This is a genomic window from Corynebacterium marambiense (assembly GCF_016342275.1).
GTDB classification, from domain to species: Bacteria; Actinomycetota; Actinomycetes; order Mycobacteriales; family Mycobacteriaceae; genus Corynebacterium; species Corynebacterium marambiense.
Window position 1 is genome coordinate 576,715 of record NZ_JAEIOT010000007.1, and the last position, 57,671, is coordinate 634,385.

50 protein-coding genes (2 of these 50 only partly in view) are annotated in these 57,671 nt (G+C 65.4%); 10 read left to right on the forward strand and 40 right to left on the reverse strand.

Features of this window, described 5'->3' with window-relative positions; all coding sequences use genetic code 11:
* A protein-coding gene (locus JDV76_RS07650; RefSeq protein WP_198736249.1) for an ABC transporter ATP-binding protein crosses the window boundary here: on the forward strand, window positions 1-714 show its 3' portion. The gene continues 711 nt to the left of window position 1, outside the view; the window shows 714 of its 1,425 coding nt (coding positions 712-1,425); the start codon falls outside the window, past its left edge; it ends in the stop codon at window positions 712-714.
* On the opposite strand, the gene dnaE is transcribed toward JDV76_RS07650, so the two are convergent.
* Window positions 711-4,268 (reverse strand): DNA polymerase III subunit alpha, encoded by a 3,558-nt coding sequence (gene dnaE / locus JDV76_RS07655; RefSeq protein ID WP_198736250.1) that lies wholly within the window; start codon window positions 4,266-4,268, stop codon window positions 711-713. The genes JDV76_RS07650 and dnaE overlap by 4 nt on opposite strands.
* A gap of 140 nt (window positions 4,269-4,408) precedes the next feature.
* Here dnaE and rarD point away from each other — a divergent pair, with 140 nt between their 5' ends.
* Window positions 4,409-5,299, forward strand: coding sequence for an EamA family transporter RarD (rarD, locus tag JDV76_RS07660; RefSeq protein WP_198736251.1), 891 nt, complete (start codon window positions 4,409-4,411; stop codon window positions 5,297-5,299).
* Here the strand turns inward: rarD and JDV76_RS07665 are convergent.
* Genes JDV76_RS07665 through lspA form a run of 3 tightly spaced genes read right to left on the reverse strand, consistent with a single transcriptional unit; the run spans window position 5,286 to window position 7,344 of the window.
* Window positions 5,286-5,858 carry a hypothetical protein gene (locus JDV76_RS07665; protein ID WP_198736252.1) on the reverse strand — a complete coding sequence of 191 codons (573 nt, stop codon included), beginning with the start codon at window positions 5,856-5,858 and terminating at the stop codon, window positions 5,286-5,288. The genes rarD and JDV76_RS07665 overlap by 14 nt on opposite strands.
* Window positions 5,859-5,884: 26 nt before the next feature.
* A complete protein-coding gene (locus tag JDV76_RS07670; protein WP_198736253.1) occupies window positions 5,885-6,814 on the reverse strand; it encodes an RluA family pseudouridine synthase in 930 nt (309 codons plus the stop codon).
* The gene (gene lspA / locus JDV76_RS07675; protein ID WP_198736254.1) at window positions 6,811-7,344 is read right to left on the reverse strand and encodes a signal peptidase II; all 534 of its coding nucleotides are present in this window, start codon (window positions 7,342-7,344) and stop codon (window positions 6,811-6,813) included. The genes JDV76_RS07670 and lspA overlap by 4 nt, the downstream gene beginning before the upstream one ends.
* Before the next feature lie 68 nt (window positions 7,345-7,412).
* On the opposite strand from lspA, the gene JDV76_RS07680 reads away from it, so the two are divergent.
* Window positions 7,413-8,471 carry a hypothetical protein gene (locus JDV76_RS07680; protein ID WP_198736255.1) on the forward strand — a complete coding sequence of 353 codons (1,059 nt, stop codon included), beginning with the start codon at window positions 7,413-7,415 and terminating at the stop codon, window positions 8,469-8,471.
* Between the two features lie 92 nt (window positions 8,472-8,563).
* On the opposite strand, the gene JDV76_RS07685 is transcribed toward JDV76_RS07680, so the two are convergent.
* On the reverse strand, window positions 8,564-9,169 hold the full coding sequence (locus JDV76_RS07685; RefSeq protein ID WP_198736256.1) for a WKL family lipoprotein: 606 nt from the start codon (window positions 9,167-9,169) through the stop codon (window positions 8,564-8,566).
* Between the two features lie 231 nt (window positions 9,170-9,400).
* On the opposite strand from JDV76_RS07685, the gene JDV76_RS07690 reads away from it, so the two are divergent.
* Complete coding sequence (locus tag JDV76_RS07690) at window positions 9,401-10,366, forward strand: asparaginase (RefSeq protein ID WP_198736257.1); 966 nt, start codon at window positions 9,401-9,403, stop codon at window positions 10,364-10,366.
* 44 nt (window positions 10,367-10,410) lie between these two features.
* Here the strand turns inward: JDV76_RS07690 and JDV76_RS07695 are convergent, their stop codons facing one another.
* From JDV76_RS07695 to JDV76_RS07810, 24 genes are all read right to left on the reverse strand, one after another.
* Window positions 10,411-11,112: a TM2 domain-containing protein gene (locus JDV76_RS07695; protein WP_198736258.1), complete on the reverse strand. Its 702-nt coding sequence runs from the start codon at window positions 11,110-11,112 to the stop codon at window positions 10,411-10,413.
* A gap of 269 nt (window positions 11,113-11,381) precedes the next feature.
* On the reverse strand, window positions 11,382-12,779 hold the full coding sequence (locus JDV76_RS07700) for a DNA polymerase IV (protein ID WP_198736259.1): 1,398 nt from the start codon (window positions 12,777-12,779) through the stop codon (window positions 11,382-11,384).
* A gap of 136 nt (window positions 12,780-12,915) precedes the next feature.
* Window positions 12,916-16,098, reverse strand: coding sequence for an isoleucine--tRNA ligase (gene ileS / locus JDV76_RS07705; protein WP_198736260.1), 3,183 nt, complete (start codon window positions 16,096-16,098; stop codon window positions 12,916-12,918).
* Between the two features lie 301 nt (window positions 16,099-16,399).
* Window positions 16,400-16,579, reverse strand: a complete 180-nt coding sequence (locus tag JDV76_RS07710; RefSeq protein ID WP_198736261.1) for a hypothetical protein — start codon at window positions 16,577-16,579, stop codon at window positions 16,400-16,402.
* A 109-nt stretch (window positions 16,580-16,688) separates the two neighbouring features.
* Window positions 16,689-17,693 (reverse strand): DivIVA domain-containing protein, encoded by a 1,005-nt coding sequence (locus JDV76_RS07715; RefSeq protein ID WP_198736262.1) that lies wholly within the window; start codon window positions 17,691-17,693, stop codon window positions 16,689-16,691.
* A gap of 204 nt (window positions 17,694-17,897) precedes the next feature.
* Entirely contained in the window at window positions 17,898-18,185 is a 288-nt protein-coding gene (locus JDV76_RS07720; protein ID WP_198736263.1) for a YggT family protein, read from the reverse strand.
* Between the two features lie 138 nt (window positions 18,186-18,323).
* On the reverse strand, window positions 18,324-18,785 hold the full coding sequence (locus JDV76_RS07725; protein WP_198736264.1) for a cell division protein SepF: 462 nt from the start codon (window positions 18,783-18,785) through the stop codon (window positions 18,324-18,326).
* Window positions 18,786-18,860: 75 nt separating this feature from the next.
* Window positions 18,861-19,559, reverse strand: coding sequence for a YggS family pyridoxal phosphate-dependent enzyme (locus JDV76_RS07730; protein ID WP_198736265.1), 699 nt, complete (start codon window positions 19,557-19,559; stop codon window positions 18,861-18,863).
* Entirely contained in the window at window positions 19,556-20,311 is a 756-nt protein-coding gene (gene pgeF / locus JDV76_RS07735) for a peptidoglycan editing factor PgeF (protein ID WP_198736266.1), read from the reverse strand. The genes JDV76_RS07730 and pgeF overlap by 4 nt, the downstream gene beginning before the upstream one ends.
* A 12-nt stretch (window positions 20,312-20,323) precedes the next feature.
* Complete coding sequence (gene ftsZ / locus JDV76_RS07740; protein WP_198736267.1) at window positions 20,324-21,595, reverse strand: cell division protein FtsZ; 1,272 nt, start codon at window positions 21,593-21,595, stop codon at window positions 20,324-20,326.
* A 200-nt stretch (window positions 21,596-21,795) separates the two neighbouring features.
* Window positions 21,796-22,452, reverse strand: coding sequence for a cell division protein FtsQ/DivIB (locus tag JDV76_RS07745; RefSeq protein WP_198736268.1), 657 nt, complete (start codon window positions 22,450-22,452; stop codon window positions 21,796-21,798).
* Window positions 22,449-23,891, reverse strand: a complete 1,443-nt coding sequence (murC, locus tag JDV76_RS07750; RefSeq protein ID WP_198736269.1) for a UDP-N-acetylmuramate--L-alanine ligase — start codon at window positions 23,889-23,891, stop codon at window positions 22,449-22,451. Before murC ends, JDV76_RS07745 begins: the two co-directional genes overlap by 4 nt.
* A gap of 29 nt (window positions 23,892-23,920) precedes the next feature.
* A complete protein-coding gene (locus tag JDV76_RS07755; RefSeq protein WP_198736270.1) occupies window positions 23,921-25,012 on the reverse strand; it encodes a UDP-N-acetylglucosamine--N-acetylmuramyl-(pentapeptide) pyrophosphoryl-undecaprenol N-acetylglucosamine transferase in 1,092 nt (363 codons plus the stop codon).
* 6 nt (window positions 25,013-25,018) lie between these two features.
* Window positions 25,019-26,524, reverse strand: a complete 1,506-nt coding sequence (locus JDV76_RS07760; RefSeq protein ID WP_198736271.1) for a peptidoglycan glycosyltransferase FtsW — start codon at window positions 26,522-26,524, stop codon at window positions 25,019-25,021.
* Window positions 26,525-26,546: 22 nt separating this feature from the next.
* Window positions 26,547-27,929 (reverse strand): UDP-N-acetylmuramoyl-L-alanine--D-glutamate ligase, encoded by a 1,383-nt coding sequence (gene murD / locus JDV76_RS07765; protein ID WP_198736272.1) that lies wholly within the window; start codon window positions 27,927-27,929, stop codon window positions 26,547-26,549.
* 4 nt (window positions 27,930-27,933) lie between these two features.
* On the reverse strand, window positions 27,934-29,034 hold the full coding sequence (gene mraY / locus JDV76_RS07770) for a phospho-N-acetylmuramoyl-pentapeptide-transferase (RefSeq protein WP_198736273.1): 1,101 nt from the start codon (window positions 29,032-29,034) through the stop codon (window positions 27,934-27,936).
* Entirely contained in the window at window positions 29,031-30,539 is a 1,509-nt protein-coding gene (locus JDV76_RS07775) for a UDP-N-acetylmuramoyl-tripeptide--D-alanyl-D-alanine ligase (RefSeq protein ID WP_198736274.1), read from the reverse strand. Before JDV76_RS07775 ends, mraY begins: the two co-directional genes overlap by 4 nt.
* The gene (locus tag JDV76_RS07780; protein ID WP_198736275.1) at window positions 30,536-32,083 is read right to left on the reverse strand and encodes a UDP-N-acetylmuramoyl-L-alanyl-D-glutamate--2,6-diaminopimelate ligase; all 1,548 of its coding nucleotides are present in this window, start codon (window positions 32,081-32,083) and stop codon (window positions 30,536-30,538) included. Before JDV76_RS07780 ends, JDV76_RS07775 begins: the two co-directional genes overlap by 4 nt.
* A 132-nt stretch (window positions 32,084-32,215) precedes the next feature.
* Window positions 32,216-34,045, reverse strand: a complete 1,830-nt coding sequence (locus JDV76_RS07785) for a peptidoglycan D,D-transpeptidase FtsI family protein (protein ID WP_232959138.1) — start codon at window positions 34,043-34,045, stop codon at window positions 32,216-32,218.
* 158 nt (window positions 34,046-34,203) lie between these two features.
* Window positions 34,204-35,094 (reverse strand): cell division protein FtsL, encoded by an 891-nt coding sequence (gene ftsL / locus JDV76_RS07790; protein WP_198736277.1) that lies wholly within the window; start codon window positions 35,092-35,094, stop codon window positions 34,204-34,206.
* A complete protein-coding gene (rsmH, locus tag JDV76_RS07795) occupies window positions 35,091-36,101 on the reverse strand; it encodes a 16S rRNA (cytosine(1402)-N(4))-methyltransferase RsmH (RefSeq protein WP_198736278.1) in 1,011 nt (336 codons plus the stop codon). Before rsmH ends, ftsL begins: the two co-directional genes overlap by 4 nt.
* Before the next feature lie 191 nt (window positions 36,102-36,292).
* The gene (mraZ, locus tag JDV76_RS07800; protein WP_198736279.1) at window positions 36,293-36,724 is read right to left on the reverse strand and encodes a division/cell wall cluster transcriptional repressor MraZ; all 432 of its coding nucleotides are present in this window, start codon (window positions 36,722-36,724) and stop codon (window positions 36,293-36,295) included.
* Between the two features lie 499 nt (window positions 36,725-37,223).
* On the reverse strand, window positions 37,224-37,631 hold the full coding sequence (locus JDV76_RS07805) for a DUF3040 domain-containing protein (RefSeq protein ID WP_198736280.1): 408 nt from the start codon (window positions 37,629-37,631) through the stop codon (window positions 37,224-37,226).
* A gap of 145 nt (window positions 37,632-37,776) precedes the next feature.
* Window positions 37,777-38,199 carry an SAV_6107 family HEPN domain-containing protein gene (locus JDV76_RS07810; RefSeq protein WP_198736281.1) on the reverse strand — a complete coding sequence of 141 codons (423 nt, stop codon included), beginning with the start codon at window positions 38,197-38,199 and terminating at the stop codon, window positions 37,777-37,779.
* A gap of 270 nt (window positions 38,200-38,469) precedes the next feature.
* Between JDV76_RS07810 and JDV76_RS07815 the strand changes: the two genes are divergently transcribed.
* A complete protein-coding gene (locus JDV76_RS07815) occupies window positions 38,470-39,051 on the forward strand; it encodes a GNAT family N-acetyltransferase (protein ID WP_198736282.1) in 582 nt (193 codons plus the stop codon).
* Here JDV76_RS07815 and JDV76_RS07820 read toward each other — a convergent pair.
* Window positions 39,029-40,012: a methylenetetrahydrofolate reductase gene (locus JDV76_RS07820; RefSeq protein WP_198736283.1), complete on the reverse strand. Its 984-nt coding sequence runs from the start codon at window positions 40,010-40,012 to the stop codon at window positions 39,029-39,031. The genes JDV76_RS07815 and JDV76_RS07820 overlap by 23 nt on opposite strands.
* Before the next feature lie 117 nt (window positions 40,013-40,129).
* On the opposite strand from JDV76_RS07820, the gene JDV76_RS07825 reads away from it, so the two are divergent.
* Together JDV76_RS07825 and JDV76_RS07830 are read left to right on the forward strand one after the other, a co-directional pair.
* Window positions 40,130-41,218, forward strand: a complete 1,089-nt coding sequence (locus JDV76_RS07825) for a polyprenyl synthetase family protein (RefSeq protein ID WP_198736284.1) — start codon at window positions 40,130-40,132, stop codon at window positions 41,216-41,218.
* 28 nt (window positions 41,219-41,246) lie between these two features.
* Entirely contained in the window at window positions 41,247-42,761 is a 1,515-nt protein-coding gene (locus tag JDV76_RS07830) for an alpha-(1->6)-mannopyranosyltransferase A (protein ID WP_232959139.1), read from the forward strand.
* Here JDV76_RS07830 and JDV76_RS07835 read toward each other — a convergent pair.
* On the reverse strand, window positions 42,730-43,095 hold the full coding sequence (locus tag JDV76_RS07835) for an Rv2175c family DNA-binding protein (RefSeq protein WP_248140787.1): 366 nt from the start codon (window positions 43,093-43,095) through the stop codon (window positions 42,730-42,732). The two genes, JDV76_RS07830 and JDV76_RS07835, sit on opposite strands and share 32 nt — an antisense overlap.
* A 146-nt stretch (window positions 43,096-43,241) precedes the next feature.
* On the opposite strand from JDV76_RS07835, the gene JDV76_RS07840 reads away from it, so the two are divergent.
* Window positions 43,242-45,554, forward strand: coding sequence for a PASTA domain-containing protein (locus JDV76_RS07840; protein WP_198736286.1), 2,313 nt, complete (start codon window positions 43,242-43,244; stop codon window positions 45,552-45,554).
* 84 nt (window positions 45,555-45,638) lie between these two features.
* Here the strand turns inward: JDV76_RS07840 and JDV76_RS07845 are convergent, their stop codons facing one another.
* Window positions 45,639-47,030 (reverse strand): class II 3-deoxy-7-phosphoheptulonate synthase, encoded by a 1,392-nt coding sequence (locus JDV76_RS07845; protein WP_198736287.1) that lies wholly within the window; start codon window positions 47,028-47,030, stop codon window positions 45,639-45,641.
* 80 nt (window positions 47,031-47,110) lie between these two features.
* Complete coding sequence (locus JDV76_RS07850; protein ID WP_198736288.1) at window positions 47,111-47,626, reverse strand: polyadenylate-specific 3'-exoribonuclease AS; 516 nt, start codon at window positions 47,624-47,626, stop codon at window positions 47,111-47,113.
* A 131-nt stretch (window positions 47,627-47,757) separates the two neighbouring features.
* On the opposite strand from JDV76_RS07850, the gene JDV76_RS07855 reads away from it, so the two are divergent.
* Window positions 47,758-50,061 (forward strand): glycosyltransferase 87 family protein, encoded by a 2,304-nt coding sequence (locus JDV76_RS07855; RefSeq protein WP_198736289.1) that lies wholly within the window; start codon window positions 47,758-47,760, stop codon window positions 50,059-50,061.
* On the opposite strand, the gene JDV76_RS07860 is transcribed toward JDV76_RS07855, so the two are convergent.
* Together JDV76_RS07860 and metE are read right to left on the reverse strand one after the other, a co-directional pair.
* A complete protein-coding gene (locus JDV76_RS07860; protein WP_198736290.1) occupies window positions 50,048-50,794 on the reverse strand; it encodes a cyclase family protein in 747 nt (248 codons plus the stop codon). The two genes, JDV76_RS07855 and JDV76_RS07860, sit on opposite strands and share 14 nt — an antisense overlap.
* 96 nt (window positions 50,795-50,890) lie before the next feature.
* Window positions 50,891-53,260, reverse strand: coding sequence for a 5-methyltetrahydropteroyltriglutamate--homocysteine S-methyltransferase (gene metE / locus JDV76_RS07865; protein ID WP_198736291.1), 2,370 nt, complete (start codon window positions 53,258-53,260; stop codon window positions 50,891-50,893).
* 404 nt (window positions 53,261-53,664) lie between these two features.
* Here metE and JDV76_RS07870 point away from each other — a divergent pair, with 404 nt between their 5' ends.
* Entirely contained in the window at window positions 53,665-54,648 is a 984-nt protein-coding gene (locus JDV76_RS07870; protein ID WP_198736292.1) for a sortase family protein, read from the forward strand.
* Window positions 54,649-54,722: 74 nt separating this feature from the next.
* On the opposite strand, the gene JDV76_RS07875 is transcribed toward JDV76_RS07870, so the two are convergent.
* The 5 genes from JDV76_RS07875 to JDV76_RS07895 all read right to left on the reverse strand — a co-directional run.
* Entirely contained in the window at window positions 54,723-55,079 is a 357-nt protein-coding gene (locus JDV76_RS07875; protein ID WP_198736293.1) for a zinc ribbon domain-containing protein YjdM, read from the reverse strand.
* A 43-nt stretch (window positions 55,080-55,122) separates the two neighbouring features.
* Window positions 55,123-55,533 carry a hypothetical protein gene (locus JDV76_RS07880; protein WP_198736294.1) on the reverse strand — a complete coding sequence of 137 codons (411 nt, stop codon included), beginning with the start codon at window positions 55,531-55,533 and terminating at the stop codon, window positions 55,123-55,125.
* Between the two features lie 21 nt (window positions 55,534-55,554).
* Window positions 55,555-55,953: an LssY C-terminal domain-containing protein gene (locus tag JDV76_RS07885; RefSeq protein ID WP_198736295.1), complete on the reverse strand. Its 399-nt coding sequence runs from the start codon at window positions 55,951-55,953 to the stop codon at window positions 55,555-55,557.
* Window positions 55,954-56,218: 265 nt separating this feature from the next.
* A complete protein-coding gene (locus JDV76_RS07890; protein WP_198736296.1) occupies window positions 56,219-56,968 on the reverse strand; it encodes a lysophospholipid acyltransferase family protein in 750 nt (249 codons plus the stop codon).
* 98 nt (window positions 56,969-57,066) lie between these two features.
* Window positions 57,067-57,671, reverse strand: the 3' portion of a protein-coding gene (locus tag JDV76_RS07895) for an ROK family protein (RefSeq protein ID WP_198736297.1). It continues 358 nt past the right edge of the window; only the last 605 of its 963 coding nucleotides appear in the window; its start codon lies beyond the right edge, outside the window; it ends in the stop codon at window positions 57,067-57,069.

Here is a 57,671-nt window from a genome sequence, read left to right on the forward strand (position 1 = left end):
AGAGACCTGACGCATCTGATGGATCAGACAACCACGGTCACTGATTCCCCGGCGCCCACCCACGGTGGTCTCCGAGCCACCGGTCTCTCCGTCGGATGGGCCGGAGGGCCAGTGACCGTCCCCGTCGATTTCACCGCACCGCACGGATGTCTCACCGTCATCTCCGGACCCTCAGGATCAGGGAAATCGACGCTATTGCGCACGCTGCTCGGTCTGCTCCCTCCCCGGACCGGATCCGTGGACCTCGACGGCACACCGCTCGCCCCCGTGTCGAGGCGACGACCACGATCGGTTCGGAGGTGTTTCGCCTGGATACCGCAGGAGTCGGAACTCGCGCTGAATCCCTCTGCGCCGGTCGCCCGGGCACTTCGTGTCACCGGGGCACCACGCGCAGAGATCGACGCTGTCCTCGCCATGCTCGATCTCGGAGACGTCGATGTCGCACGGGTGAAACCCGGTGACCTGTCGGGAGGCATGAGACAGCGGGTCTGCGTGGCGGCGGCGCTGCTCGCCCAGCCGGACGTCCTCGTGGCCGACGAGCCGACGTCAGCTCTCGACGGTGCGAGCGCCGAGCTGGTTCTTACCGCGCTGCGCCACTGCAGTGAGCGGGGAGCCTGCGTGGTCGCGGCCAGCCACGATCCAAAGCTGCTGGAACTCGCCGATCGGGTGGTGCGTGTCTCCGACGACCGTGTCCCACCGACTATCGCCAGCTAACCCAGGATCCCCGGCCCCATCGTGGCCTTCAGGTCACCCATGAGGTTGCCGTCACGGTTGACCCGCAGATGCTCCCCGAGGATCATCACCGTTGATTCATCGCCGTCAACCAGGTTCAGGTACACGTCCGAGTCGCCCTTGTTCGCCATGAGCACCTGCTTGAGCTTCGCGATGGTGGGCATGGTGCACTGGTCGGTGCGCAACGTCAGCCGCAGGGGAAGCCCGGCGCCGTTTCCCGGCCCGAGATCCGGGGTCTTCAGGTCGTCGCAGAACAGGCTAGTGCGGTCGTCCCGAATCGAGATGTGGGCCTTGGCGAGAATGATGTTGTCCTCCACGATCTGGGGCGCGACCAGTGCGTAGACCTTGTTGAACACGAGCAGCTCCACGGAGGCCCCGTTGTGGTCCTCCACGGTGACGATCGCCCACGGGGAACCGTCCTTCTTGGAGAAGCGCCGGTCGACGGCGGAGATGATCCCGCCGATCTTGACCTCGGCCTTGTTCTTCAGTTCCCCAGCGAGGATCGTCGTGAGCGGGGTGTCGGTCTGCGCGGCCAGTGCCTGCTCGAACCCGTCGAGCGGGTGCCCGGAGACGTAGAGGCCAAGCATCTCGCGTTCGAGGGCGAGCTCGTGCTTGCGTTCCCACTTCTCGTCCGGAACCTGCACCGCGAAAGCGTTGGCGAAGGTCTCGTCCTCTCCCCCGAGACCGGCGAAGAGATCGAACTGACCCTTGTCCGCCGCTTTCTTCGTGGTGATGACGGAGTCCACGGCCTCTTCGTGAATCAGCATCAGCCCCTTACGAGGATGCCCGAGGGAATCGAAGGCGCCGGCCTTGATGAGGGACTCGGTGACCCGCTTGGAGCAGGGGCCTGTTTCGATCTTGTCCAGGTAGTCGGAAAAGTTCGCGAACGTGCCCTTCTCCTTGCGGGTCTTCACGATGGATTCGACGACGTCGGCACCGACATTGCGGACCGCCCCGAGACCGAAGCGGATGTCCTCGCCAACGGACTGGAACGTGAGCTGAGACTCGTTGACGTCCGGGGAGAGCACGCGGATACCGAGGTGACGACAGTCGGAGAGATAGATCGCCGATTTGTCCTTGTTGTCTGCGACGGAGGTCAGCAGAGCGGCCATGTATTCGGCGGTGTAGTTGGCCTTGAGATACCCGGTCCAGAAACTGACCAGACCGTAACCGGCGGCGTGTGACTTGTTGAACGCGTACGCCGCGAACGGCTCGATGGTGTCCCAGAGCTTCTTGATCGCCTCATCCGAGTAGCCGTTGGAACGCATGCCCGCCTGGAAGTTCACGAACTCCTTGGCCAGCACCTCGGGCTTCTTCTTACCCATGGCCTTACGGAATCCGTCGGCCTGGCCGGCGGTGTAGTTCGCCAGTTTCTGGGAGATACGCATGATCTGCTCCTGGTACACGATCAGACCGTAGGTGTCCTCCAGGATCTCCTTGAGCGGTTCCTCCAGCTCGGGGTGAATCGGGGTGATTGGCTGGCGCCCGTTCTTGCGGTCCGCGTAGTCCCAGTGCGCGTTCATTCCCATCGGGCCGGGGCGGTAGAGCGCGAGAGCGGCGACAATGTCGTCGAAGCCGGTGGGCTCCATCCGCTTCAGCAGTTCGCGCATGCCGCCGGAGTCGAGCTGGAACACGCCGAGGGTGTCGCCGCGGGCGAGCAGCTTGTAGGTCTCCTCATCATCGGTGGTGAGTGCCTCGAGGTCGATGTCGATACCCCGGTTGGCCTTGATGTTCTCGATGCAGTCACCGATGACGGTGAGGTTGCGCAGCCCCAGGAAGTCCATCTTCAGCAAGCCGATGGCCTCGCAGGAGGGATAGGGCCAGCCGGTGATGATCGCGCCGTCCTGGGCACGTTTCCACATCGGGATGCAGTCGAGCAGCGGGACACTCGCCATGATCACGGCGCAGGCGTGAACGCCGGCCTGGCGGATGACGCCCTCGAAACCACGTGCGGTGTCGTAGATGGCGCGCACGTCGGGGTCGTTCTCGATGAGGGTGCGCACCTCCTGCGCCTCCCCGTAGCGCTCGTGCGAGGGATCCATGATCCCGGACAACGGGATGTCCTTGGCCTGCTGTGCCGGAGGCAGGGCCTTGGTGATCCGGTCGGCGATCTGGTAACCGGGCTGACCGAACTGCACGCGGGCGGAGTCCTTCAGCGCCTGCTTCGTCTTCACGGTGCCGAAGGTGATCACCTGCGCGACCTTGTCCTCACCCCACTTGTCCGCCGCATATCGGATCATCTCACCCCGGCGACGGTCGTCGAAGTCAATGTCGATGTCGGGCGCGGAAGGACGTTCCGGATTGAGGAACCTCTCGAAGAGCAGATCGTGCTCAATGGGGTCAATGTTGGTGATCGTCAGGGCGTAGGCAACCAACGAACCGGCTGCGGAACCTCGACCTGGCCCGACCCGGATTCCCACCGAGCGGGCGTGCTTGATCAGCTCCGCGACGATGAGGAAGTAGGAGGGATAGCCCTTGCCGTCGATGACATCGATCTCGTAGGTCGCCCGATCCAGGTACTCCTGCGGAACCTGACCACCGTTGAAACGTTCCTTCAGTCCTCCCATCACCTCGTGGGTGAGCCACGAGGTGGGGGTGTACCCGTCCGGAACCGTAGCAATCGGCATGCGGTCGTGAGTGTGCGGCGTCCACAGTTCGCTGTAGTCCTGGACCCGCTCCGCGATGAGCAGGGTGTTGTCGCAGGCCCCTGGGACGGTGTCATCCCACATGGAGCGCATCTCCTCGGCGGATTTGATGTAGTAGCCGTCACCGCCGAACTTGAACCGGTCCTCGTCGTGCAGAGTCTTGCCGGTCTGCACGCAGAGCATCGCCTCGTGGGCTTTGGCCTGGTCCTTGACGACGTAGTGGCAGTCGTTGGTCACCAGCGGCGGTAGGTCGAGGCGTTTACCGATCTCCAGTAGTTCGCGCCGGACCCGGGTCTCGATGTCGATCCCGTGGTCCATCAGCTCGAGGAAATAATTGTCTTTGCCGTAGATGTCCTGCCACATCGCCGCGGCCTCGAGAGCCTGGTCGAACTGCCCCAGGCGCAGACGGGTCTGAACATCGCCGGACGGGCAGCCGGTCGTAGCGATGATGCCGGTGGCGTTCTCCGCGATGAGGTCGGCGTCCATGCGGGGCCACTTGCCGAGCTGCCCCTCGTAGGACGCCATCGAGGACAGGTAGAAGAGGTTGCGCAGCCCGGCGGCGTTCTCCGCGATCATCGTCTGGTGCAGGTACGCGCCGGAGGCCGAGACATCGTCTGATTTCTGGTGGGGTTCTCCCCAGCGGACACGCTGCTTGTTGAACCGGGATTCCGGGGCGAGGTAGGCCTCGATCCCGATGATCGGCTTGATGCCTGCATCGGTCATGGCGTGGTAGAACGCATCCGAGCCGAACATGTTGCCGTGGTCGGTCATGCCGACCGCAGGCATCTTCTGTCGGGTGACCTCCTCGGCGAGCAGGTCCACCTTGGCCATGCCGTCGAGCATGGAGTATTCCGTGTGGTTGTGCAGGTGTACGAAGGAGGAACCGCTCATGGCCGCTTAGTCTATCCGCCGGGAGGGGCCCCGGCGAGGGCCCCAGGTCACGGCCCCACCCCGTGGGTGACAACGGTGTCATTCGCCGATCCACGGGACATCCGTGGGCTACCGGAGCCGACACGGGTAGTGTGTTCCGAATGATATTCGGGGTTCTCGCTTACCTGCTCTGGGGTTCCTTCGCCGCCTACTTCCCGCTGCTGAAACCCGCCTCGCCGCTGGAGATCCTGGCACACCGCATCGTGTGGACCGCGCTCGTGATGTTCCTCGTCCTCGGTGTGACCCGCGGCATCCCGGTTCTGCGTCGGGCGGACCGCAGGACCTGGGGGACCATCGCCGGCGCAGCGGTGCTCATCGCACTGAACTGGCTGGTCTACGTCATCGCGGTCAACACCGGACATGTATCGGAGGCGGCTCTAGGCTACTTCATCAACCCCCTCGTCAGTGTTGCGATGGGCATGATCTTCCTGAAGGAGCGGCTGCGCCCAGCGCAGAAGGTCTCGGTGGCGATCGCGGTCGTCGCGGTGCTCATCCTCACGATCATCGGCGGCGAGCCGCCACTACTCGGTCTGACGCTCGCGGTGACCTTCGGAGCGTACGGGCTGCTGAAGAAGCGGGTTGGTGTCCCGGCGGCGGCCTCACTCGCCGGCGAGACCCTCGTCCTTCTCCCCCTCGCAGCCGGGTACCTGGTGTTCCTCGGCATCCGCGGTGGGGGTACCTTCACCGGCCACGGCACGGGCCACACGTTGATGCTGATGAGCACCGGGATCGTCACCGCCGTGCCGCTGCTGCTGTTCGGGATGGCGGCCAGCCGCATCCCGCTGGCGACGATCGGGATGCTCCAGTACATGACCCCTTCGATCCAGATGCTGTGGGCAGTGCTCATCGTCGACGAAACCCTCTCCCCCGTGCGGTGGGTGGGGTTCTGCATCATCTGGGTCTCGGTGGCGATCTACCTCGGCGACCTCGTGGCGCAGCAGCGGTCCAGACGTCGCGGGGCTGCCGCCGTGGAGGATGTCACTCCGGTCTGACCACCGGCCGCACCCCGATCCGGCCCCACGCCGCGTCCGGGGGCAGCACCTCGACCGCGAGCACCTCAGGTTCCTCCGCGAGGATGCGGAGGACCGTCCCGTCGTCCCAGACGACCACACCACGCAACCGTCGATCGGGCAGAGTACCGCCGTCACCGAGGGAGTGGTCAATGAGGTTCAGGGTGCGGTCGAAGACATCTTCCCGCCCTTCCGCGCCGGTGGGTTCAGGCAGCGCGACGGGGACCGCACCATCCAGGACGAGTGCGTTGACCCGCCCGATGTCGGCTTGCTCGAGGATCCTCGCGGCGTCGGCGGCGGGCTGCAGGTCGTAAAATGTCACGAGAGCGAATCCCTCGTCATCATCCGGGGCCGCCGCGAGACTCTCTGCGGCCCGTTCCCGGTAGTCGTCCAGGGATTCACCGTGATCCCGTCCGAGGACGTCGCCGTTGACGGGCATCGGTTTCGCTACCCGGTCCGAGGTGGACAGCCAGGCGACAGTCCCGAAGAGCGCGGCAATGCTGATCACCGCGACACCGGTCCGGATCCGATCCACGTCCATGCCCACTACCTGCCTCCCGATGTCTTCTATGCCTGGCGCAGGATGTCCAGCGCGTGCTGCAGGTCATTCGGATACGGGGAGACGATCTCCATCGCCCGGCCGTCTGCGGGGTGGATGAACCCGAGAGACACCGCGTGCAACCACTGGCGGTCGAGCCCCAGCCGTTTACTGAGATTCGGGTCCGAGCCGTACATCGGGTCGCCGCAGCAGGGATGGTGCAGCGCGGAGAAGTGAACCCGAATCTGGTGGGTGCGGCCGGTCTCAAGGTGGACGTCGAGGAGCGATGCCTCACGGAACGCCTCGATCGTCGAGTAGTGGGTCACCGAGTGCTTGCCGTCGCTGCGCACGCAGAACCGCCAGCCCGCCGACGGATGCCTGCCGATGGGCGCCTCAATGGTGCCCGTCGACGGATCGGGGTGGCCCTGCACGAGCGCGTGGTAGGTCTTGGTGACGGTGCGGTCCCGGAACGCACGCTTGAGGTGTGTGTAGGCCCGCTCGCTGGCGGCGACGACCATGACCCCGGAGGTACCGACATCAAGACGCTGCACGATGCCCTTGCGTTCCGGTGGTCCCGAGGTGGAGATCCGGAAACCGGCGGCGGCCAGTCCACCCACCACGGTGGGCCCCTCCCAACCGACGGTCGGGTGCGCGGCGACGCCGACGGGCTTGTTCACCGCGATGATGTCGTCGTCGGAGTAGAGGATGTCCATGCCCTCGACGAGTTCCTCCCTGGGCAGCAGGGGGCGCTCGGGCTCGGGCAGCGTGACATCGAGCCAGTCCCCGGCCGTCAGTCGGTCGGATTTCCCGACCGCACGCCCACCGACGAATACGTCACCGGCCGCGGCAAGGTCGGCGACCGTGGTGCGGGACAGTCCGAGGAGCTTCGCCAGTCCAGCGTCGACGCGCATTCCGGCGAGGCCGTCCGGGACGGGGAGTTGGCGGGAGGGGCGGGTCATGCGGCCACCTCCGTGGCCCGCGACTCGGCGCGGGCGTCCAGCAGCGTGGACAGGAGGAACACGACGACCCCGACGGTGATGCAGGAGTCCGCCACGTTGAACACCGCGAAGTCCCCCACCGAGATGAAGTCGACGACATGCCCGACGAAGAATCCGGGGTCCCGGAACAACCGGTCAGTGAGGTTGCCGGCCGCACCGCCGGCAACGAGTGCTAGGCCGAGGGCCGCGAGCCGCCCGTCCACCCGGGGCGAGTGCCAGAGGATCCCCACGACGAAGATCAGCTGGATGGCGGTGAACACCCACGTGAACGAGGTTCCGAAGGAGAACGCCGCCCCCGGGTTGAACACCAGGTGGAACCGGAACCAGTCGCCGATGAGTGGCACGACCTCGCCGGGTTCCATTCCGGCGAGGATCAGGGCCTTGGAAAGTTGGTCCACGGCTGCGGCAACGACGATCACCACGATCGTGAACACCAGACATCCCTTGTTTCGTCTCGCCTTGTCAGTCGCCTTGTCAGTCACGCTGACCATCTTCCCCCAAAACCGCCGCAAAACCCACTCGATCGCCGTCCGGCCCGGGTAGCGGTACCGTTGACGGGGTGAGACTCTCCCCCAGCAAGACGAAACGCCGTATCCGCATGTTCTGCGTCGCCGCCGTGGCGGCGAGCACACTCGCAGCCTGCTCCGGCGGCGACACCGGCCCGGACCCGTCGACGCAGTCGGGCGGCCAAACCAGCGGTGACACCGTACGCATCGACCTCGATCCGCCCCGCGTCACCCTCCTCGATCAGGGATCCGCCGAGCAGGTTCTCTCCTACGCTGTCCCGGATACGGATGCACCGATGCAGGAAGTCCCCGTCGGACTCGGCGGAGGCTTCACCACGCTCATCGACTCCGGTACCGGAACGGAATCCCACCCTCCGGCGGAACCTAACGATCTCCCGGTTCTGGACATCGCCGCGACGGCGACCGTCCGCCCCGTGGATGGCGAGAGCGTCACCGCTGGTGACACCGGCGCGACCCGGGAGGTCACGGTGGTGGCGACGGCGCCCCGATTCACCGGTGGTGAGGCGGCTCTGAAGTCTGGGGACGACCCCGACATCGATTGGGACGCCGAGCTCGCGGGGGCCGACGGGTTCACCGTGAGCTATGCGACGACCCCGTCGGGCAAGCCGGTCACGATGTCGCTGTACGCCCCGGATTCCGCTTCCGACATCGGACGAGCCGGAATGGAAACCAGGTTGGGCAACCTCGTCACCCTCGCGGTGGTGTTCCCCGACAAACCAGTGGGGCCGGGCGCCCGGTGGACCGTCGAGAGCCGGATCACCGGCTCGACCACAATGCTGCAGACCATGACCTACACACTCACCGAGCTCGACGGGAGGACGGTGGGGCTGGACGTCGAGGTGGACCAGCGTCCCAGTATCGGCGCACTATCCCTCGACGCCGTCCTCCCGCCCGCCGACGCGGACGGGTCTGCCGGCGAGCTGCGCGTCGAGAGTGCGGAGACCTCCTCTACTGGGCACCTGGAAATCGATCTCGACGATCCACTGCCACGGTCCGGGAGCATCGTCTTCACCACCCGGATCATCTACGCAGGTGACGACTCGGAGATCCGGGTCGTCCAGGACAGCCACTCAGCGGTCTACTTCGACTGATCCCGGATACACCAGGGCCCGGCCGCATCTTAGTTGAAGGTGCGGCCGGGCCCTGGTGGTGGCACCGTCGACGTTAAGGTGCCACTGATCCGCTACTGGGCCGGAGCTTCCGCAGCCGGTGCCGCCTCCGGATCCTCCGCGGGTGCCGCCGGGTCAAGGGCGGGCGCTGCCCCGGTGCTTTCCTCGAGGCACATCGGCGGGACCTGCTCCGGGGGAACGGTGTTCGTAATGAGGGTGCACGCCCAGCTCTGGGAGAGCTGCCATGTTCCGTCGACGTAAACGAACTCGACGTTCTCGGCGACCTGACTCGGCCGGTCCGGGAGGGTGAAGTTCACGGTGGCGAGGACGGTGCCGTTCTCGTATCCCGGAAGAACCGGGGGAACCACCTGGAAGTCGGCGCCCGATTCCTGCTTGGAACGGGTCATCGTCTCGAAAAGTTCAGGGGCGTTCTCCCCGCCCTGGACGGTGCGGATCTTCTCCTCGACGGACGCGTCGGGGTTGGTCGCCGTGGCGAGGATGGCGTTGAGCTCCTCGGCCGTCGGCTGCTCCTGAGTCGGCGCCGCGACGGAGCTCGGTGCTGTGCTGGAGGACGCCGAAGTGGCTGTGTTGTCCGCTGCCTCGTCATCTCCGGAGCAGGCGACGAGCGACAGGGCTGCGACCACCGCTGCTGCGGGGGCCAGGTGGGTACGAATGTTCACGTTGTCTCCTCATGGGGTAGGACGCCCGGTACCTCGTTCGATGTCCACGGTCGGACGCTTCGGGAGCCGGGTGTCCCAGCGACCCGCGCGGCGCATCCCCGTGGCGGGCGTACGCGGCACTGATCTTAACAGTGTGCCTGATGTAAACAGAAGTTACGCGGGTTGCGTACGGTTCTCCGGAAACAGTCATACTCCACTGGTTTCACTATCCAATATGGCAGTCTTGTTCTCATGAACGAGCAGCACCGACAAGCAGGTTCCCCCGACAACTCCCCGAAGAAGATCGTGGTGATCACCACCGGCGGGACGATCGCGTGCACCACAGACCAGGACGGTGTTCTTCTCCCCACCGTCGCAGGATCCGATCTCCTCGCACCGGTCGCCGCCCGCTTCGATGCCGCGGACGTGACATTCGACGTCCGGGACCTTAACCGCCTGGACTCATCCTCGATGACCTTCACCGATATCGACGAGATCCGACGCGCGGTGGATGAGGCATTGACCGACCCGGATGTCGCCGGGGTGGTGGTCACCCACGGTACGGACTCGATGGAGGAGACCGCTGTCGCCCTCGACACATTCCACGCGGACGACCGGCCGGTGGTGCTCACCGGGGCACAACTCCCCCACGACCATCCCGATGCGGATGGCCCGCTGAATCTGCTGGATGCGGTCAATGTCGTCACCTCCCCGACCGCCCGCGGAATCGGGGTCCTCATCGTGTTCGGTAGGGCCGTTCTGCCCGCCCGTGGCGCGATGAAATGGCACACCACAGATGAGCTCGCGTTCGCGACGAACGCCCCCGAGGAACCCACGCGGGCGGACCCCGTTCCCGCGGTTGATCTCGCGGACGTTGTCGTCCACATCATCCACGCCTACCCCGGGGCGCCACGGGAACTCGTCGACTCGGCTCGCTCCGCGGGCGCGGACGGCCTCGTCATCGAGGCGATGGGGTCGGGGAACATCGGTACCGGGCTCGCCGCAGGGGTGGGCGACGCACTGCGTGAGGGCCTGCCGGTCGTGATCAGCACCCGGGTACCCCGTGGTGAGGTCCGCGGTAGCTACGGTGGCGCCGGCGGCGGTGCAACGTTGAATTCGCTCGGCGCGGTGGGATCAACCTATTTCCGTTCCGCACAGGCACGGGTCCTGCTCGCGATCGCGGTCGCCTCCGGGCGGCATCCGGCAACCTTGTTCTGATCTGGCTCCGGCCAGTCTGGACCGTGACCGTCCGACCCAGCCGGTCACCGCTTCAGCGGAATCCCCTGTGCATCCGTCGAGACAGACCCGGTCAACAGCTTGATCAGGTCGACGAACTTCCAGACGACCGACGGGATCAGGAGAAAGAACCCGAATCCGAAGGTGAGCAGGAAGATCAGGAAGGCGCCCCCGTACAGCGCGAGCTGCACGGTCCCGGTCTGTTTCTGCCCGATGTAGAAGTTGTGGACTCCCAGTTCCCCGAAGAACAGACAGAGAAGAACAGCAGCCAGCCAGGATTTCTGCTCCCCACCGAACTGGTTGTACCCCATGGCCGGAGCCCCGTACCCCGGGTTCGGCGGTTCATACGCGAGCATCTGCCCGCCATAGGCCGGATTCTGCGGTCCGTCGACGTGCGCCTGCGCGTCGTACGGCGGATATCCCCCGTCGTACGACGATGGCATCTTCACGGGATCCGCGCCCGACGGGGCGGATTCGGACGCCGCCGCGTAGTCCCATCCCCCGGACAGCTGGTCGCGCCCCGACGCCTGCGGATCATATCCCGCGGCCCACCAGTCCCCCGACTGCGACGCCTCCCCGGCATCCGGGTGCGAGGTGTGAGAATCAGACAGCGGGGCGTCATCCCATCCCAGCGGAGTGTGTGCATTCGACTCTGCCGCCCTCTCCGCGGAGGATCCTTCGCCGGCGGGCTGCCCGTATTCGGGTCGGGACGGGTCGTTGTCAGTCATCGAGTCTCCTCATGAGCGTGTCGCGTCAGGGTCCACCGGTCGGATCGCGGTCCACCCGGTCGAATATGCGGAAAACTCTACTTCATTTGCACAGCAGGTCAGCCACAGGCTTGCCGAGCACCGGCGTCGCGGCCGACTCACCACCACCCCGGCCTCCCCGCCGGGAGTACGCCGAGACAGCGCTCCCAGGTACCCGATACCCCACATGCCTCCCGGACATTCCCGTGGGTTCTTCCCGCGGCACCGACACCGGTGAGAAGCCGCGACCGTCACCCCCCGACACCGTCGTCGTCGAGGGCGTCGAACCAGTCATCCCAGTCCAGGGAGTCGAGGGGATCAGCCGCGCCGAGAAGCGGATCGTCCTCGGCGAAGTTCCGGGTCCTACCCAGTTCGGTGGTCCTGGTCTCGAAGCGGACCGAGACGATCCCGTGGCCCGCCCCCTGCACCCAGCCGTGCCCGTACTCGGGGTGGTACACGTCCTGGGTCGCCTTCCACCTCGATTCGGGTGCGGGTTCCGTCACGGTCAGCACCGGTGGCTCATTGGCGGAACCGCGCACGCCGACCTCGTAGTCGGCGTCCGGTTCGGGGACCGTGATCCGCTGGTCGAGCTCCGGGAAGAGAACGTTCTGGCGGGCGTGTTCGAGCCCGGAGAAGCTCACCCCGACCAGCCTGATCGGGCCGACCTCGTCCGGGTAGCGGGCCAGGTTGTGGGCCACGGCCACGAGAGTGGCCTTCTCGTCGGTCGTGTACGGCAGGGACTGCGAGCGGGATTCCGTACGGAAGTCGGCCATCTTCAGTTTCACGGTCACCGTCCGGGCACCGCGCCCGTCTGCGAGGAGTCTGCGGTGTGCACCTGCGGCGGCCCGGTCGATGGCGTCGTCCACCTCCGCGACCGTGGTCAGGTCCTTCGGGTAGGTGTGCTCGGAAGAAACCTGTTTCGCGACGGGACGGGGGGCCACCGGACGGTCGTCCTGACCGCGCGCGAGTCGCCACAGGGCGACCCCCACCGTCGATCCGAGGCTTATCCGGACCTCCGCTTCCGTCATCGCGGCGAAATCCGCGATGGTGTCCACACCGAGCTGGTGGAGTTTGGCTTCGGCGACCGGCCCGATCCCCCAGAGCTTCCGGACGGGCAGCGGATCGAGCATCTCGCGCTGTCTCTCGACGGGGATGACGTAGACGCCGTCGGGTTTCGCCTCCCCGGAGCCGATCTTCGCGTATTGCTTCCCGGAACCGGCGCCAATTGAACACGGGAGCCCGGTCTCTGCCTTGACCTCCGCGCGGAGATTCTCCGCCCAGTCCCGGACCTCGTCCGGGGTCGCACCCACCAGGTCCGGGGGCTCCATAAATGCCTCGTCAATGGAAAGCTGCTCGATGATCCCCGCGTGCCGCCGAATCACCTCGAACACCCGTCGTGAGGCGGCCGAATAAACTCTTCCACGCGGTGTGATCACCACAGCCCCGAAGCCGACGAGTTTCTTCGCATGGTGCATGGGCATCGCGGAGTGCGCCCCGAAGGAGCGCGCCTGGTAGGACGCACCGGCCACAACTCCTCGCCCCGAGACACCACCGACCAGCACGGGACGACCCCGGAGAGTGGGACGGGTCAGCTGTTCGACGGAGGCGTAGAACGCATCCATGTCGACGTGCAGCACCCACCGTTGCATGGGGCTCAGCGTATCGCGAAACGAACATGTGGGCGAATGCGCGGCAGGGGCCATCACCCATCCGGTGTCCCGACACGGGCCGGGCGCCCGGGGCAGATGACCCGCGGGCGCCCAACTTTCCGTGATGCCGGATGGATCAGGCCTTCGCCACCACCGCGGTGACCCCGGGGACGATGTCGTGCACGTCGGCGGCGAGATCCCCGGTGTGGACCTCGAAGCCGGTGGCGAGAACCTCTCCGGCGATGAGCTCGCGGTGACGCTCCGCCCACTCCAGCTTGTCCGCGGGAACAGACAGTTCGACGGTGATCCGGTCGGAGACCTCGAACCCGCTGGCCTTGCGGGCGTCCTGCAGGCCACGGACGATGTCCGCCGCCCAGCCCTCGGCCTCGAGCTCCGGGGTGACCGTCAGGTCGAGGACGACCAGGCCCTCGGCTCCGTCGACCTGGGCGGTGGACTCCGGGTCGGCGGCCTTGAGGCGCTCGGTATACTCGTTGGCCTTCAGCTCGACGCCGTCCGCGACGACGATGTCCCCCTCCCGGGTGTAGTTACCGGACTTGACCGCCTTGATCACGCGCTGAACGTCCTTCCCGAGACGCGGCCCGGCCTCGCGGGCGTTGACGACGACCTCGAAGCGGCCGACGGAGTCGACGTCGTCGGTGAGGGCGACCTCCTTGACGTTGACCTCATCCCGCAGGATGGAGGTGAACGGTGCGAGCAGATCGGACTCCGGCATCGCCACCGTGAGCTTCGGCAGCGGCAGCCGGTTGCGCAGCTTGTGGGACTTGCGCACGGAGCTCGCCGCGGAGCACACTCCCCGGATCTGGTCCATGGCGCGGACGAGGTCCTCGTCGACGGGGAAGTCGGCGGGGTCCGGGTAGTCGGTGAGGTGGACGGAGCGGCCTCCGGTGAGACCCCGCCAGATGACCTCGGTGACCATGGGGAGCAGTGGGGCGGCGACGCGGGTCAGTGTCTCGAGCACGGTGTAGAGGGTGTTGAACGCCTCGGGATGCTCGGTGTCACCGGCCCAGAACCGCTCCCTGGAGCGGCGCACGTACCAGTTGGTGAGGGCATCACAGAACCAGCGGACCTCGTCGCAGGCGCGGGCGATATCCGTGCCGTCGAGGGCGTCCCGGACGTTCATGACGAGGTTGTGCAACTTGGCCAGGATATACCGGTCGAGGACGTTGTCGGAGTCGGTGGACCACTCCGCGGGCTTCGAGGAGTACAGCTGCAGGAAGCTGTAGGCGTTCCACATCGGCAGCAGCGCCTGCCGTACACCCTCGCGGATGCCCTGCTCGGTGACGATGAGATTGCCGCCGCGCAGGATCGGCGAGCTCATGAGGAACCAGCGCATCGCGTCGGATCCGTCACGGTCGAAGACCTCGTTGACGTTCGGGTAGTTGCCCTTCGACTTGCTCATCTTCAGTCCGTCGTCGCCGAGCACGATGCCGTGGGCGACGCACTTCCGGAAAGCGGGCTTGTCGAAGAGTGCGGTGGAAAGGACGTGCATGGTGTAGAACCAGCCGCGGGTCTGTCCCGAGTACTCGACGATGAAGTCCGCCGGCCAGTGGGTCTCCACCCAGTCCTTGTTCTCGAAGGGGTAGTGCTTCTGGGCGAAACTCATGGAGCCGGACTCGAACCAGCAGTCCAGCACCTCGGGAACACGGCGCATCGTGGACTTCCCCGTCGGGTCGTCGGGGTTCGGGCGCGTCAGCTCGTCGATGTGCGGTCGGTGCAGGGACTCGGGGCGACGTCCGAAGTCACGCTCAAGTTCGTCGAGTGAGCCGTAGACGTCGACGCGGGGGTACTCCTCGGAGTCGGACACCCAAACCGGGATGGGGGAACCCCAGTACCGGTTGCGGGAGATGTTCCAGTCCCGGGCACCCTCGAGCCACTTGCCGAACTGGCCGTCCCGGATGTGGGACGGCATCCACTCGATCTCCTCACGGTTCAGCTCCACCATCCGGTCACGGAACTTAGTCACGGCGACGAACCAGCTCGGCAGCGCCATGTAGATCAGCGGCTCTCCGGAGCGCCAGGAGTGCGGGTAGGAGTGCTCGATCGTCTGATGCCGCAGCACTCGGCCCCGGGCCTTGAGATCCCGGATGATGTCCTTGTTCGCGTCGAACACGAGCATGCCCTCGTAGTCGGGCACCTGGGCGGTGAACTTCCCGTCCATGTCGACCGGAACAACGACCTCGACGTCATTGGCCTGACAGATCAGCATGTCATCCTCACCGAAGGCGGGGGCCTGGTGAACGATGCCGGTACCGTCCTCGGTGGTGACATACTCGGCCTCGAGGATCTGGAATCCGTTTTCCACGGGGAAGAACGTGAAGATGGGCTCATAGGTGAAGCCCACCAGATCCGAGCCCGCGAAGGTCGCCAGCACCTCGTGATCCTCGCCGAGTTCCTTGGCGTACGCGCCGACGAGTGCCTCAGCGAGGAGGATAGTGCGGCCGGTGAAGTCAGCGTGCCCGGTCTCCCCGATGCGGACCAGGACATAGTCGACCCCCGGGTTGACGGCCAGCGCCGCGTTGGAGGGCAGCGTCCAGGGGGTGGTGGTCCAGGCGATCGCCGCGGCATCGGCGAGTTCGGGATGCTCGGCCAGCGTCTTCTCCGCGGCCGATCCCTCGAGTGCGCCGGTGAGCGGCATCGTGATCGTCAGGGTCGGGTCCTGGCGCATCTTGTAGGAGTCGTCGAGGCGGGTTTCCTGGTTTGACAAGGGGGTGTGCTCAGCCCAGGAGTAGGGAAGGACACGGAATCCCTGGTAGATCAGGCCCTTGTCGTAGAGCTCCTTGAACGCCCACATGACGGACTCCATGAAGTCCGAGTCCATGGTTTTGTAGCCGTTGTCGAAGTCCACCCACCGTGCCTGCCGGGTGACATAGTCCTTCCATTCCTCGGTGTACCGCAGGACGGAGGAGGCGCAGTAGTCGTTGAACTTCTCGAGCCCCATCGACTCGATCTCGCCCTTGTCCTTGATGCCGAGCTGCTTCTCGGCCTCAAGTTCGGCGGGCAGGCCGTGGCAGTCCCAGCCGAAGACCCGCTCGACGCGTTTCCCGCGCATCGTCTGGAAACGCGGCACGATGTCCTTGACGTAACCGGTGAGCAGGTGTCCGTAGTGCGGCAGACCGTTGGCGAAGGGCGGGCCGTCGTAGAACACGTATTCCGGTGCCCCGTCACGTTGATCGATGGACTGACGGAAAGTGCCGTCCGCACGCCAGAAGTCGAGTACGGACTTCTCCATGTCGGGGAAACGGGTGGATCCACCGGTGAGATCCACCTTCGGGTAGACACCGCCAACTGGGTTATTCATGGGCGTTCAACGCTCCTTGCTTCGAGGACAATCAATGAAAGGTGCTCATCGTGTGCGGGGACGCCCCGGATCAACCGGCACGCGGTACCACCCTGCTTGGGCATCCGTGGATGCCCCACTTGATTGTCTTCGAGAAGGTCTGTCACGGTCCCACCCGTCCGGTTCTACTGGGCCCCACGGTGTGCTCACCGTGGGGCTGTTCTTCCGGATGGCTCCCCGGTGATGGCCGGATCGCTGCCTGGCGTGCTCCCGGGTGAGGGAAACACAGCGCGTGGAAAGTATAACGCACGTAGTCCGCCGATCAATCCTCCGACAGGTCACGCCGCCGCCGACGTTTGATCACGATGTCCGCGATGAGGAATCCGAGTCCTACCACGGCAACGACGATGAGCAGCCACGAGTAGACATCCGACCCTGACTGGACGGTCATCACGAGGAGCCCGAAACCGACCAGGGCGGTGATAAGGGCGGCGATCAGCATGGTTTTCCTTCTCGACGGGTTGAGCGGATAAACGAAAGACGACAGCTCTCCCCCGAGCGTTCATCGTCCGGGAGAGACCTGTCGTCTGGGTGAGACGCGTAGTGGGCGGCTAGGCTTGGCCCTCGTTATCTCCACCGTTGGGGGCCGCGAAACCACGGCTCGACAGTTCCTCGAGCTGGCTCTCAAGGAAAGTCTTCATGCGGGTACGGTACTCCCGCTCGAAGGTCCGGAGCTCGGCGATGCGGGCTTCCAAGACGGACTGCTTGTTCTTCACAGTCGCCATGATCTCGGTGTGCTTGCGCTCGGCATCAGCCTGCAGCGCATCGGCCTTGTCCTTCGCCTGCCTGAGCTGCGCCTCAGCCTGTGCGTTGGCATCGGCGACCATCGACTCGGAGGTTTTCTTGGCCTCAGCGACCATGGTGTCGGCCTTTTTCGTCGCCTCGTTCACGAGCGTCTCCGCACGGGAGTTGGCCTGGCCGATCTTCTGCTCGGCCTCGGAGTTAGCCTTCGAGAGCCTGTCAGAGGCCTGCTTCTCAGCATTGGCGACCATAGCCTTCGACTTCTGCGTCGCCTCGGAGAGTTCCTTCTCCGCTGCGGCATGAGCCTCATCGAGCATCGACTTGGACTCGTTTCGGGCGTCGGCCTGGATCCGATCCGCAACCTCCTGTGCGAGCCCGAGCACGCGAGCTGCCTGTATCTGACTGTCGGCGCTGGAGGTAGTGGTGGCTGCTGCAGGAGCCGCGGACGAGGTCTTGGCTGCCTCCGCTTTAGCTTCAGCGGCCGCCTTGCGGGCCTGCTCCGCCTCTCCGCGAGCCTTCTTCGCGGCTTCGTTCGCCTCAGCGAGTTTGCGCTCGTAGTCAGCGCGGATTTCTTTCTCGATCTTCGAACGAAGTGCGCCCTCATCCACGCCGACAGAACCGGAACCGGCCTGCTTCAGTTCGTTGTTCGCTTCCTCGACCTGCTGCTGCAGGTCCTCCTTCTCGTCGATCAGACGACCGAGGGTGTCTTCGACCATGTCAAGGAACTGGTCGACCTCGTCCTCGTTGTAGCCACGCTTTCCGATCGGCGGTTTGCTGAAAGCGACATTGTGCACGTCGGCTGGAGTCAGCGGCATGGACGGTTCCCTTCGCTCGTTGGTGGACCCTGGTGACACTTCGGTGTATCGGGCCCCTGGTGCCCACAGTGGTCATCTGTGGCTCATTGACTGGCCCAATATTACTTCGAATTATGAGGAAAGTATACCTGGGCGTTTCTCCGTGTCGAAATAACTCGGATATCTTCGCATCCTAAAAATTCTGGGGCTGGGAATTCCACGCCGTCAGAGCATCATGCCGAGAACGATCGCCGCAATCCAGAGGATGAGGAAGAGGACGATGATCGACATGTCGAGGGCGACATTCCCCATCCGGAGCGGTGGGATCACCCGGCGCAGTGCCTTGACCGGCGGATCGGTCAGGACGAACAGGGGTTCGGCGAGATATGCGAACCAGCGCGGTGGCCGGAAATTCCGCGAGAACGAATGAATCATCTCGACGATGATCCGCAGGACGAGAATGTAGCTGTAGATCCGGATTAGCAGCAGTAAAAACAGGATGATTGAGTTCACCGGTCCGAGCCTATCGGATCAGGGGCCGGACACGCGACACCCCCGCATCCGGCTGGGTTCAGCGGTACTGCGGGGGTGTCTCGGCCACGGAAGACGCCTAGTTGTGACGGGATACGCCGATCAGGTGGAGGAGCCGGGTTAGCGGAGTCCTGCGGCGTCCTCAAGCTCGGCGATGGAGACCTCGACATCGTCGGGTATCAGCGCGAAGGTCAGCGGGGAGAGCTTGCGCATCTCTCCGCGGAGGGCGAAGACGAGCCCGGCGGCAAAGTCGATGACGCGTCGCGCCTCGTCGCGGTCCATCGCATTCAGGTCGATCACCACGGCGTCTCCAGCACGGAAGGGTTCGCCAACCCGGGTGCACTGCTTGAAGCTGACGAGCCGGACGGGAACGATGGTGGGGGCATACGACTGGGGCTCGTAACTGGGACGGGCCGATCCATATCCGTAGCCACGGCCAGCTGTTCGTGCGGCAGGAGCATAGTCATCTTCGGGGGCGGGGTCTCCGTAGTCGGCGTCATCGCGGTAGTAGGCCGCATCGTGCGGTCCCTCCTCATATGGCGCCAGCCCGAAGAACTCCTTGAACTTCTTGACACTCGACATGTAACTTCCTTTGCTTCTCAAGGGACGTCGGCTAGCGCGTCCTTCGGTCATCTCCCACTGCGGTTTGCCACCACCCTATCCACGGGGTCCGAGAATCGCGGTACCGACACGCACGATTGTCGAACCCGCCGCGACCGCTTCCCTGAGGTCCCGCGACATCCCCGCGGACAGCTCCATCTGCCGCTTCTCCGCGGAGACTAACCGGTCACGGAGATCCGCAGCCGCGGCGAACACCTGGGCCGGTTCGCTTCCTACGGGGGGAACGCACATCACTCCGGAAAGGAGGAGGTTCGAACAGCCCGACACCGTGTCCAGAAGCTCATCAATCCCGGATTCGGGCACTCCCCCACGGTTCGGATCACCGTCAAAGCTGAATTGAATGAGGACGGGCAGTGGTTCATCGGAGCGCTGTCCGCGATCGATAGCGAGGCTAGTCCCCCGGTCGAGTGCCTCGGCCAATCGGCAGCTGTCAAGCGAGTGCACCGCAGCCGCGACCCGGCAGGCGGCGTTCGCCTTATTCGTCTGGATCTGTCCGATGAGGTGGACGGCGACGTCCGGGAACAAGGTGGCCTTCTCCACGGCGTCCTGGACGCGGTTCTCGCCCACCGCATCGATGCCGAGATCCCGCAGGATCCCAATGTCGGACGCGGGGTGGAACTTCGTCACCGGCAGCAGCCGTATCTCCTCCGGATCGCGTCCTGAGTCACGGGCGGCCGAGTGGATCGCCGCGCGGACCGAGGTGAGACGCCGGGCCAGATCTTCACTGCGGGTCACGGACTCTCCCCGGGCATCCAGATCAATCCGGCCTGACGACCGGTCGTTCCCTCCCTGCGGTAGGAAAAGAAGGACCGGTCCGCGACGGTACACCGGAGATCGGCGTCGATGTGTGTGACACCGAGCTCGGCGAGCTGTAGGGAAATGCCGATCCTCAGGTCCGCGCCCCAGGTTCCCGTCGCGGTGCGGGTCCGGACGCCGGGAAGCCTCGATTCAAGGTCCGCGAGAATGGGCTCCGGCAATTCGTAGTTCACGCCACTCGCGGCGGCACCCATCCAGACATGCAGACGCCCGGGCTGTGCACCCAGGTCGGTCATCCGCGCCACGGTACGTGGGATGATCCCGTTTCGTGCGCCGATCCTACCGGCGTGGACCGCTGCGATGACACCCCCATCATGGTCACTGATCAGCAGCGGGACGCAGTCCGCGGTGAGGACCGCGAGGGCGAGCCCCCGGGTCGTGGTCACTAGTGCGTCGGTAGCGGGTACAGGTTCTTTACTCGGACCGTCAACAACGGTGACCGTCGGGGTGTGCAGCTGCTCCATCCAGACGATCCGGTCGATGGCCAGATCGACGGACCGCGCGAAACGCTCCCGGTTTGCGGTCACCGCGGCCGGGTCATCGCCGACATGATCGGCCAGGTTGAAGGATGCGAACGGCCCCCGGGAGACTCCACCGGTGCGGGTCGTGAAGACTTTCCGCACGGGCCGGTCCGCGACCTCCGTTCCGGGATTCCCGGATTCCTGGTCCATGATTTTCACCCGTCAGCGGAGGAAGTCCGGCACGTCCAGGTCATCAGCGTCGTCGTAGTCGTCACGGCGACCGCGCGAGCTGGTGAACATGCCACTTCCGGGCCGTTCCGTCGAGGGCCGGTCGGAGCCGAGGCGGTGACGGGCGGAGTCAGCGCGCTGATCGTAGTTGGAGCTGTCCGCGCGCTCGGCGAGCGAACGATCGGCTGCGGTGTGCTCATCACGGTCTTCTCCCCCGAAGAGCGACTGGCCTCGCGTCGGCTCCGGCGTGGGTGTGGTGGCGGTGGTCTGCGCCGGGGCAGCCTGTGGCGCGACCTGACGGCTCTGGTCCGCCGCATTGGATTCGAAGTCGAATCCGGCGGCGATCACCGTGACCCGGACCTCGTCACCGAGGTTGTCGTCAATGATGGTTCCCCAGATGATGTTCGCGTCCTCGTCGGCCTTCTCCTCGACGAGTGCGGCGGCCTCGTTGACCTCCTGCAGGCCGAGGTCTGAGCCGCCTGCGAAGCTCAGGAGGACACCCTGCGCACCTTCCATGGTGGATTCGAGGAGCGGGGAGTTGATGGCTTGCTCGGTCGCCTCGACGGCGCGGTTGTCGCCGCTGGCGGAGCCGATGCCCATGAGGGCGGAACCGGCGTCAGCCATGACGGAACGCACGTCCGCGAAGTCGACGTTGACCACGCCGGGCGTGGTGATGAGGTTGGTGATGCCCTGGACGCCGTTGTGCAGGACCTCATCGGCGGTGCGGAACGCCTCCATCATGGAGAGGTTCAGGTCGCCGAGCTGGAGCAGGCGGTCGTTCGGGATGACGATGAGGGTGTCACAGACGGCACGCAGTGCCTCGATCCCCTCCATGGCCTGCTTGGTACGGCGCCGTCCCTCGAAACGGAACGGGCGGGTGACCACACCGACGGTCAGCGCTCCCGCTTTCTTGGCGATGTTGGCAACGACAGGGGCGGCACCGGTGCCGGTTCCACCACCCTCACCTGCGGTGACGAAGACCATGTCGGCGCCTTTCAGGCAGTCCTCGATCTCGGACTTGTGGTCCTCGGCGGAGGTGCGTCCGACATCGGGGTTGGCACCCGCTCCGAGACCTCGTGTGGCTTCGCGTCCGATGTCGAGTTTGACGTCCGCCTCGGAGAACATCAGTGCCTGCGAGTCGGTGTTGACGGCGATGAACTCGACGCCCTTGAGCCCCTCCTCGATCATGCGGTTGACGGCGTTGACGCCGCCACCGCCGACACCGACGACTTTGATGACGGCGAGGAAGTTTTTCGGTGAGGTCATGGTCTTAGGCACTCGCCTTTCAGGTTGTTGGATCAGTGGGAGAAGGCCACACAGCTACGGCACCGTGCGTACAGGGGAAGTTGGTGCTTTCCATAATGTGCGAAAGACACCCGGATGTGGCGGACATCCGCGCGGCGTGTCGGTACCCTCAACCTCAACTTTAAAGTTTCTGACGTGGGAAAACGATGGCTTCCCGTCCGCTACTGACGGACGGTGACCTGCACCGGATCGGACACGTTGTAGACCCGGCCCTCGCGGCTCAGTGCGGCGGACGCCGCCCGCGACTTGTCGTGATTGTTCTCAGGGGCACCCCAGTACACTTCCCGACCGTCGAGGAGAATGAGCGCGATCTCGTACGGTCCGGGGGCGCGGACCCGGGTCACCTGTGCCCGCAGCGGCTCATCAAGGCTCTCGACGACAGCGGCGACACCGGCGAAGAGCTCCCGGTCGTCCTCTCGGGTATCGGTGATCTCCACGGCCCCGACCGGTGGAGCCCCGATGATGAACGGAACCCCCGACGCATCAATCAAGTGGTTCCCGTCGGATCGCGCCGCGTACAGCACCGCGGCTCGTTCGGTGACCTCGACGGACACGGTCCCGGGAAGGTGCCGCTCCACGTGGGCCCGCTCGACCCACGGGAGTGCGGCGACATTCCGTGCCGCACGACCGGCGTCGACCCGCACCATGTTTGCCCCCGGAACCACACCTGTCGCAGCAACGACGTCGCCCTCAGCCGTCTGCTGTGCACCGGTCACGGTGATCTCCCCGACCTTCACCACAGGGATGAACCAGGGCAGCAGGCCGAGGCAGACGATGAGTGTCAGGCCACCGGCGATCCAGGAGACCCGGCCCCTCACTGTCCCAGCTCCGTGAGGATCTCCTCGGCGAGCATCGTGACGCTACCGGCCCCCATGGTGAGGATAATGTCACCTGCTCCGGCGAGTTCAGCGACCGCAGCGGGAACGCGGTTGAACTCCGGCACATAGACACACCGCTCTGCCTGGATGCGGTCTGCGATGGTCCTCCCGTCGACGCCCTCGACGGGTTTCTCCCTGGCGCCGAAGATGTCAAGCACCACGACCCGGTCCGCCAGGGCCAGCGCGGTCGCAAACTCCTCCGCAAATTCGATGGTCCGTGAGTACAGGTGGGGCTGGAAGACCACGATGATCCTTCCGTCCCCGGGTTCACCGCCGAGTTTCTCCCGAGTCGCACGGAGGACGGCGGTAACTTCGGTGGGATGGTGGGCGTAGTCGTCGTACACACGAACCCCCGCGTGCGCCCCGTCCGAACACACCGGTATCTCTCCCTTGAGTTCGAACCTGCGGCGCACCCCAGTGAAACCGGACAACCCCACGGCGAGCTTGTCGGCGTCGGCACCGAGCAACGTGCCCGCGAGCAGCGCCGCGGTGGCGTTGAGCACCATGTGCACCCCTGGGGTGTGCATGTTGACGGTCAACGACCGGCCCGCGACCGAGATGGTCGCCCGGGATCCGAAGGGTTCGGTGGCGATGCCGGTGATCTCCGCACCACACTCGACATCCGGATGTGCCGCGGCCGCAGCGGTGGTGCCGTAACCGCGGACGCAGATCCCCGCGGCCGCGCACCGCTCCCCGAGGGCAGCCGCGTGCTCGTCGTCGAGGCAGACCACAAGCGTTCCGTCGGGGGTCAATCGGCGGGCGAAGTCGTCGAACACCCGGAAGTAGGCCTCAGGCGTGCCGAAATAGTCCAGGTGGTCGGGCTCAATGTTGGTGACCACTGCCACCGTCGGTTCATATCGGAGAAGTGAGGCGTCTGATTCATCTGCTTCGGCGACGAAGATATCCCCCGTACCGTGGTGCGCGTTGGTACCAGCTTTATTGAGCTGGCCCCCGATAGCGAAGCTCGGGTCACAGCCCGCGGACTGCAGGGCCACGACCGCCATCGACGTCGTGGAGGTTTTGCCGTGGGTTCCGGCGAGCAGCAACTGACGGTGTCCTGCCATCAGCTCGGCAAGGAGATCCGACCGGCGAATGACCTCGATACCGGCTGCACGGGCTCCCGCGAGTTCCGGATTGTCCTCCGGGATCGCCGCGAAGGAGGTGACGACCACGGTCGGCGGCTCTCCGAGCAGATCCAGATTTTTCGCGTCGTGGCCGATCGCGATCTTGGCGCCCATCGCCCGCAGTGCGAGAACGATACGGGAGTCCTTCACATCGGACCCTGACACCTGCATGCCTCGGGAGAGGAGGATGCGGGCGACGCCAGACATCCCGGCTCCCCCAATGCCGATCAGATGGACACGGGACAGGTCAGTCATCGTCTACCTCATTGTTGTCGTGGGGAAGTTCAGTTCGTGCGGGCGGCATCGGCCACCAGATCGGCGATTGTCTCAGCTGCGTGTCCCAGGCCGCTGCCCCGGGTCGCCGCGCTCAGCCGGGCAAGGGTTTCCTCGTCGCCGAGGATATCGGTGACCCGGGCCGCGAGTGCGTCTCCGGTGAGGTCGGCGTCGCGGATGAGCTCCGCTCCCCCGGCGTCGAGGACGGGACGGGCGTTGAGCTCCTGTTCACCGTTTCCGTGAGGGAGGGGCACGTAGATCGCCGGGAGACCGGAGGCGGTGACCTCGGCGACGGTCATCGCACCGGCTCTACACACGACGAGATCGGCGACCGCGAGGGCGAGATCCATGGTCTCGATGTACGGCAGGGTGTGCCAGCCCTCACAGGTGTCGGGCGCGGGATTCTTCCGGCCGTGTGCATGGAGGATCTGGTGCCCGGCGGAGGTGATCTGTGGGGCGGCCTCGGCCAGTGCCCTGTTGATGGACACGGACCCCTGCGATCCGCCGGTGACAAGCAGGGTCTTCTTCTCCCGGTCAAGCCCGAACTTCGCCAGCGCTTGGGCGCGCCTCGCGGCGCGTCCGGATTCGCTGAGTCCCTCACCGGACAGACCGGGCCGGATGGGTACCCCCACAACCTCACCGCGAAGGCCCGAGTGCTCGACGGCGTTGAGTCCGGTGCCACCACACCACACCCCAAGTTTGTTGGCGAGTCCGGCGCGGGCGTTCGCCTCATGCACGAAGAACGGTATCCCGAGTCTCCGTGCAGCGAGATAGGCCGGTGCCGCCACGTATCCCCCGAAACCGATGAGTACGTCCGCATCCACCTCACGGAGGATGTCGACGGTCTGTCCGACGGCACGGCGGACCCGGAGCGGTAGCCGGACGAGGTCCATGCCTGGCTTTCGGGGCACGGGGACCGGGTCAATGAGTGCGAGTTCGTAGCCACGGGCCGGAACCAACTCCTGTTCCAGTCCCCGCACGGTCCCCAGCGCAGTGACGCGGGCACCGTGGCGGGTCCGCAGGGCATCCGCGACGGCGAGTGCCGGTTCGATGTGACCGGCGGTCCCGCCTCCGGCGACGACGACGGACAGGGGGGTGCTCATGTGTGATCAGCCTCTTCTGCGGGTGTGATGACGATCGGTCCGGGAGGGTCCTCCGGAGCGCGGCAGGCGCCGTGGGGTCGCTCCGCCAGTGACGCTACCACCGGACGGTCGGGTCGGCCGCTGTGCCTGATGAGCGTCCGCGGGAGGCGGTGAACCGGGACGTGGACGTCGGGTCACCGCTTCAGCGGGCCTACGGGTTGGCCGGTTCTGGTGTGCTACGGAACCCTGTGACCCGGCAGGATCGGGTTCGCGGAGCCAGAGAAACCTATCGATTGCGGGCCGTCCGTAGGACTGCATGGTCGACACCGCCTCGGGTTCGTGCCGCGCCGCACTAGCAAGCAGGCCCATGGATCCGATGGTGATGATGGCGGAACTACCGCCGGATGAGATCATCGGCAGCTGGATGCCGGTCACGGGGAGCAGTCCGACGACGTACCCGATGTTCACGAACGCCTGGGAGACGACGCCCGCGGTGAGGGTGGCCGCGAGCAGTTTCAAGAAGGGGTCAGCCGACCGCATAGCGCAGCGTAGACCGACGATGCCCAGGGCACCGAACAGCAGGATGACGATGGTGCCGCCCACTAATCCCGTCTCCTCCCCGATGATCGCGAAAATAAAGTCGTTCTTCGCCTCGGGAAGGTAGAACCACTTCGCGCGGGACTGTCCCGGGCCGACACCGCTGGTTCCTCCCTCCGCGAGCGAGAGAAAGCCCTGGTAGGACTGGAATGCTTTGCCTCGGACGTCATCGAAGTCACCCAGGAGTGCGTCGCGGTACACCTCGATCCGGTGCGTCCGGTAGTTGCCTTCCCCGTTGCCGCGGAGCGCGGAGAAGATCGCCGTGCCGAGGGCAAGGAGCCCGAACGCGCCCCCGATCCCGATGATGAAGCGGCCGGGGATACCCGCGAAGACGAGTACGAGACCGGCGACGGAGAGGCAGACGGCGGCCATGCCGAGGTCGGGTTGCTGGAGTATGAGGGCCACGATAAGTACGGTCACCGCGCTGTAGTGCATGAAGGGGTTGTTCAGCCAGTGCCGGATGGGTCCGCGGTCGCTCAGGTGGTGGGCCCCCCACACTGCGAGGGTAACCTTGGCGAGTTCCGAGGGTTGGAAGGTGAAGGGACCGAGGACCAGCCACGACCTGGCACCTGACTCGACCAGCCCGGTTCCCACTCCGGGGATCAGAACCGCAACGAGCAGGACGATGGTGACGACGAGCAGCGGGGTGGCGAGCCGACGGATCAACACCGGCCGCATCCAAAGAGCCAGCCACAGGGCCATGTACCCCACGGAGAGGAAGATCATGTGTCGGACCCCCTGGGTCCAAACCCCGCTGTCCAGTGCGGACCACGTGGTGGAGGACGACAGGACCATCACCGCCCCGACCGCCGTGATCAGACCGACAACAGAGAGAATCACGAAGTAGTCGAAAAACGGCCGCGAGAGATAGTCACGGTAGCGGGCGCGTAATCGGTCGGGCGCTGACTGGCTGCGTGGCATGGTGTCCTGGGTCATGGTATTCGGGCCTCTCTTCGGGTCATTCAGTCAGATCCCGGGCGGCCCGGGCGAAACTGTCTCCACGGTGCCCCATACCGCGGTACATGTCGAGGGACGCCGCGGCTGGGGCGAGCAGGACGACGTCGCCGGGTTCGGCGATCTCGACGGCTCGGGCCACGAGTTCCATCATCGCCTCCTCTGGATCCGTGGAGTCGGTGCGGTGTACGGGCACATGGGGCGCGTGCCGTCGGACGGCTTCCGCCAACCGGTCCCGGTCAACCCCGAGGAGTAGCACCGCCTTCAAGTGTGGGGCGTGTCGCGCGACGAGGTCATCGACCGTCGCGCCCTTCAATTGTCCGCCGGCGATCCAGATGACCGAGTCGTGCCCGGTGAGTGCGGCACCGGCGGCGTGCGGGTTGGTGGCCTTGGAATTGTCGATGTAGTCCACCCCGGAGTGACTGTGTACCACCTGTCCACGGTGACCGGAGACCTCGTAGACGGCAAGTGCCTCGCGGATGGCCGCGGGGTCGAGTCCCTGGGAGCGGGCGAGAGCTGCGGCGGCCAGCGCATCGTAGATACCCGCAGGGCCAGCCGGGGAGATGCCGTCCGCCGGGGCGAGGACGAGATTCTCTCCGAAGGCGTTGTCGACGAGATTCCCGTCCAGGACCCCCAGTTGACCGGCTTCGGGTTCGCCCAGCGTGAATCCAACGGTGATTGTTTCCGTTCCTTCCGTCGCGGACGTGCGGGAGACGACCTCGGGGTCGTCGCTCCCGATTATCGCGTATGCCCCGCGCAGGGCGCGGAGCTTCGCGTCCGCATAGCCGTCGAAGGAGCCGTGCCAGTCGATGTGGTCATCCGCGAGGTTGAGCAGGACCCCGGCGTCCGGGGTCAAGGTCGGCGCCCAGTGGAGCTGGAAGCTGGAGAGTTCCGCAACGAGAACATCGATCCGGGGTTCCGCCGTGAGTGCGTCGCCGACGGCGACCCCGATGTTCCCGACCGCGGCGGCCGTGTCCGGTCCCTGGGACATCATCGCCGCGCACATCGCGGTCGTGGTGGTCTTCCCGTTGGTGCCGGTGATGACGAGCCAGGTCCTGGGTGCGCCGAAGTACCCGGCCTGGTCGAGCCGCCAGGCGAGTTCCACGTCACCGATGACCTCGACGCCGACCTCGGCTGCCCGGCGGAGGATCGGCGTGTCGGGCCGCCAGCCGGGAGAGGTGATCACCATCCGGTATCTCTCTACCTCCGACAACGCAGTCACGACGTCCACAGTCTCGCACCCGGTCGCCTCCGATACCCGGAAACGGGCGGTCTCATCGTCATCGGCGACCGTGACCCGAGCACCGAGATCACACAACATGCGGGCACAACCGGCGCCGGAGATACCGGCACCGGTGACGAGAATGGGACCATCGAGTGAGATCATTTTCCTACACTCCCGCCGTTGTGAGCCACTCGCCGTAGAACAGCGCGATACCGGTCATACACGCCATCGCGGTGAGCAGCCAGAACCGGATGACCACGGTCGTCTCGGCCCAGCCACCGTTCTCGAAGTGGTGGTGGAAGGGGGCCATCCGGAAGAACCGTTTTCCGCGGGTACGGAAGACCACGACCTGGATCACCACCGAGGCCGCCTCGATGACGAAAAGCGCACCGATGACGACCATGAGCAGCTCGGTGCGGGACACGACGGAGGTAGCCGCGACGAGGCCACCGAGGGCCAGCGATCCGGTGTCCCCCATGAAGATCTTGGCCGGAGCGGCGTTCCACCAGAGGAACCCGAGGCACGCCCCGAGACCCGCCGAAGCGAGGATCGCAAGGTCCAGCGGGTCCCGGACCGAGTAGCAGCCGGGTTCGACCGACACAGAGCAGGAGTTCCGGAACTGCCAAAAGGTGACCAGTGTGTAGGCGCCCATGACCATCGCGGTCGCTCCGGCCGCCAGTCCGTCCAGCCCGTCGGTCAAGTTCACCGCATTCGACCAGGCCGAGATAAGGATGTTCATGAAAGCCAGGAACAGGACGAGGCCGATGATCCCGCCGCCGAGTGCGATGTTAAAGGTCTCGATGTCCCGAATGAAGCTCAGGTTGGTCGTCCCGGGAGTGAGTCCGTCCCGGTTGGCGAACTGGAGAACGAGCCAACCGAACGCGAGGGCGAGTGCAAGTTGGCCGATGAGCTTGGCCTTTTTGGTGAGTCCCAGGTTCCGGCCTTTGGCGAGTTTGATGTAGTCGTCCGCGAAGCCGAGCAGTCCCATACCGAGGGTGAGTCCGAGAACCAGGAGGCCTGAGGCAGCGAATCCGCCGAATCCCCGGGCGATACCGATGAGGGAGGTAACGACGTAGGCGACGACGATGCCGGCGATGATGGCGACGCCGCCCATCGTCGGGGTCCCGCGCTTACGCATGTGGGACGCCGGACCGTCCTCACGGATCTGCTGGCCGAGTCCTTCATCGCTGAACCAGCGGATGAGGACCGGGGTGAGGAAGATCGCGACGAGAAAGGCGATGGCTCCGCTGATGATTATCTGGGTCACTGTTCTACGTCCTGCTCCTCTAGAGATTCCGGTACCGGTAGGGCGAGCAGCGCATCGGCCACCCGCCAGAGCTGCTCGGAGGATGAGGCCTTAACCAGAACCACATCTCTCGGACCGAGCTCCGGCTGCACAAAGTTGATCGCCGCATCGACGGAATCAGCGGTCACGACCCGAGTACCAGCGGCTTCCGCCGCCTGCGCCAGCGAGTGGGTGTTGACTCCGGTACCTACCACGACGAGCCGGGGGATCCCGTTTTCACCGAGGAGGGTGCCGATTTCCGCGTGCCGGTCGGCGGAGTCGGGACCGAGCTCGTTCATCTGCCCGAGTATGGCCCAAGCGGTGCCACCGCTCGCCGCCGCGCTGTGGGCGAGTGCCCTGATCCCCGCGGCCATCGAATCCGGATTGGCGTTGTACGAGTCGTTGATCACGGTGACTCCATCTCCCCTCCGGGTGACCTCCATCCGCCGTCCCGACACCGGCTCGTGGGCAGAGACCGCGGCACAGACCACGTGGGGGTCGAGACCGACACCGACGGTTGCGGCGACCGCGGCCAGGGCGTTGGCGACCTGGTGTTCCCCGGCGAGATGCAGGCTGACCGACTCACGGAGGTCGTCGGGGCCTTCGAGCGTGAAACTCGCGCGACAGCCGTCATCGAGACTGATCCCGGTGGCACGGTAGTCCGCGGCGGGTGCTCCTGATGCGCTGAACGTGACCACCCGGGCGGGGGTCCGGCCCGCCATTGCGGCGACGAGTGGATCATCGGCGTTGAGCACGGCTACTCCCCCATCTGCGGCGGCGGGGAGGACCTCGACCAGTTCTCCTTTAGCCCGCGCGATGGTGTCCCGATCCCCGAATTCTCCGATGTGCGCGGTTCCGACGTTGAGGACAACGCCGACCACCGGCGGTGCGATGGCAGCGAGCTCCGCGATGTGACCGACGCCCCGCGCGGACAGTTCCGCCACGAGGAAATCGGTGTCTGTGGAGCATCGCAGTGCGGTGTACGGGTGCCCGATCTCGTTGTTGAACGATCCCGGGGGCGCCACCACCTCCCCGGCTTCACGGAGCACCGAGGCGATGAGGTCCTTGACGGTGGTCTTTCCCGCGGATCCGGTGACCCCGACGACACGCATGCCGTGGCCGGCTGCCACGTCGACGTTGTGCCGAGCGAGTCTGCCGAGCGCGGCGATGACCGCCGCGCCGTGCCCCGAGGGGTCGTGTTCGTAGGCGGCGGCGTTGCTGTCCGGTACGGGGACCTCCGGGACGATGATTGACGGGGCACCCGTCTCCCGGGCGGCCAGTGCCACGGTGGCGCCGGACCCGATGGCTCCCGGAGCGTAGTCATGGCCGTCGACCTGGGCACCGGGGAGGCAGACGAACAGCCCTCCGGGCCCGATCCGACGCGAGTCGAACTCGACCGACCCGGTGACGATTGCCTCCGGGTCGGCGCCGTCGGCGAGGTAGCCGCCGGTCACGCCAAGAATATCGCTGACAGACATCCGGATCATGCCTGTTCCTCCGTTTCTGCTTCCACTCTTAGCCTGTCATCGATGGCGCGGGTCAGGCACTCCGCGTCATCGAACGGATGCCGGACGTCACCGACCAGCTGGCCGGTTTCGTGTCCTTTACCAGCTATGATGATGGCGTCGCCTGCCCGTGCCCACTCCACGGCCGCCCGGATGGCGTCCTCGCGGGAGCCGATTTCCCTGATGTCGGCGACCCGTTTCTTCTTACCTGCACTCTTTCGCTCACGGACGGCGTCCCTGGCCCCTTGGAGCATCGCGGCGCGGATCGCACCGGGATCCTCGCTGCGTGGGTTGTCGTCGGTGACGACCACGAGATCGGCGGCGCGCGCCGCCGCGGCCCCCATCAACGGTCGCTTCGCCGTGTCCCGGTCGCCGCCGGCGCCAAGGACGATTCCGATCCTCCCCTCTGCTTGGCTGCGGAGCGTCTTCAGTACTGCGGACACGGCGGCCGGTTTATGGGCGTAGTCGACGACGGCAAGGAAATCCTGTCCCCTGTCGATATTCTGCATGCGTCCGGGGACCACCACATCCCGCAGACCACCGGCGACGATCTTCGGATCCTCACCCGCGGTCGCAGCCATGGTGAGCGCGAGCGCGGCGTTCGCCACGTTGAACCGGCCCGGAAGGGGTACCTCGCAGGTGATATCCCGGCCGTCGATACGCACGTCGAACCGTTGCAGTCCAGCCGCACCGATCTCCGTTTCCCCCACCGTCACCGATGCGGGCCGCGAACCGGTAGAGACGGTCACCGCGGCAGGGCCTGCGAGTCTCGACAGCTTCTGACCGAACTCGTCGTCGACACAGATCACGGACCTCCCGGCACGGATCGGTGATCCCGGACGGAAGAAGCGGGCCTTGGTCGCGAAGTACTCCTCCATGGTGTCGTGGAAATCGAGGTGATCTTGGGAGAGGTTCGTGAAACCGGCGACGTCAAACTCGGTGCCGACGATCCTGCCGAGGGCGATCGCGTGTGAGGACACCTCCATCACCACGTGAGTGACGCCGTTCGCCCGCATTCGGGCGAGAACCTCCTGCAGCACGGGAGCTTCTGGCGTGGTCAACTGGGTAGGGACGGGCTCACCGTTGATCCGGGTGCCGTTCGTGCCGATGACACCGACGCTGTGCCCAGCGGCGAGCAGTCCCGCCTCCAGGAGATAGCTGGTCGTGGTTTTACCAGAGGTTCCAGTCACACCGAACAGCGTCATGTCGTGGGACGGGTGTCCGTGGACAGCGGAGGCCACCGTCCCCAAAATCGCGCGCACATCCTCGACGACGATGAAGGGGCGTAGCTCACACCGGTCCGTCAGTATCCGTTCCCCTTCAGCGTCCGTCAGGATCGCGGCTGCGGAGGACTCCCGCGCGTAGGTAGCTCCGTGGGTGCGGGTGCCTGGCACCGCCGCGAACAGTCCTCTCTCCGGCAACTCCTGGGCGTTGATTCCGACCGCGCTGACGCGCACCGAGGCGTCGGCCCCCTGACTCAGGCGGCCGCCGCTCAACTCGGCGATGGTATCCAGTGTGATGGCCACTATCTGGCACACTCCTTATTGCTTTCAGATCGGTACTGCCTCGGGTACGGGGTGGAACGTGATTGTATCCGTGCTCCCCCTGCGGACGGGAGTCCCGGGCCGGGGACCGGATGATGCTCCCCTCGGTCCGGATCACTGCGCCCGGAGAATGAGGTCCCCCTCCCGCGGCGGTGACAACGGCACGTTGTCCCGGTTGAGCAACCACGCCGCGATGTCGTGGAACAGTGGCGCCGCGGACTGCCCCCCTTCACCGTGGACACCCCGTTCGGGATCATCCAGCATCAGTGCGATGACGAACCGGGGATCATCCGCGGGTGCAATGCCTGCGAACGTGATCCAGTAGTCGGAATTCGAGTAGCAGTTGCAGTCAGGATTCACCTGTTGGGCGGTACCCGTCTTTCCGGCGATCTGGTAGCCCTCGACCGCGGCCTGGGGGCCTGTCCCCTGCTGTACACGTGACGGATCTCTTTGGGTGACGGCCTGGAACATCTCACGGACGGTACGCGCGGTCTCCGGGCTCACGACCCGGATCCGTTCCGGTTCCGGTTGCTCTGTAACCTCCCCATCAGGGGCGGTCACAGACCGGATGATACGCGGCTGAATTCGCTCGCCATCGTTCGCGATGGCCTGGTAGACCCCGGCCATCTGCAGCAGAGTCAGTGACATGCCCTGTCCGATCGGCAGATTGGCGAAGGTACCTCCGGACCACTGGGACCGATCGAGGAGCAGTCCCTGGGACTCTCCCGGAAGCTCGATTCCCGTGTAGCGGCCGACGCCGAACTTATCGAGCATCTCCGCGAACCGATCCTGGCCGACGCGATCCGCCAGCATCAAGGTGCCGACATTGGAGGACTTCCCGAAAACACCTGTCGTGGTGAACGGCACGACCCCGTGGGGCCAGGCATCCTTGACGGTCACTCCGGCCATGTTGATGGACCCGGGCACCTGGAGGACCTCATCCGGCGTAGTCACGCCATCCTCGATCGCCGCGGAGGCAGTGATGATCTTTGCGACGGATCCGGGTTCGAACGGTGCCTCGATCGCGGGGTTGCCGAAGAACCGGCCCGCGGCCAACTGCGTCTCGATGTCGCCGGTGGGGTCGATCGTACCGGTGTTGGCCATCGCCAGGACCTCACCGGTCGCGGAGTCGAGGACCACTGCGGAAGCGGATTTCGCCCGCGAATTCTCCTTGGCCTGTTCCAACTGCTGCTGCACGTAGGTCTGAAGATCTAGGTCCAGGGTCAACTCCATGTCTGATCCGTGTATCACGGGGACCTGGTCCCGGAGGGTGCCGGGGATGATGTGGCCGTTGGTCGACACGTCCTCCGTCGACTTACCGTTGATACCGGAGAGCACGCTGTCCGCGGATGCTTCCAGACCGAATTGGCCCTCACCATCGATCGAGATCTTCCCGATCACGTTCTCGGCGATAGCACCGTTCGGGTACTGGCGAATGTCCTGGCGATCCGCCGCGACGCCGGGGAAACGCTCCGCGATCTCCACCGCGACATCGGGATCGACATTGCGGACGAGCACGGTGTACGAGTTGTCGGCCTGCAGCTTCCGGAGGATCTCCGCAGGCTTGACCTTCTGCACGGATGCCCCGGATTCACGGACCATCTCGGGGATGACGGTAGCCATCTCCTCAAGGGCGTCCTCGACCGGCGGGAACTTCTTGAGCTGTTCCGGGTCACCTGAATCAACGGCCATCTCGTGCCGCTCCTGGATCTCCCTGCGGAGAACCAGGGGAGCAGCGGTGAGTGAGCGCGCCTGCATGGTGTAGGCGAGCTGTGCCCCGTCCCGGTCGGTGACCGTTCCACGCCGTGCGAAGTCGGTGTATTCCCGGGTGCGCTGATTCTGCGCCTGGGCAGCCAGTTCCGGCCCCCAGACGAGCTGGACACACGCCAAGCGGAGTGTCAGTAGAACAACCCCAACGATGACGAAAGTGCGGACGATCTTCATCCGGCGGGTGACCTGGTCGGCCCCGACAACCGCCACAGCCTCCAGACCGAAGGGCCTGCCGGGGGGCACCGGTGTCGCGGATTGCGATCGGGTACGTGCACCGGGCCGTGAGCCCCGGGACATCGGTCGACGGGTCCCCCTCCCACGGTCCGGAGGAGTCACTGTCCGCTCCCACCCGTCCGATCGGAACGGACGTTTGGTGCGTACGGTGCGATGGCGGGAACCTGACTGTTCGCCCCCATCACGGGTTCAGCCTGTTCCGATATTTGTCCGGGGACGGGTATCTGTCCGGGGACGGGTATCTGCCCGGGGACGGGTGTCTGCCCGGGGACGGGGCGCCCACCCTGGGGCAGCGGATGCACCTGTTCCGTCACGGCATCTGTCTCGACCGGGTCGCTGCTCGCCGGATGTGGGAGCACCCGGGAACCGTTGACGTCGATGATGGGCCGGACGGCCACCGGATCCGCGCCACGGACTTCGTCGACCCCACCGTCGGGTCGGACAGAGAGCACCCCGGGCTGATCGGGGACGACCATGCCGAGTTCCGCGGCCCGGCGGGCGATCTCGGCAGCCGATGTCGCGGACTGGCGGTCCCGGTTCAACGTCTCCAGCTGGTTGCCCAGCTTGCTGTCTGCCCGCGAGAGTTCCTGGAGCCGGAAGGTCTGTTGTGTGGTCACTCCGGAGAGATAGATGGTCAGCATAACCCCTGCCAGCAGTGTCATGACGAGAGCCGCCGCGAACCGGACCCGGACGGGATCGGCCTTCGGTGCGACGATCCGGCGACCACGAACCGACACAATCTGCCGCGACCCCGGCGTCCACTGGAACAAACGACGCTGCGGCGCGGGCGCTTGCCTGACCGGGCGCGTTCGCGGGGAGGGATGGAGGTCAACGACCTCAGCACGGGTAAATGCGGTGGGGGTCCCCACCGGCTGGCGGCCGGGACGCTGGTCCGAAGGACGTCTCCGAGCAGGTCGGTGGCTGGGGACGACCATTGCTTTTCCGTGACGTGTTTCGGCGGTCGCCCGGAGGCGTGCGGTCGTGCTCATCGGGTTTCTCCGTTCGACTGGGCTATCCGTTCCACGGCGCGTACACGGACGGGTGCAGCCCGGGGATTGTCTTCGATCTCGTGCTGCGGGGCTTTCTCCGCACCCCGCGTGACCAGGCGGAACTCGGGAGCGGTTCCAGGTAGGTCAACCGGCAGGCCTGGAGGCGTCTTCGATGCAGTGAGTTCTGCGAGTTCCTTCTTGACGATGCGGTCCTCCAGCGACTGGTAGGCCATGAACACCGCCCGTCCGCCGATACGCAGTTCCCGGGTGATGGCGGGCACCATAGCGGCGACGGAATCCAGCTCACCGTTCACCTCCACGCGCAGCGCCTGGAACGTGCGCTTGGCGGGATGTCCTCCCGTCCGACGGGCCGCGGCCGGGATCGTGGCGTAGAGCAGTTCGACGAGTCGCCCGGAAGTGGTGAAGGGCTCTTTCTCCCGTTCCCGGAGCACCGCCGAAGCGATCTTCCCGGCGAAACGTTCGTCTCCGTACGCCTTCAGGACATGGGCGAGTTCACCGTGACCGTAGGTGTTGAGGATGTCCGCCGCCGTGATCCCGGAGGTCGGGTCCATACGCATGTCAAGGGGCGCGTCCTGGGAATAGGCGAAACCGCGTTCAGCCTGGTCGAGCTGCATGGAGGAGACCCCGAGATCGAAGAGGGCACCTGCCACACCGTGCTCCCTCACCAGCGAGCAGGGCTCACTATCATCGGCCTCGATGGCGGAGACGAACCGGTCGAAGCGGGTGTGGAGACCGCAGAACCGATCACCGAAACGCTTCAAGCGCCCGGTGGCCTGTTCCAGAGCGATGGGGTCACGGTCGAGCCCGATGACCCGGACTTCGGGGAACACGGTGAGAAAGTACTCGCTGTGTCCGCCGGCGCCGAGGGTTCCATCTATGATGACGGCATCCGCCCCGGCATCCGCGACTGCGGGGTGCAGTAGTTCCGTGACCCGCTCCCGCAAGACAGGGACATGTCCGTGAGTACCGTTTCCGGTCATCGTCATCGCCCCTCCTGGTCGATCGTTCAGGGCTCCGTGCCCGGGAATTGCTGTCATTGCCACGAGGGGGTGAGTACAGGGCCCTGTCCGGGGCGCCTATCTGATGTCGGGGAAGTACACCAGAGCGACACTCCGGACAGAGTCCGTGCACGCACTCCACTCGATTCAGTTGTGTCGTATCCGACCCGGCTCCAGGATCAGAGCAGGCCGCTGAGTTCCGGATCAGCCGCCGACGAGAACATCTCCTCGGTCTGCTTCTGGTATTCGTCCCAGGACTCGGCGTCCCAGATCTCCAGTGACTCGACCGCGCCGATGACCACACACTCCTTGGTGAGCCCCGCGTATTCGCGGTGCGCCGGAGAGAGCGTGATCCGGCCGTGACCATCAGGCCGCTGCTCGACCGCACTGGCGGCGAGGTTGCGGATGAAGGCACGGGCCCTCGGATTGGTCCGTGAGATCTCGGCAGCACGACGGGTACGCGCCTCGAACTCTTCCTTGGGAAAGACCGCCAGAGAGTGGTCCTGCCCCATGGAGACGACGAGACCACCGGCAAGTTCCTCGCGGAATTTCGCCGGAAGAGTCAGCCTCCCCTTGTCATCGAGCTTCGGGGTATAGGTGCCGAGAAACATGTTCGGCACCACCTTTCACTCGCGTATCCCTCAGGGGAGACCAATCCGTCTCGGGCGGTCCAACCGGGACACGTGTCCCCGGATCTCCCACCACTGAGCACCACACTACCCCACTTTCTCCCACCGACAACATAAAAGAACGCGAATTACACCGATGGAAGCTAAAAATATGACTCTGAACAGGTCTTTTAGTGATGAAATGCAGTGGGGCATCAAACCGAAATAGCCCCACCAATTCCCCCAACAGAGATCCCCCGACGCTCCACCCCCACAGACATCACCAATCTCTTGCTTCCCAGAAGACCTTTTGACCTGCCCTTTTATCGGATCAACAAGAAACAAAGCAATCAGTGGGCGAGAGTGGGGAGGATTGGTGGGGCAAAGTGGGGAGGGGCGGACGACCACCATGCGACGCCACCCCCGCCGTCCCGGAGAAACGCGAAAGGACCCCACCGGACAACCGGTAGGGCCCTTTCATTGGGCCGGGAGGTACTTCCCCCTATTCCTCGAAACGCTTGCGGAAACGCTCCTCCATCCGCGACCCGAAGCCGGACCCCGATCCCTCCGCGCCCCCCAGACGACTCCGGACTCCCAAGCCGCCCGTCAATCCGCTGTCGAGATCTCCCTCACCGTCGCCCCCGCGCAACATCCAAACCCCTGCACCGAACATGATGAGAAAGCCGACAACACTGAGCGCGACGAACCAGAGGCTCTGCAGGCTGAACGCGATCCCACCGATGAGAAACAGCAGACCAACCGATCCGACCGCAACACCCCGGAGCGACACAGCTGGGCGGGACGAATTGGCGGAACCATCCACACCGAGGCCCGCCCCGAACTTCGGGTCTGCCATAAGAGACTCTTCAATCTCTCGGAACATCCTCTGTTCCTGCTCAGAAAGCGACATGGTGATCCTCCCGGGATGTGGCGCCAGACTTCTGTGTCCTACTGTCATTAAGAGTAACGCCCAGATTATCCGGAAAGTTCCCGCCACGTCACACCCCAGCGCGTCGACATCCCTTACGGCTTCACGCCAGGGTCATCCGCCGGACTCAGGCCGCGGAGGGCAGGATCCCTTCTTTCCGTTCCGCTGCGTCGATGAACTTCCCCACCTCAGCCAGGAACTCCTCCACCACACCCGCATCCAGAGGGCCCGCGGCATACATCGCACGGTCCCGCAGTCGCGAGTAGCGAGACATCCGGGCGGCCCACCGCGCCCCGTCCGCATCAACCAGGGAAAGCTGGTCCCAGGCACTAGAGGGGCGACGCCGTTTCCGGGACACGGGACTATCCACCACGAGAGCGCCCGCCGTCCGCAGAGCCGCCCGATACCCCTCCTCCACCGCCGCATCATGGACCCCGGCAGACTGTTGAGCACGGGCCTCCGCAAGCAGGACGGCGGCGCGACGAAGATACTCAGCCCGACGCCCACCGGCCCGGTTGAACCGCGTGGTCGCGGAGATCACATTCGACATGGTCCGACCACCTTCCCCTTACCCACCGTCCCCCTCACAGGCTCCGGCTATCAGTAACTGTTTTTCGACTACACAAGAAGAGTAGAAGACCCGGGGGACACCACACCCGAGATAATCGAACATTTGTTCTATGTTCTGTCGATGAGACTTCCCGCCGCGCCGCTACCTCCTCCAGCGATCAGCCTCGGACGATCGGAATCACACCCCGGGCGATGCACCGATCCACCCGCTCATGGTTCGATGGACCGTGTGAATACCGTCATACGTCCCATGACCCCCCTCGAATTCGTGAATCACTGCCCCGAACTCGTCGACGTCTACTGGACCGCGATGGACCTCGACGCCAGGGGACTCGGTGGTCATTCACGGCAGAGCCGGGTACGCCATTGGCGAAGCCTGGTCCACAACCCGGGATTCAGAGCCATCTGTGCGGTGACGAACGGTCGAATAACCGGAATCGCCTACGGCATGGACGGCGAACTACGGAGAAACTGGACCAGGGCGATCGCCGATGGACTCGCCCGATCCGGAGGCTCGGACCCCCGATGGCCGGAAATACTTGCCGACTACTACGAGATCAGTGAGCTCCATGTGCTCCCCGAGGCACAGGGACAAGGAACCGGTAGAAAACTACTGACCGAACTGCTCGACGGCGTTCCCCAGCGCTGGGCGCTGCTGTCCACCCCGGAAGTTCCAAACGAAGCCAACCGGGCCTTCAGCCTCTACCGGGCACTGGGTTTCACCGACGTGGTCAGATACTTCACCTTCTTCTCAGACCCACGCCTGTTCGCGGTACTCGCCGCCGAGCTCCCCCTCGAGGACCGGAGGATCAGCCGGCAGAATGGCCACTGACCTGTAAAGGGCGCCACTCGGGAGCCATCCCGAGATTATGCAGGACCTCCTGCGTGGCGCGGGCATTGTTGAGGGTCATGAAATGCAGGTCCGGCGCCCCCTCCGCGATCAGACGCTCCGCCATCGTCGTCGTCCACTCGATCCCTACCTCACGCACCGCCTCCGCATTGGCCTTCTCATCCCCGTCCGCCGCTTTGACCATCCGAAGTTCAAGCTCCTTCGGCAGCTGCGCACTGGACAGTTCTATCTGTCTGCGGAGCGACCGCAGAGACGTGATCGGCATGAGTCCCGGGATGACGGGCTTCGCCCCCTGCTCCGGATCAGCGGCGACCAGACGATCACGGAGCCGGAGGTAGTGCTCGCAGTCGAGGAACATCTGGGTGATCGAGTACGCGGCACCCGCCCGCAGTTTGTTGAGCGTGTGGAGGGTGTCCGCTTCCTCCGAGACGGCACGGTAGTGCCGCTCCGGGAAGGACGCGACACCGATCTGGAAGTGCCTCGTTTCAGGGAGGGAGCGGGTCATCTCAATGAGATCGATGGCATAGGTCAGTCCACCAGGGGTGGGCTTCCAATCCCCCGTGGGGTCCCCGGGTGGATCGCCCCGCAGCGCGAGAAGATTGGTGAGCCCCACTCCCGCATACGTCCACAGGATGTCCTCGAGTTCTTCCACGGTGTGATTGACCAGGGTGAGGTGAACCAGCGTCGGAAGCGGACGACGTGCCAGCTGCCGAGCAATCCGGCTGGTCCGCGACCGGGTTGATCCACCCGCACCATAGGTCACGGAGACGAACGCAGCTCCGAGCGTGTCGAAGGTGTCCACCGCGTGCCACATCCGCCGTTCCGCGGCGTCATCGCGGGGCGGCATGAACTCGACCGAGAACGGGATCCGTCCCGAGGTCGAGCGGGCGATCGCTTCGGTGACCGAGGTCTGGTTGACGGCAGGTGTATGTGATGGAGACATCTCTGGGTATCTTGTTTGTGTGACAGGAACGGTTGCCCAACGAACCTACCCCGAAATAGACCGCTCTGTTCATTCCATGGTCTATCATCCCCCCTCAAAAACCCCCCGAGGATTAGCATGACCAGCATTGATGCCCACGACAACCTGAGCAGGATCCCCACTCTCGTCCAGGGTCACCTCGCCGCTTTCTTCGCAGCGCGAAAAGAGACACTCACGGGGATAGACGACCACGTCGCTCAGGCTACGGGCCTGCTTGAGGAATTCGTCCTCGGTGGCGGTAAACGGATCCGACCGCTCTTCGCATGGGTCGGCTGGCTCGGCACAGAATCCACGGATGAGGACCCCGACGCCATCCTCGAAGCGGTCAGTGCCCTGGAACTCATCCAGGCGTGTGCCCTGATCCACGATGACATCATCGACTCCTCCGACACCCGGCGCGGACGTCCGACCGTGCACCGGACCGTCGAAAAACTGCACAGAAACGCCGGATGGGCTGGTGATTCCGACCACTTCGGACTCTCAACCGCCACGTTACTCGGAGACCTAGCGCTCGCTTGGTCCGACGAGATGCTGCTCGGTGCGGACTTGCCTTCTCGGCGCCTCCGCGCGGCCATGGAACCGTGGTGGGCCATGCGGACCGAGGTCATCGCCGGGCAAATGCTCGACATCTACGTGGAGTCATCCCGGGATGAGCGCATTGAGGTCGCAGAGAAAATTAACCGGTACAAGTCAGCCGCCTACACCATCGAACGTCCCCTCCACCTCGGCGCGGTGCTCGGCGGGGCGTCTCCCGAACTGATCTCCGCGTACCTCGGCTTCGGCCATGACATCGGCATCGCGTTCCAGCTGAGGGACGACCTTCTCGGGGTGTTCGGGGACCCCGAGATCACTGGGAAACCCGCGGGGGACGATCTGCGGGAGGGGAAGAGAACGGTGCTCGTCGCGGAGGCGTTGCGCCACCTCGACGCCCACGACCCGGTGGGCGCCGAACAGCTGCGTGACGGTATCGGCACGGTGACCTCACCGGCGGAAATCTCCGCCCTCACCGATCTCGTCCGGTCCACCGGCGCCGCAGACAAGGTCGAGAAACGGATCAGTGAGCTGACGGTATCAGGTCTCGCGAAACTGGATGCGGTGGAGATCTCACCGACGGTCCGGTCGATGCTCCACGATCTCGCGGTCCGGTCAACCGCCCGGCGAATGTGACGCCGTGACTTCCTACCTTCTCCGACCCCTGGACCGACTCTCCGTCCGCTACCCGGATGCCCGACTCACGGGGACCATCGCTGCGGTCACCATCACCCTCGCGTCCTTCGGCGGAGGTGCGATCCGGTACCGGGGCGGCGTGCTCGACACCCTCGGGCTGTCTTTCCTGTCCTACGGGCACGGTGCCGCGATATCGAATGTCGCGATGTGGCTGGGTCTGGCGCTAATGACCCTCGCATGGGTGATTCTCGGGCGCGGGGTGCTGAGCGGCCAGGTCACCGACCGTGCTGTAACCCGCTCCCTCATCTGGTGGGTCGCACCGCTGCTCCTCGCCGCCCCGATCCTCTCCCGGGACGTCTACTCGTACCTGATGCAGGGGGCGATGGTCCGTGACGGGTTCGATCCCTACTCGCAGGGCGCCGCGGTCAATCCCGGACCGATGCTGCTCGAGGTCTCCCATGACTGGCGCAACACCACCACCCCGTACGGTCCCCTGCACCTCTGGTTGGGCGACGGAGTCACGACCATCGCCGGCGACAGCGTTACCGCCGGTGTGTTCCTCTACAAGCTCATCTCATTGGTCGGTTTCTGGGGGATCGTCTGGTGTGTGCCCCGGATCACCGCCCGAATCAACGGCGACGCCGCCGTCGCGCTGTGGTTGGGTGTCGCAAATCCGGTCACGGTGCTCCACCTTGTGGGGGGCATGCACAACGAATCCGTGATGGTCGCGCTGGTGTCACTGGGGATTCTGCTCGCGCTGGACGGTCGTTTCACGGCGGCGATCGCTCTCGTCGCCGTCTCCGTCGCTTTCAAGGCGACCGGGATCATCGCGCTTCCGTTCCTGGCCTGGATGATGCACCGTCACCTCCGGGAAAAAGGTCTTCCCCTGGGGTCGGTGGGTGCGTTCATCGCGGCAGGCTTCTGGTCGGTCGTCACGACCCTCGCCGTGGTCAGCGTCTGCACATGGCTGTCCGGTGCTGGCTGGGGCTGGATCGCGGAGTTGTCCGGAAACTCCAAGGTGATCAACCCGCTGGCGATCCCATCACTGGTAGCGGGAATCCTGACCCCGCTTCTCGAGATGACGGGAGCTGAGGTGAGCTACAACGCGGTGCTCGCGCTCATGCGCCAGATCGGCATGGTCGGGATGCTCGTCGGTCTGGTCATCGCGTGGTGGGTCTTCCGCGGCGACGACCGCAGGAACATCATGGGAATCGCCGCTGCCTATACCGTGGTCGTGACTCTCAATGCCGTCACTCTCCCCTGGTACTACGTCAGCCTCGTTGTTCTCCTGGGGACATTCGACCCGTCGCGGAGAATCGTGGGGCTCACGGCATGGTGTTCCGTCGTCGTGGCGATGTCGTTCACTGGAAGCGGAAACCACCAGATGTACAACCTCGTCTGGATGGGTGTTCTGGCGCTGGTCGCCTGGCATCTCACCCAGTGGCTGATGGCGGGCGACGACGCTGTCCCCGTCCCTGCCGTGGACACCACCGACGCGGACGCGGACGCCGTCAGAGTCCCGCGGCCTGCGCGCGGCGCATGACCTCGCGGGCGAGGTGCCCGTGGAGGCCGTCGACGGGGCGCCCCGGAAGAGACTCGTCCGGGGTGAATAACCAGTCGAGGATCTCCCGATCATCGTATCCGCCATCGGACAGGAGCGCGATGGCCCCCGGGACGAAGCGGTTGACCCGCCCGTCCTCGTCGAGGAATACGGCCGGCAGCATCCGGTGGCCGTCAACGGTGACGGCGATGAGCTTGTGCTCGCCCAAGAGATCGTAGACGCGGGTGATCACGACCCCCATCTTCTCTGCGGCTTCCGGGATACTCAGCAGGGGTTCGTCGGCGGACAGGATTTCACGGGCTTCTGGGTAACTCACACCACATAATGTAGCGCGTCGGATCTCCGCCCGCGGCGCGGGCGGGCGGGGCGCCTGCTGTAACTCCGCGAATGACGGGCGACGTCCCCGACCGTTGCCGTATCTGTCGGCTGGAACCGAAGGCCTGCATCGACCATACTGGGGCCATGACACAGCTGGACATCGGCGAGGTCCTCGAGGGCCGGTACCGAATCGATACTCCGATAGCCCGAGGTGGCATGTCCACCGTCTACCGGTGTGTGGATTTGCGCCTCGGGCGGAGCGTGGCCGCAAAGGTCATGGACGAGCGCTACGCCGGAGACCGGGTCTTCCGGAACCGCTTCCGGAGGGAGGCCCGCTCCATGGCCCAGCTGTCCGACCCGTGTCTCGTCAACGTCTACGACACCAGCGCCGACGGCGGCCACGTGTTCCTCATCATGGAGCTCATCACCGGAGGGACCCTCCGCGAGCTCCTCGCCGAGCGCGGCCCCATGCCCCCGCACGCGGCAACCGCGGTGATGCGCAGTGTTCTCACCGGACTCTCGGTCGCCCACGGTGCGGGTATGGTGCACCGAGACATCAAACCGGATAATATCCTGATCAACGCCGACGGCCAGGTGAAACTCGCTGATTTCGGGTTGGTCCGTGCTGCGGCCGCGTCCCCCGCCACGGGCGACAAGATCATCGGCACCGCAAGCTATCTGTCACCGGAGCAGGTCGAAAATGCCGAGATCGGCCCTGCCAGTGACGTCTACTCCGCGGGCATCGTCCTGTTCGAGTTACTGACCGGGCAGACCCCCTTCACTGGGGAGGACGACACAGCTCGAGCCTACGCCCGGCTCACCGAGGACGTCCCCCCGCCGAGTTCCCGGATAGATGGGGTCCCGCGACTGTTCGATGAATTGGTCGCGACCGCCACCTCCCGTAGCCCTGCGGACCGTTTCTCCGACGCCGGCGAGTTCCTCGAGGCACTCGAGGACGTCGCCGCGGAGCTCGGGCTCGCTGCTTTCCGGGTACCCGCCCCACAGAACTCGGCGGCCCACCGGGCCACGGGTTTCATCGACATGCCCACGGACATGTTCACCGGAGCTATTTCAACGCCCGGGGATCCGGAGGCCACGGTGGTCACCGAACGTCCCGACGCCGGTGCGGAGACGACACAGCTACCGCCACTGGATTCACCGTCGGACGAGACGCGGATGTTGCCACAGGTCCCGGAACCGCATCCGGAGCCCGGTGAGACCGCTTTTCTACCGCACCAGGACAGTCCTACCGCCGTGGCCCCGGGGGCTCCGGCGGTACCTGTCCAGTTCCCTCCCCCGGTGCCTGCTGTGGATGATCCACTCTTCACGAACCGGGAGCCGACCCACGGGGATCGTGTCCACTTCCGACCCGCCGTTACCAGTGGGTCGAAGCTCGGGCTTCTCGCCTGGTTGTCGGTCGTGGCAATCGCCACCATCGCGATCGCGGTGGGAGCCTGGTGGTACGGTTCCGGCCGGTACGGTGAGGTTCCGCAGGTCCTCGGCATGGATCCCGCGACGGCGACGGCGACGGTCACCGAAGCCGGATTCGAACCCGTGTCCCGCAGCGTCTACGACGACACCGTCCCTTTCGATCAGGTGGTCGGGACTGATCCTCCGGGTGCGCAACGCGTTCCCCGGGGTGAGCCGGTCTCGGTTTTGGTCTCGTTGGGTGCTCCGACGGTACCGGCGCTTCCGACTGACCATGATGCCGGGCGATTCAGAGCGGCGCTCACCGAACGAACACTCAACTGGGGCGACGGCGAGGCCGTCTACTCCGATGATGTGCCCGCCGGTGGTGTCGTCACCACCGAGCCTCCGTCGGGAGCGACCGTGTCGGTCGATGGAACCGTCACGGTCCATCTCAGCAAGGGGCCGGCTCCGGTCAAGGTACCCAGGATCAGCGGAATGCCCGGCGGCGAGGCGAGGGCGGCACTGGAAAGAGCCGGATTCGCGGTAGCCGCGACGGACGAGGAATTCAGTCCGGAGGTGGATGAAGGTGACGCCATCGCGACGGATCCTCCTGCCGGAAGTACGCTGAAGCGCGGATCCGAGGTCACCCTCATCGTCTCCAACGCGCTGACGGTACCCGACGTCGTCGGGTTGTCCGAGGACGAAGCTCTCGGTGAACTCTCGGCGGCCGGGTTCTCGGTGGGCGAGGTGACCCGTTCGGACCTGGTGGGCGCAACCGCCCACGCGGTCATGGACGTCTCACCGAAGCCAGGCGCCCGGGTGAATCCCGCGGATCCCAGGGTGAACCTGCTCGTGGCCAAGAAGGTCAACGTCCCGTTCCTCATCGGTAAGCGCACGGACGAGGCACGCAAGCTCCTGGATGAGGCCGGGCTGCCTTACACCGGGCTGGACGGAACCTCTGACGGAGCCCGGGTCGTCACCCAGTCCCCGGCCGGTAACCGGGACGTCTCCCCCGGGACGACGGTGAAGCTCAGGACCGTCGGGTAACGGAGCGAGACTTTCGGCCCATGGATCAGCAGTCAGACAGAGGACCCGGGTCCTCTGTCTGACTGCTGATCCAACCGGGAAATGCTACTGGTTGCGCAGCATCTCCGCGACGAGGAACGCCAGTTCCAGCGACTGCTGGGTGTTCAGCCGGGGGTCGCAGGCGGACTCGTAGCGACCGGGGAGATCGATGTCCGTGATATCTTCGGCACCGCCGAGACACTCGGTGACGTTCTCCCCCGTCAGCTCAATGTGGATCCCGCCCGGGTGGGTTCCCAGCTCGCGGTGCACCTCGAAGAACCCCTGAACCTCATCGATGACGTGATCGAAGTGGCGCGTCTTGTAACCGTTTGACGACGTTGTGGTATTGCCGTGCATGGGATCACACTGCCAGATCACCCGGTGTCCAGATTCCTCGACGGCGCGAACGATACCCGGAAGCACGGCACGCACCTTGTCGTGGCCCATGCGGGCAACCAGGGTGAGCCGGCCGGGTTCACGGTTGGGGTCGATGCGCTCGGCGTAGGCGACAGCCTCCTCTGGGGTGCAGCCGGGGCCGATCTTCAATCCGACCGGATTCGCGATCAGGGCCGCGAAGTTGACATGGAAGTCCTCGATCCCACGCGTCCGCTCGCCGATCCAGAGCTGATGGGCGGACAGGTCGTAGAGTTCCGTCTGACCGTTCTCGTCCTCCGCAAGCCGCAGCATCGCCCGTTCGTAGTCGACGAGAAGTGCCTCGTGGGAGCAGTAGATGTTCGCGGTGTGCAGGTTCTGATCATTGACCCCGCAGGCGGCCATGAACTTGAGTCCCGCCTCGATCTCCTGACCGAGCTGCTCGTAACGTGCACCGGCCGGCGAGTTTGCGACGAACTCGCGGTTCCACTCATGCAGCTTGTGGAGGTCCGCCGTACCCGATGCGGCGAGCGCACGGACGAGGTTCAGCGCGGCCGACGCGTTGGCGTAGGCACGGATCATTCGGGCCGGATCGTGGCGACGGGCCTCCGGGGTGGCCTCGACGGCGTTGACGATGTCTCCGCGATAGTTCGGCAGACCATTCTCGTCCAGGTCCGAGGACCGGGGCTTGGCGTACTGTCCAGCGATTCTAGCCATCTTGATCACCGGAGTGGAGGCACCGTATGTCAGCACGACAGCCATCTGCAGGAGGGTCTTGACGTTCGCCCGGATGTGCGGTTCGGTGTTCGACTCGAATGTCTCGGCACAGTCACCTCCCTGCAGGAGGAAGGCTTTGCCCAGTGCAACGTCGGCGAGCTGCTTCTTCAGCCGCCTGATTTCGGGCGCGACAACGACGGGGGGAACGGATTCCAGGATCTTGCGAACATTGTTGGCCTGGCGTTGATCCCAGGTCGGCTGTTGTTTCGCGTCCCGCGCGACAACGCTGTCAAAGCGCTGCCGGATGCCGTCAGGCAACGGGGGCAGATCGGGAAGTTCATCTACTGGGAGGTCTACTGTCCAACTCACGCTCCATTCATACCATGTGCCCAGCTCCAACCGTGCCTTAGCCCCCTGAAAGTACCCACCGCTTCACCCGGAAAACCACATCAGTACGCGGAGCGCACCCGATTCCGGTTGTCCATCGGAAGATGGCGTTCGCACAGCCGAAACTTGTCCAGGTTGTGCCGGGCGTCGACGAGCGCATCATGGTTCCCCTCGGGCAGTTCGGGAAGTGTGGGCCGTCCGGCCGCCTCCCAGTATTGACGCAGCTCATGGGTGAATCGCGGCAACGAACGGGGCATCGACCTCATGTCGCCGAACAGTTGCGCCAGAACGACATGATCATAGGCACCGACCCATGCCCACAGCTCCGGCGTCCCCGGCCCCTGGGTGAGAAAATCCTTCACCTCGTCCCTGATGGTGGACAGATCCCGCCACACCTGAGAGCTGATGTTCGGCAGCTGGGACAGCACGTGGCGCTTCACCCAGTCGTTCGCGCGCCGCGGATCGAATTCGGTCGACACCGCGTAGTACTCGCGGCCGTCCTCCGCGACGATCCCTATGGAGACGAGTTCGATGGTGCGGCCATCCTCGATAAACTCGGTGTCGTAGAAGAAACGCACGGAAGAGAACCTCACTGTTCGTCAGCGGCCCGGCCGGATCAGCAGCGGCGCCCGGACCTCCGCGCCACCGGATCCAGACTATCGGGACGTCCCATTCCCCCGGTGGCCCGGGGCGGATAGAATCCCGGTTCATGTCTGATTCCGCCCCCGGCACCGTCGCCGCCCACCGGTTCCACGTGGCGCCAGCCGCCTTTCGGGCCACCGCGGTTCTCGCGGTCATCATCTCTGTCATCCCGATGGTGTTCAACACGTCCCACCCGAACAACCAGCAACTGCTCCGCTACCACATCGACTTCGACGTGTATCGGAGCGGCGGACGCGCACTCATCGACGGGATCCCCCTCTACACGAGATCGTTTCCGGTCGGCGGGATCGAGCTCCCCTTCACCTATCCGCCGCTCGCGGCCATCTTCTTCGCCCCGACCGCGCTCCTCGATCGGGATCTGGGTGCCGCACTACTGAACATTGTGAGTGTCGCGGCCCTGTGGTGGTGCCTCGTCGTCGTCATCGACCGGATCCGCCCGGATTGGGAGCCATCGACGTCGAGAACGATGGCCCTCATCCTCCTCGCGTTCCTGCTGCGCCTCGAGCCCGTGACGGAGACTCTCAACTTCGCGCAGGTGAACATCCTCCTGATGGCCGCCGTCATCCTCGACATCCTCTCCCGGCACAACAGGATTCCCCGGGGCACTCTCATCGGTCTGGCGGCGGCGATCAAACTCACCCCGGCGGTGTTCGGTCTCTATTTCCTGGTGCGCCGGGACTGGCGTTCCGCCGGAATCTGTGCCCTCTCCGGAATCGGGTTCACCGCCCTTGCCTGGGTGATCACGCCCACCAACTCGACCGAGTACTGGCTGCACACGCTCTCCGACCCGGACCGGATCGGAGAGCTCTCCTACAGCGGCAACCAGTCGATCCGTGGTGCCCTCGCACGCGTCGTCGGGGACGAACTCCAGACGCCGCTCTGGTTCCTCGCGGTCCTCATCCTCCTCGTGGCGGTGGTCGTCGCCATGCGCCGGACCGTGAGACACGGGGCCCTCTTCGGTGCGGTCTTGCTGAACGCAACGGTGGCGTTGCTGTGTTCCCCGGTGTCCTGGACCCACCACTGGGTGTGGATCGCACCGATAGTCGTGGTCCTCGGTTTCCGGGCGGTGGATCTCAGCGGCACCCGGGCAGGAGCGCTGGCGCTGTGGCTCACGGTGTTGTTCATCACCGCTGGTGTCACCGCACCGCACTGGACGCTGCCCACCCGCGGCCCCGAGGAGAGCTGGTCCCCGCCGGCCCACATCATCGGGGACACGTACGTCCTGCTCGCGCTTCTTTTGATTGTGTCCGCCACCGTCGCACCGGAAATACTCGGGGGTGGACCGGGCCGCTGGGGAGCATCCCCCGCCCCACTGCCGGCCTGGCCGGGAGCGATGGTGGCTACGCTCATCGTCGTCGGCGCATCAGGAATCCTCGGCGGAGGCGCCCCCGGCGTCGTGCCGAATGATGTCAGCCAGGAATCGGCGGAGGAACTCATCAGGGTACTCGCTGAAACCGGGGGTGCCACGGCGCCATGGCCGGTCTTCACCGTCGTGATCGTCATCCTCGTCGTCCTGGCGGCCCTGGTTCTCGCCCCCGTGACCGGCTGGCGGGCAATCGGGTTCATCGCGCCGGTTGTCGTGCTGGTGCTACCCGTACGGATCGGGTTCTCCGCGGCACCGTTGACGCTGTTGGCCGCGGGGTTCCTCGCTGCGGACGTGTTCACCACCCGGCCCGGACGGTTGCCGCGGGGACTATTGTCCGGAGTGGCGGTCGGGTTGTGTGGATGGCCGGTACTCACCCTCGGGGCGGTGGCTCTCCGGGGCGGTCGGCGCGCGGTGCTGACGGCTCTGGCCACCGGTGGCGGCGTCATGCTCGCGGTCTGGCCGTTCGCCGGCCCGCTACCCGGATTGACCGGGCCACCGCTGAACTCCGCTTTGAATTCATCCCCCGCGGGACTTCTCGCCCGGTTCTCGGGAAGCACCAACCCGCTGGTCACGCTGTTTCCGGTGCTGGCGGCGATCGTCTTCGTACTCTGGGTGCTCTCTAGGTTGCGCCGTTCGGGTGCGGCGACAGCAGAACAGCTTGCCGTGTGGCTCACCGTTCCGCTGCTCGTCCTTCCGGCGGTCCCGGTACAGCGGTGGGTGCTCGTCGTACCGCTGATCGTCGTGCTGCTGCTCCGGTTATGGCGTAGCCACGGTGCGGAGCCCACTGCGGTCACTGGAGCCGCCGCGTTCGGCGCCTGGATGACCATGGTGTTCTGGCCCCCCACCGCACTCCAAGCATCCTTCCCAGGGGTCGCCGGGGGATGGAATCCGTTGACCGAGTTCCTCTCGCTGACCCCGGTGATCTATCTCGTGACCACACTGATTGTGCTCGCCCGGTCACCGCGTACGGTCACGGCAGGATAGCGAACACCCGAGCTGGGAACCCGGTTCCGCCCTTCGGCTTCGCCCAGGTCGCGACGACGAGCGCACCGGTTTCGGGGACCTCCTCGAGGTTAGCGAGCAGTTCAATCTGCCAGCGGTCCTGCTGGAGCAGGAACAGTTCCGTCGGCAGTGCTCCTCCGCTAACCACCACTCCGGGATCCGTATCGGTGGTCTCGTGGCCGATGGCGGTGATCCCCCGCTCCTCCAGGAGGAAGCGGACGACCTCGATGTTCCAGGCCGGGTAGTGGAACACGCCGTCAGCGTCGGCGTTGAACATCGCCTCCGCGTCGGGCCAACGTTTCGACCAGCCGGTCCGCAGCGCCACGAACCCGCCCTCGGGGAGGCGGCCGTTCCGGTCTTCCCAGGCGAGGACGTCGTCCACGGTCGGCGTGTAGTCCGGGTTCCCGGCGACCTGTTCCGTGACATCCAGGACGGCGAACGGGAGGATCATCTCGTTGACGGGAAGTTCGTCGAGGGTTCGCGCATCGTTGACGAAGTGGATCGGCGGATCGACGTGGGTCCCCCATTGCCCGACGAACCGGTACTCGTCGACGGTGAATCCGTGCTCGGTGACGGTGAACAGGCGCGTACGGTCCTCGTCGGGGAGTGCCGAGAACTTCGGTTGCCCCGCATGGAATGCGTGGGTCAGATCGACGTAGCGGTGTCTGCTACGGAGCCGGGTGGCGAGTTCCCAGAGTGAATTGTTGTCGGTCATGGTGTGTCTTTCGTGGTCGGGAAAGGGATGACCCCCACAGTCGTCATCGTGCATGTCGACGGCCGCGGGGGTCAGTGTCGGTGGGTGTCACCAGGGTCAGACGGTGGTTCGGGCGTTCTTCGCGGCGGCGACGAGCACCTCGATGCTCGCGGTCGTCTCAGGCCAAGCGCGGGTCTTCAGACCACAGTCGGGGTTGACCCAGAGCTGACGCGGATCAACGGAATCGAGAGCAGCGGCGAGGAGCTCGTCGACCTCTCCGCGGTCGGGGACACGCGGTGAGTGGATGTCCCAAACACCGGGGCCGACGCCGGCGTGGAATCCCGAGTCCTTCAGCGCGGTCAGAACCTGCATCCCGTTTCGGGCGGCCTCGATCGAGGTGACGTCCGCGTTCAGGTCACTGACGGTGCCGATGAGCTCGTTGAACTCCGAGTAGCACATGTGGGTGTGGATCTGGATGTTCGCGGCGACACCCGAGGTCGCCAGGCGGAAGGAACCGACGGCCCAGCGGAGGTAGTCGGTCTGCTGCTCAGCCTTCAGCGGGAGGAGTTCACGGATGGCGGGCTCGTCGACCTGGATGATCTTCGCGCCTGCATCGACGAGGTCGTCGATCTCATCGCGCAGGGCGAGGGCCACCTGGTCAGCGGTCTCTCCGAGCGGCTGGTCGTCACGCACGAAGGACCAGGCGAGCATGGTGACCGGGCCGGTCAGCATGCCCTTGACGGGCTTGTCGGTGAGCTCCTGGGCGACGCGGAACCAGTCGACGGTCATCGGGGTGGGCCGGGTGACGTCACCGAACAGGATCGGCGGGCGGACGCACCGGGACCCGTAGGACTGGACCCACGCGAGGTCCGTGGAGTGGTAGCCCTCGAGCTGCTCGGAGAAGTACTGCACCATGTCGTTGCGCTCGGGCTCACCGTGGACCAAGACATCGAGGCCGAGTTCCTCCTGGCGGCGGATGACGTCGGCGATCTCGTCCTTCATCGCCTGCGTGTACTGCTCGTCGGTGAGTTCGCCCTTCTTGTGGGCCGCGCGGGCACGACGGATCTCGGTCGTCTGGGGGAAGGAACCGATAGTGGTGGTGGGCAGCGGCGGCAGGCCGAGTTCCTCGCGCTGGGCGACGACACGGGTCTCATAGTCGTCGCGGTCGCGGTCGGCGTCCGTGACCGCGGAGGTACGGGAGCGCAGCTGCTCGTTGTGCGTGCGGGCCGAACCGCGGCGGGACGCGACCGCCTCGGCGGATTCCTTGACCGCCGCGCGGTCGGCATCGGTGTCCGCGCCCGTCAGGGTTCGGGCGAGGAGGGCGACCTCGGCGGCCTTCTCCGCGCCGAAGGAGAGCCAGGAGCGCAGCTCGGCATCATCGTCCAGGGAGGTTTCCTGGGCGAGGGAGTAGGGAACGTGCAGCAGTGAGCTGGAGGTGCACACGGCGACAGGACCGCGCTCCTTCAGTGCCTTCAGGGTGTTCAGCGCGGCGCTGAGGTCCGTGCGCCAGATGTTACGCCCGTCGACGACGCCAGCGACGAGCAGTTCGTCACCCGTCCAGGACGGGAGGAGGTCCCCATCTGCGATGGCGGTGGTGTCGGAACGGCGCTCGTCGGTGCGACCAGTCACGAGGTCGACGCCGATGGCGGCGACACCGGTCCCGGTGAGGGTTTTCACGGCGACGTCGCCATCACCGAAGTAGGTCTGGACCAGTAGCTCGGGGGAACCGGGCGCTTCGGCCGCGGCGGCGGCGAGACGCTCGTAGGCGGCACGGGTGCGGCTCAGTAGGTCGTCACGACGACCGGCGTCGGAGGCCACATCGGTGACCAGCCAGGGCTCGTCGAACTGGATCCAGGTGACACCGGCGGCGGCGAGATCACCGATGAGGGTGACGTAGGCGTTAGTAACGGTCTCCAGGTGGTCGAGCGCGTCGGAATCGTCCGTGGTCCGGGCGAGCGCAAGGTAGGTCAGCGGGCCGATGACCACCGGGCGGACCGGGAACCCGCCCGCGGCCAGTTCCTTCACATCGGCGACGAACGCGGTGTCATCCAGTTCGAACCGGGTATCGGCGGACAGCTCCGGGACGATGTAGTGGTAGTTGGTGTCGAACCACTTGGTCATGGCCGACGCGGGAAGCGCTGCGGTTCCACGGGCCGCGGCGAAGTAGCGGTCGATGAACGTCGGCAGGTCGTCTCCACCACCGGTGCCCTCGTGGTCGGCGACGTCGTTCACCCGGGCGGGGAGCACACCGAGCAACGCAGAAGTGTCCAGCATCTGGTCGTAGAAGCTGCGACCGATGGTGGGGACGGAGTCGAGACCTGCAGCGACGAGGTCCGCGGCGGAGTTCCGGGCCAGATCACGGGCGGTCTCCGCAAGATCTGCACCTGTCGAGGAGTCACGCCAGTAGGTTTCCAGCGCCTTCTTCAGCTCACGCTTCGGTCCGATGCGGGGCACACCTGCGACGGTGGCGGTAATCGAGTTGCTCATGATGGGTGGAGGGTCCTTTGAGTTCGTCTGGAACAGATGAAATGTTTGACCGCCGGGGCGGCCCGTGATGGCCTACGGCCGTGAGAACAAGCCAATACTAGACCGCTTGGTCTGTCAAGCCTCAACACGCCCCGGGACCCAGAGTGGCGCCCGCCCCGAGCCTCCGACGATCACACCGATTCCTTCAAAACGCCGTTCAACAGCACAGATAATCACCCGGACCGGACCCGAAACCGCCACCCCGGAACGGGCAGCCAGTCCCCCACGACCCCACCCCCGGAAAGTCGAACATCACACCAACACCCCGCCGTTCGACGGACCGGTCTGTCTAACCACGACCGTACGGCACCTCCGCTAACCCCGGTGCTGGTGAAGACCCAGCACGCCTGCGTATCATCGGCATCATGAACGAAGCCCCCACAGGTGTCCGTCCCCGTCTCCGCATCGTGCTCTCCGTACTCGGAGTGGTTCTCCTCATCGTCGCGACTCTCGCGGTGGTGACAGCGCAGACCCCCGGATCACCGTACGAGGAAGCGAGTCAGCACTCCCCGTCCGCGACATCAACGACGACGTCCGCTGAGGTCACCTCGTCGCCAGTGGCTTCCCCCACCCCGGAGGTCATCGCCGCCGGTGAGTCGCCCACGACAGCGCCCGGCACAGCGGATCCCGTGTCGGTTTCCCCAGTGGCTTCCGACGTTACCGTCCCCGGCGCCCCGGCTCCGCTTACGGCGGAAACCACACGGTCGGCGCCGCCGGTGGCGGAGCCCGTCGCTCTGGCGCTACCCGCCCCGCCGCACATCCCCACCCCGGCTGCCATCGGAGGCCTCCTCGGCCACAATCCGAACAGCGGTCCCGCCCCCGGGGCGACCGGAACGTTCCGATTGACCGGGCCTGCCCCGGTCAACGGTGCCGACTACGGCCCGATGGCTTATGTCCTTCCACTCAATCCCCCGGGCCCGCAGAACAGCATGGTCCGCTGGGTCGACGGGATGGGGGTCTCACCGACCGCAGCGGAACAGGGCACCGTCTACGTTCTCGGGCACGCCTGGGCGCAGCAGTGGCTCGTATTCAACGGATTCTCCGAATTGGCGACACGTTCCGTCAACCTCGGAGGCCCACCCCAGTGGGTACCTGCTTACGGTGGCGGGACCGTACGGCGCTGGTCCACCCCGGTTCTCAACGGTTCCCGGATCACCATGTCGGATGCCGCGGGACGGCAGCGGGAGTGGGCGGTGGACAACACCTGGCTCGTACCTAAGTCCGAGGCCATCAACGACGTGGAACTCAACTCGACCAACATACCGGGGCGCATCATCCTCATCGCCTGCGCCGTCGGCAATGGCCGTGACCTCGACTACAACGTGATCGTGTCCGGTCACCTCGTCTAACCCCGAGAACGCCCAGCGGCGCCGGTTGACGGTTCACACCCGTCGACCGGCGCCGTTGTCGTGGGAGTCTCCGGCTATGCCTTGCGGACGACCGATGACTTGAGCTGCATAGCACCAAACCCCTCGATCCTGCAGTCGATGTCATGGTCGCCGACGCCGTCCACCAGCCGGATCCCCTTGACCTTCGTCCCGGCTTTGATCGGCTGGGTGGAACCCTTCACCTTCATCGTCTTGATGACGGTGACGGTGTCCCCGTCCCGGAGCGGGTTACCAACGGAATCGACGATCACCGCATCCCCACTGTCGACCGGATCCTGGGTCTCGTCACCCGGCGCCCACTCATGCGCACACTCGGGACAGATGATCAGGGCATCCAGCGGATAGGTGTACTCGCAGGTGCATTCGGGGCACGGGGGCGTGGTGTCAGTCATGACGTCCATCCAACCACGTCCCGCAGAAACCTCCCTCATCGCCTCATCCGCGTCGGCACCCGTCTGTGACGCCGCAGAGCCCTCGGGCATGCCGATCCAGCAGAAGACGGCCGCTCACCCAGGCACTCCACACGCGAGCGACGTCGCCGGACAAGGCGAGCAACAGCACGATACTCGCCCTGACCGCCGCCATCTCACCCAGTTCGTTCAACCGATCACCGGCTAGCTCGATGATCGCCCCGTCTACCAGTAGATCGAACAGTGCGAAATCGAGCAGCCAGATTCTGGCGCTGCCACTCCCCTGCCAGATGCGCCACGCACGGTAAACAAGCGCCAGATAGCTGATTCCGCGGAGAACCCGCGGGACGATACCCGGTCCCGTCCCGGCTTCGCCAATCAACTGTTCCAACGTCTCCGGATCGACAATGCGGTCGGCGACGACGCCGAGCAGCACACCAGTGGCGACGGAGTCGAACTACTTCAGTCTGATGTCTCGCCCATACTGTGGCGGTAAATCGGGATCGGCACTCGCCGCGGCACCAGCCGCCAGGTCCCCGATACCCGGATATCCGCGTGCGGCCCGCACCACAGCGGAAGGTAGATCATCGTAGCCATCTCCGATGGTGTCCCCAGCCTGGTCAACAACCGGAAGGTTACCGTCCGCGCGAACCTCATCACCACCACCATTGCGGCAGTGGTATCCGGTGGAGAAGTTCCCGATCACCCGGCGCCGGATCCGGGGATCCGTACCCACCAGGGAATTCACGATGTAGTTATGCTCGACGTCGATGTCGGCGTGGAGTTCCCGAGCACTGCCATCCGGGGCAAAATTGATCGGGTCCCAACAGGCCGCCGGAGGTCCGCGCCCGGTCAATGAAGTAGTCCGGGACGTAGACCGCAGTCAACAGACTGCGGATGCGTGGAAGAACCAGGTAGACGACGACACGCCCCAGAAGGGATGGGCTGAAGCATCCAGGTGGTAAAGGAAGCGAGGAAAGATGTCGCCCGCCAGTACAATGGCGGCGAACGTGACGACGACGAAAAAGAACACGTCGATGGCGCGGCCAGGATGTGTCACCCAGGTGGACGTGGAGCGGATCTTTCCGGGGATATACCCGTCGGAGAACCGCTCACGCCGTTCACCGCACGTGGTTGTAGACGGGGTCGATTCCCTCGGGGTAACCGTGCCCCGCAGCCAGCGATTCCTTGACGTCCGCGGCATAGCAGTCGACGTACTCGTTGCCGGTCATCTCGACGAGAACCTCAATGATCCTGTCGGTCAGCGCCCTCGCTGCTTCGTAACTGTCTTTGTCGAGACCGCGAGAGGTGATGAACTCGATCGGATCGATGGGCGAGCCGATGTGCATACCGACCTTCGCGGGTCGGGGTATCCAGGTCCCGATCGGGTTCGCCCGCCGGGTGCCGAACATGGCCACGGGAATCACCGGAGCCCCGGTGGCCAGGGCCATGCGGGCGACGCCTGTCTTCCCCCGGTAGATCCGCCCGTCCGGTGAACGGGTCCCCTCCGGGTAGATTCCCAGGACCTTTCCCTCGCGGACGAGCTCGATTCCGGTCTCGATCGCCGAGCGTGCGGCATCCCCCGAACTCCGGTCTATCGGGACCTGCCCGACGGAGAGGAAGAAGGCACGCTGTAACCTCCCGATGAGCCCCTTGCCAGTGAAGTACTCCTGTTTGGCGAGAAACGTGATCCGGCGGGGAATCAGAAGCGGGAGAAAGAACGAGTCCATGACGGACTGGTGGTTGGAGGCCATGATAGCTCCACCTGAGGCGGGGACATTCTCGATGCCCCGGACCTGCGGGCGGTTGTAGACACGCAGAAACGGCCCGATGACCACTTGCTTGAACAACCAGTACCACTTGATCTTCATGGCGTCATACGCTCCTTAGACAAGATGAATAGACTCGGGCCGCCGGCCCCACTGGGCGGTGTCCCGGGTGCACCGGGTAGCGCCGGACACCGTGCGCATCAGTTGCCGCGACGGGCGAGGTCCGCCACGCCGATCATACCTGCGTCCGCGCCGAGCTCCGCCGTAGCCAACCGGGCAACCGGGCGATGACCGGCCCCGACGATCGAACCCGTAAACTGCGTACGCGCCTCGTCGAGCCAGAGATCGGAATCCGTGGAGACCCCACCGCCGATCACGATCAGCTCCGGATCGAGGACATCGGCTACGACGCTCAGCCCCTGCCCCAGCCACGCGGTGTAATCCGCAACAGCGGCGGTAGCGACAGGATCACCGTTTCTGGCGGCAGCCATAATGGCGCGCCCGGTCAGCTCGCTGCCACCGTTCTCCCGGTATGCGGCCGACAGCCCGTAGGTACCGTCGGCACCGCCGTCAATGATCTCCCTCGCGGTGTCGACGAGCGCGGTGCCCGAACAATAACGCTCAAGGCAACCTGACTTCCCACAGGAACACGGTCGGCCGTTCCGAACGACCGTCAGGTGCCCGAACTCGGGGGCCGTCCCGTATGCACCCCTGTAGAGAGTGCCGTCAATCATGAGTGCGCCACCGATCCCGGTGCCGACGGCGAACAGTACCCAGACGCGTGCGCCGCGGGCGGCCCCGAATC

What these genes read in the sequence shown, in the direction of transcription:
- JDV76_RS07690 (WP_198736257.1), top strand. Translation starts at nt 9,401, where the DNA reads ATGAACGAGCAGCACCGACAAGCAGGTTCCCCCGACAACTCCCCGAAG.
- ftsL (WP_198736277.1), bottom strand. Translation starts at nt 35,094, where the DNA reads ATGAGCACGACCGCACGCCTCCGGGCGACCGCCGAAACACGTCACGGA.
- JDV76_RS07670 (WP_198736253.1), bottom strand. Translation starts at nt 6,814, where the DNA reads ATGACCCGCCCCTCCCGCCAACTCCCCGTCCCGGACGGCCTCGCCGGA.
- ileS (WP_198736260.1), bottom strand. Translation starts at nt 16,098, where the DNA reads ATGAATAACCCAGTTGGCGGTGTCTACCCGAAGGTGGATCTCACCGGT.
- JDV76_RS07810 (WP_198736281.1), bottom strand. Translation starts at nt 38,199, where the DNA reads ATGTCGAATGTGATCTCCGCGACCACGCGGTTCAACCGGGCCGGTGGG.
- rarD (WP_198736251.1), top strand. Translation starts at nt 4,409, where the DNA reads ATGATATTCGGGGTTCTCGCTTACCTGCTCTGGGGTTCCTTCGCCGCC.
- JDV76_RS07855 (WP_198736289.1), top strand. Translation starts at nt 47,758, where the DNA reads ATGTCTGATTCCGCCCCCGGCACCGTCGCCGCCCACCGGTTCCACGTG.
- JDV76_RS07700 (WP_198736259.1), bottom strand. Translation starts at nt 12,779, where the DNA reads ATGCAACGGTGGGTGCTGCACGTCGACATGGATGCGTTCTACGCCTCC.
- JDV76_RS07870 (WP_198736292.1), top strand. Translation starts at nt 53,665, where the DNA reads ATGAACGAAGCCCCCACAGGTGTCCGTCCCCGTCTCCGCATCGTGCTC.
- murC (WP_198736269.1), bottom strand. Translation starts at nt 23,891, where the DNA reads ATGACTGACCTGTCCCGTGTCCATCTGATCGGCATTGGGGGAGCCGGG.
- pgeF (WP_198736266.1), bottom strand. Translation starts at nt 20,311, where the DNA reads ATGGACCAGGAATCCGGGAATCCCGGAACGGAGGTCGCGGACCGGCCC.
- mraZ (WP_198736279.1), bottom strand. Translation starts at nt 36,724, where the DNA reads ATGTTTCTCGGCACCTATACCCCGAAGCTCGATGACAAGGGGAGGCTG.
- JDV76_RS07820 (WP_198736283.1), bottom strand. Translation starts at nt 40,012, where the DNA reads ATGTCTCCATCACATACACCTGCCGTCAACCAGACCTCGGTCACCGAA.
- rsmH (WP_198736278.1), bottom strand. Translation starts at nt 36,101, where the DNA reads ATGACGATGACCGGAAACGGTACTCACGGACATGTCCCTGTCTTGCGG.
- lspA (WP_198736254.1), bottom strand. Translation starts at nt 7,344, where the DNA reads ATGGTCAGCGTGACTGACAAGGCGACTGACAAGGCGAGACGAAACAAG.
- murD (WP_198736272.1), bottom strand. Translation starts at nt 27,929, where the DNA reads ATGATCTCACTCGATGGTCCCATTCTCGTCACCGGTGCCGGTATCTCC.
- JDV76_RS07710 (WP_198736261.1), bottom strand. Translation starts at nt 16,579, where the DNA reads ATGCTGATCGCCGCCCTTATCACCGCCCTGGTCGGTTTCGGGCTCCTC.
- JDV76_RS07815 (WP_198736282.1), top strand. Translation starts at nt 38,470, where the DNA reads ATGACCCCCCTCGAATTCGTGAATCACTGCCCCGAACTCGTCGACGTC.
- JDV76_RS07890 (WP_198736296.1), bottom strand. Translation starts at nt 56,968, where the DNA reads ATGAAGATCAAGTGGTACTGGTTGTTCAAGCAAGTGGTCATCGGGCCG.
- JDV76_RS07760 (WP_198736271.1), bottom strand. Translation starts at nt 26,524, where the DNA reads ATGACCCAGGACACCATGCCACGCAGCCAGTCAGCGCCCGACCGATTA.
- JDV76_RS07775 (WP_198736274.1), bottom strand. Translation starts at nt 30,539, where the DNA reads ATGATCCGGATGTCTGTCAGCGATATTCTTGGCGTGACCGGCGGCTAC.
- JDV76_RS07840 (WP_198736286.1), top strand. Translation starts at nt 43,242, where the DNA reads ATGACACAGCTGGACATCGGCGAGGTCCTCGAGGGCCGGTACCGAATC.
- dnaE (WP_198736250.1), bottom strand. Translation starts at nt 4,268, where the DNA reads ATGAGCGGTTCCTCCTTCGTACACCTGCACAACCACACGGAATACTCC.
- JDV76_RS07715 (WP_198736262.1), bottom strand. Translation starts at nt 17,693, where the DNA reads ATGCCGCTGACTCCAGCCGACGTGCACAATGTCGCTTTCAGCAAACCG.
- JDV76_RS07695 (WP_198736258.1), bottom strand. Translation starts at nt 11,112, where the DNA reads ATGACTGACAACGACCCGTCCCGACCCGAATACGGGCAGCCCGCCGGC.
- JDV76_RS07785 (WP_232959138.1), bottom strand. Translation starts at nt 34,045, where the DNA reads ATGAAGATCGTCCGCACTTTCGTCATCGTTGGGGTTGTTCTACTGACA.
- JDV76_RS07825 (WP_198736284.1), top strand. Translation starts at nt 40,130, where the DNA reads ATGACCAGCATTGATGCCCACGACAACCTGAGCAGGATCCCCACTCTC.
- JDV76_RS07665 (WP_198736252.1), bottom strand. Translation starts at nt 5,858, where the DNA reads ATGGACGTGGATCGGATCCGGACCGGTGTCGCGGTGATCAGCATTGCC.
- JDV76_RS07805 (WP_198736280.1), bottom strand. Translation starts at nt 37,631, where the DNA reads ATGTCGCTTTCTGAGCAGGAACAGAGGATGTTCCGAGAGATTGAAGAG.
- metE (WP_198736291.1), bottom strand. Translation starts at nt 53,260, where the DNA reads ATGAGCAACTCGATTACCGCCACCGTCGCAGGTGTGCCCCGCATCGGA.
- JDV76_RS07725 (WP_198736264.1), bottom strand. Translation starts at nt 18,785, where the DNA reads ATGTCGAGTGTCAAGAAGTTCAAGGAGTTCTTCGGGCTGGCGCCATAT.
- JDV76_RS07875 (WP_198736293.1), bottom strand. Translation starts at nt 55,079, where the DNA reads ATGACTGACACCACGCCCCCGTGCCCCGAATGCACCTGCGAGTACACC.
- JDV76_RS07860 (WP_198736290.1), bottom strand. Translation starts at nt 50,794, where the DNA reads ATGACCGACAACAATTCACTCTGGGAACTCGCCACCCGGCTCCGTAGC.
- JDV76_RS07755 (WP_198736270.1), bottom strand. Translation starts at nt 25,012, where the DNA reads ATGAGCACCCCCCTGTCCGTCGTCGTCGCCGGAGGCGGGACCGCCGGT.
- ftsZ (WP_198736267.1), bottom strand. Translation starts at nt 21,595, where the DNA reads ATGACCTCACCGAAAAACTTCCTCGCCGTCATCAAAGTCGTCGGTGTC.